This window comes from Chloroflexota bacterium (genome assembly GCA_035652535.1).
Classification (GTDB): Bacteria; Chloroflexota; UBA6077; order UBA6077; family SHYK01; genus DASRDP01.
On sequence record DASRDP010000093.1, the window covers coordinates 57672 to 106787 of the forward strand.

The following is a 49116-nucleotide window of genomic DNA, read 5'->3' on the forward strand; positions in this document are numbered from 1 at the left end:
TGCTCCGTCGCGCGGTGGGCCTCGTATCCCGCGGCGTCGACGTACACCTCGTAGAGGAAGAAGAGCCGCGGGTCCGCGAGCGCGCGATGCGGCTCGTACGTGAGGCAGCCCGGCTCGGCGCGCGAGAGCGGCGTCATCCTCTCGATCACGCGCGCCACCGCGTCTTCACTCCCCGGCTTCGCTCGCCACATGGCTGCGACGACATACGCCACGCGCCCTCCCGTATCGCTGTCTCTCGGGGTTCGCTTGTTTCAAGTATGGACACGCGAGACCCCGGCATCAACCGGCCGTTCGCCAGGCGTGCGAAATGCGACGCATGGTATGGTTCTGCAAGATTCCCTGTGGATTGAGATCCCGAGGTATGCTCACGTTGCGCCTGTCCTGCACACTCCCTATCGTCCTTGTCTGTCTCACGATCGTGGCCGCATGCGCACCGGGCGGCCCTGGGCAAACGGGCGCTGCGCCAAGCGCTCCAGCCTCTGGCGCGCCTTCGGCGCGAACCCTCGTGGCAGCCGTGCGGGTCGAGCCGGAGAGCCTCGCCACACGACCGCCCCAGGAGGCCGGCGTCGCCCTGTACCTGACGAAGGGCATGTTCAACGCCGAGCTGGCAGTGCTCGACACCCATGAAGTCGCGCAGCCGAACCTCGCGGAGTCGCTCCCGCAGCTCAACACGGACACGTGGCGCGTGTTCCCCGACGGGCGAATGCAGACCACATATCGCCTTAAACCCAACCTGACCTGGCACGACGGCGCGCCCCTCACCGCCGACGACTTCGTCTTCGCGTGGCAAACGTACACCCTGCCACAGCTTGGTCAGGCACGGCTGCAGCCGTGGAACGCCATCGAGGACGTGTCCGCCGCCGATGATCGAACCGTCGTGGTCCGCTGGAGCCGCCCATACCCGGATGCCGGCTCGCTGACGGGCCGCAATCGCGCCTTTCCGCCCCTCCCGCGTCACCTCCTACAGGAGATCGCTCAGCCCGATCAGGTGGATGCGCTCGTCAACTCGTCATACTGGACGCGCGACTTCGTCGGGCTGGGACCGTTCAAGCTGGATCGCTGGGAGCCCGGCGCGTTCATCGATGCGTCCGCATTCGACGGTTATGCGCGTGGGAGGGCCAAGATCGAACGCATCCATATGTTGTTCATGAGCGACGCCAGCACGGTTCTCGCAAACCTGTTGGGCGGCCAGGTCCATCTCTCCGCCGACACGTCGCTGCGCCTCGAAGAGGCGCAGACGCTCAAGGGGGAGTGGGGACCTCGAGGTCTCGGTACGGTGCTTGAGCACCCGAACCAGTGGCGCGCCACCAACTTCCAGTTTCGCCCCGAGATTGTGAGCCCGCGCGCGCTCCTGGACGTCCGCGTGCGGAAAGCCCTTGCCTATGCCGTCGATAAGGACGCGATCAATGACGCGCTCTACCACGGCTCCGGCGTCACATCAGACTTCATCATCTCCCCGGCGTCGGAATGGGGACCGGCGGTGGTGCGGGAAATGGTCAAGTACCCCTTCGATCTTCGCCAGTCGGACCGGCTCATGACCGAGGCGGGCTTCACGCGGGGACCGGATGGAACGTACGCGAACCCGTCCGGCGGCCGCTTCACCGCCGAGATCCAGACGAACGGCGCAGCCGACAACTCCGCCGAGCAGTCGATCCTGGCGAGCGGCTGGCGGCAGGCTGGCTTTGACGTCCAGGAATCGATCCTGCCGGCTGCCCTCGCTCAGGATGGGCAGGCCCGCGCGTCCTTCTCGTCGATGTTCACCAACAACACGAACTCCGGCGAGGCGAGCCTCCTGGCGTTCACGTCGCGAGGAATTCCGACCGCCGATAACCACTGGACCGGCGGCAACCGGGGCGGGTGGTCCAACGCCGACTACGACCGCTTGGCTCGCGAGTTCGACACCACGCTGGATCACGATGAGCGGATGGCGCAGATCGGGCAGATGGCAAAGCTGTTCACAGATGACGTGGCGTCGATTTCGCTCTTCTTCCGGACCCAGCCGTGGGCGTTCGTGTCAAGCCTCAGCGGGCTCGAGGTCGTAGGCCCCGAGGCCAGCATGGCGTGGAACATTAACGCGTGGGAGTTCCGCTAGGGTCGCCGTCCCGGCGGTATGCGAAATCTGCGGGTGGCCACGGCCGGCCGCTTGCGCATCGTCCGCGCTTCGAGCCACTCGAGATAGCTCCTCGCAGCGTTCTCCGCATACTCGAGAAATCGAAGGAGATTGATACGCGCGTCGTCCAGGGAGGAGACCGATCGCCGGGTCTCTGCCTCGGCCAGCCGCTCGCCTTCGCCCGTCGCGTGGGCCACGTACGCGAGAAATGTCACGGGCCCGACCAGCTCGGTGATCGCTTCGCGGACGAGTCCAGACTTGAACCGGGCCATCGGAAAATCGTCGACGTTGGTCAGCGTCGTCGCCAGAGCCTCGATCTGCTTCAGATAGGCCTGGATCGTGTTCACGTGGACGACGCAGGGGTCCTGCTCGATCTCGCGATAGATGAAGATGGTCTCGATCACGCTGGCGATGATCGAGAAAGCCTCGGAATTACTTTGGATCGGATCCTCCGCCCACGAAGCCTCGGAATCCAGCTGGTCCGACATCGCCAGCTGTTTGCCCTTCACAAAGCGCAGCCATCGCACCTGCTCGAGGCTCGAGACGACTCGCTCGTCGTCGATTCCCAGGGCATCCGGTCCGTCCGCGCGGGCGAGTGCGGACTCGATCCGCCAGACCAGCACGCGTTCGGCCAGACGGAGGAAGGGACCGGCAGTTAGCCGCTGCTTTCCGGCGTGGACCCGGAGCGCCTGTTCGTAGAGATCCCGCAGGTTCTCTTCCCCGAACGCCATAGCGAGCTCGCCGTCGCGGCTATCGGGATGGATGATCCGCAGCACCGTATCGGCAAGATCGCGGATGTCCGGGTTCCAGAAGAGGGCGGAGTAGCGCTGCATCCGCGCGACGAGCTGGTTGCCCTGAGCCAGCGTGGCCGCCACATCCCGTTCCCACTGCTTGGCCCGATTGATTCGGCTCGACTCGGCGAGATTGACGATCTGCATGATGATGTTGAGCGGCGTCGATCGCTGCAGATCGGTCGCCACCTGAATCGCAAGTCGAGTCTGGTACCAGGATGCTTCCTGGGGCTCGTCCGCCTCGAACATCCAGGAGCTGACTGGCGCAGCCAGGGGGTCGTCCACCACCCGGCTCGCCTCGATCACCACCATCGCGCAGCGTGCCCCGAGCGGCATGACCCCCGACGGGACCAGCGCCATGCGCGGCCTGCTTGGCGCTGGCGTCGGCGCTGCCGCGACCTGGCTGGCCCGAATGCGACCCTCGAGCGTCTTCCTGTTGAGCGCCATCCCCACTCTCAGCGAACCCGTCGAATCCATCCAGTTTACTCTTTCCGTCCCGCTTGCATCGTCCATAGGCGGCGCGAACCGGACGCGCATGTTGGGGAGCGCCATGGACGCGCTGCGCCATAATCAGGAGAGCCACGTACGATGACAGGGAGACGGCATGGAGCAGACAGTCCCGGGGGCGGTCGACTGGGAGGCTTGGGCGCGTCGATGGGAAGATCAACAGCAATGGCACATCCCCCGTCGCGAGCAACGGTTTCGCATCATGCTGGAGATGGTCGCTGAGATCGCCGGCCCGGAACCGCGGACGATCCTCGATCTGGCGTGTGGCCCGGGATCGATCAGTCGCAGAGTGCTGGAGCGGTTCCCACAGGCTCGCGTCGTCGCTCTCGACGCCGACCCATTCCTTCTCGAGATCGGGCGCCAAACGCTTGGAGACGCTGGTGGGCGCCTCCAGTGGGTGCGTGCCGACTTGCGCGATCCCGCCTGGCACGAATCCGTGGCAGGCCACGCGCCATTCGACGCCGTACTCACCGCAACTGCGCTGCACTGGCTCGCGCCGGGCGACCTCGTACGGGTCTATGGCGCGCTGGCGGACCTGATCCGGGAGGCCGGCGTGTTCTTCAACGCCGAGCACATTCTCGTGGCGCCCTCGAGCACACGGCTGGGGCGCCAGACGCAGGAGCTGCGCGGACGCTTGTGGCGCGCGGAGCGACCCGACGGCGAATCGTGGGATGAGTGGTGGAACGCGGCGCGGGATGAGCAGGCATTCGGCAGACTCCTGGCGGAGCGCGACACCGTCTTCAACGAGCTGCACCCGCGACACGACGAGTGTTTGACGAGCGCGTTCCACGTAGAGGCGCTGAGCGTGTCCGGATTCTCCGAAGCCGCTGTTGTATGGCGATTTCTGGACGACACGATCGTCGGCGCAATTCGCTGAAGCGCTCCTCAGCGCCGCCGTCGCCGGGCCCGTCTGGGCGCGGTGGAACGCGCGGCCATCACGCGTTGGGCGGCGGCAGGAACGGCGATGGGCGCAGCGGCTGGCGCGGGCCCGAATGCACGCGCGCCACTGCGCATTCGTCGGAGCAGCAGCGGGAGCACCCAGGTCACGCCGAGCATCAATCCGATGGTGAGACGCTGATCGCCGAGGACGCTGCTGAGCCACAGCGTGGACGCCATGATCAGCGCGAAGTAGCCCATGTCGCCGGTGATAGCGAGGGCCCATCCCGGAATGAATCCGTGCCCGGCCGCAGCCGCCGCCGCCCGCCCGGTCGACGGCGACACGGCAAAGCTGACGAGAATGAGCCCCAATGGGCCACGAGCGCCTTCATCGCGCAGTCCGACGCCCGCCGTAATCCGCGTCAGCCAGGCTCCCACGCGCCCGAGGGGAGGCACCAGTCTCCCAAGCCAGCGGAAGAATATGAGCACCGGCTCCGCGGTGAACGCAAGCACGACGTCCGACAGGAAGTAGAGAACCGCGGTTCCCCACGCGGGCACACCACCGTTCTGGGCCATGAGCACGCCGACCGGAATCCCGCCTCCGACGGGAAACAGGAACAGGAGGAACGCGCCCCACCCACCGGATGGCCATCCGGCGGGGACTGGTGCCGTCGGGTCTAAGAGCGCCTGCAGGAGATCTGGAGGGATGGGGGTCACTCAGCACGATGCTTCTGGGCCGTGTCGCGATCGCGGGGTGCGGACAACGCGCCGCCGGCACCCACAAGTGTACCAGGCAGGTCGGCCGAACGTGACCCTGGCTCGAGTCTGCCGTTATTCTCCGCCTTCGTCGCTTGGGGCCGACTCTTCTTCGTCGTACACGGGGACGAGATGGTAGTGGATGACGAATCCCTTATCGCCGACCACCCACCCGTGCTCTGAATCGGGGAAGCTGATACCGCGCACATTCGAGCTGGCTCCGAGCCTCCCGATCTCCTGCCACGTTGCGCCGCCGTCCGCCGTCATCACGACGATGCCGCTGTCAGAGTTGATGAGGACGTATCCGACCACTTCATTGAGAAACACCATGTCCTGGAGCGAGGAGGACGCGCGGACCCCGGTGAACTGACCGGTCCACGTCTGGCCGCCATCGGCCGTCGAGAGGATGGTGGCGGCATCCTGCCCAAAGGTCCACCCGGTGCTTGGATTGACAAACTGAATCTTCGACCGTCCGCAGCAGTAGAGATTCTGCTGCACTTCCTGCCACGTCGTGCCCCCGTCGACGGTGAGGGCGAGGCCGCCACGACCGCGGCGGGCGAGCCATCCGTGGCTGCTGTCGGTGAAGAAGGTGACCTCATAATCGTTGTGGGCGAGCTGGCCCGGGAGCGCGGTCCACGTTCGGCCGCCGTCATCGGATCGATAGACGTGGACCAGGCTCGTCTGGAACCGGGTCGATCCCACCGACGAGCCGGACCCGAATCCCGATACACCGCGCGCAAGCTCATTCGCTGGCTGCCAGCTATCGCCGCCGTTCGTGGTGTGGAGCAGCGTGCCGCGCGCCCCCACCCATCCGTCAGTCGCGCTGGTGAACTGGACATCCGTGAACTCCGGTCCGTTCGGTCGTCGGTCTACCAGCCGCTGCCAGCTCTGGCCGCCGTCTCGGGTGCGCAAAATCGTGTTGTTGGACCCCACGGCCCAACCGGTCAAGCTATCCACGAACTGGACCGCGCGTAAATCGTCGTCGACTCCGCTGTTTTGGAGGTCCCAACGCGGTACGTAGTGGACCTCTCCCTGCGCCGACGCTGTGCTCGTGTCCACGGGTTGACCGCGGAGCAGCGCCAAACACGTGGCCGCCGTGACTGCGAGGAGCGCAACAAAACGAAGACCCATGAATCCCTCCAATCGATGGCCTGAAGGCAGACGGAACTGGATGGCGGATGCGTAGCTGAGCCCGAAGTATGGCACTCGAGGGCCGCGTCCGGCCAGAGGGTGACCCGCCGCCCGCCTGGAGGGCCGGACGGAAACCGTCATTCTGAGCCTGCAGACGAGGAATCGGTCGAGAGTTGACCGCTATTAAAGAGATCTTTCGCTTCACTCAGGGGGACGAGTCGTTCTTCGGCCGCGCCGCTAGGGCAGCTCCTCCAGCAGCCGACCGTACCCGGAGATCGGCTGGCGGACGTGGAGCCGTCGCTGGACGGCCCAGACACGCGCGGGAACGGGATGGACCACGGCCACCTCGAGGTCTTGTTCCAGCATCTCGATGATGTCGAGAGTCCTCCAGCCGGATCCCAGCATGTAAATTCCCTCGACTCCGTGGTGTTTCAGAAATGCGCGCCTCGTGTGCGCGTAGACCTCCAGCGACGATATGCGTCCGACGTCCTCGAACGGGACATCGATTCCCTCCATGGCCAGCACGGTGAATCCCGCATCCTGAAAATACCGGGTGAACAGGTCGTTGATCTCGCCGGTGAAGTAGGTGACGCCCACGAAAGCGTGGATGCCCAGGGCGTGGAGGGCGGCGACCTGCGTTTGCGGCGTGGTGACGATGGGCACCCCGTACCGCTGCTGCCACCGATCGACGAGCGCTCGCTCCGCCTCGTGTCCCTGGACCATGAAGGGCGGCGCGCCCTCCGGATGGATGAGGTCGACGCCGAGACGCGCAAGCTCGGCTACTTTGGCCTCGACTGCCTCCAGGACGGTCGAGAATTCGGCGATCGTTCCCTCGCGGATATTCAGGAACGTCGGGATCACGCCGATACCCTCCGGAAGGAGGCGAATGAATTCTTCGAGAGAGCCCGGCCGCATGGTGGGCTTTACGACGCCGACAACGCCCCGCCAGCTCGTGAATGGCATAGCCACCTCCTCCGGGAAATTGCGCGCGCGGCGCGAGGGATCGTCGCCTAGACCGGCTCCGCCGACGCGGGGGACGGGACTAGCACCGCGCCGCTTTGGCGGGCGAGGCCGTACTCGATCGCGTCGGCCAACGCTTCCCAGCTTGCCTCCAGGATGTTGGTCGACACGCCCACGGTCGTCCACGTGCCATGCTCGTCGGCAGACTCGATCAGCACCCGAACCTGGGTGCTGGTCCCCTGCGAGCCGTCCAGGACGCGAACCCGATAGTCCGTCAGATGGATGTCCGCGATACCAGGGTAGAAGGGCTGCAGCGCCTTGCGCAGCGCCCGGTCCAGCGCGTGCACTGGGCCGTCCCCGTCAGCCGCGGTGTGCTCCTCGCGCTCGCCCACCATGAGGCGAATGGTGGCGTCGGTTCGAGGCTCCCCGCCACGATGGTCGATGGTCACGCGATAGTCCCGAAGATGAAAGCGGGGCTCCCAGAGTCCCAGCTGGCGGCGAAGGAGCAGCTCCAACGAGGCATCCGCTGCCTCGAACTGGTAGCCACGGCTCTCCAGCTCCTTGACCGTTTGCACGGCCCGCAATGCGGCCGGGGCGTCGTCGTCGAGATCGATGCCCATCTCCTTGGCCGCCGCGAAGAGATTGCTCCGGCCCGCGAGCTCCGAGATCAGGACGCGGCGCAGGTTGCCGACCGACGCGGGGTCCACGTGCTCGTACGTCCGTTCGTTTCGCATCATCGCGCTAACGTGGACGCCGCCCTTGTGCGCGAATGCGCTTCTGCCGACGTACGGTTGATTGTCGACGGGAACGAGATTGGCCACATCGTACAGATATGCCGAAAGCGCGGTGAGCTGGTCCAGCTTGGACGAGCAGGCCATCTCCGCGCCGAGCTTGAGCGCAGCGCCGGCGATGACCGGGCACAGGTCCACGTTTCCGCAGCGCTCTCCCACTCCGTTCACGGTCCCTTGCACCTGGGTGGCGCCGGCGCGAACTGCGGCAAGCGTGCTGGCGACGGCCGTGCCCGCGTCGTTGTGGACGTGGATCCCAACCCGCTGGTGGCCCGCGGCGAGCACCTCACTCACGATGCTCTCGACGTCCCACGGAAGCACGCCGCCGTTGGTGTCGCAGAGCACGATCCAGTCAGCGCCGGCGTGGGCCGCCGCGGCGAGCGTCTCCATGGCGTATTCCGGATCGGCGCGATAGCCGTCGAAGAAGTGCTCCGCGTCGTAGATGACCTCCCGTCCCTCCGCCTTCAGGAACGCCACCGAGGAACGGATCATCTCGAGATTTTCATCGAGGCTGGTCCGGAGCGCCTCGGTCACGTGGAGGGTCCAGCTCTTACCGAACAGGGTGACGACGGGCGTGTCGGCGGCGAGCAAAGTCCGCAAGCCCTCGTCGCCATCTGCGGCAACGCCCGCTCGCCGTGTGGCGCCGAAGGCAGTCAGTCGGGCATGCGCGAGGCGCAGCTGACGCGCGCGCTGGAAGAACTCCGAGTCTTTGGGATTGGATCCGGGCCAGCCGCCTTCAACGAAGTCGATGCCGAACTCATCCAGCTTTCGCGCGATGCGCAGCTTGTCCTCCACGGTCAGGGAAACGTGTTCTCCCTGCGTCCCATCCCGAAGAGTCGTGTCGTAAACGAAAAGCTGGCTCATGCGCTCTCCCAAACAAAAAATCCCGTCCCCAATGGGACGGGATCTATTCCCGCGGTACCACCCAGTTTCTTCGACGACGTCGAAGCGCTCGTATCAGGGTACGTGTTCATACCCTGGCCCATGGTAACGGGGGGCGCCCCGGCCACGTCTACTTGGTCGCCCATCGTCGAATGCAACCGTTCGGGCGGCGGCTCTGGGAGGATGTTCAGCGGAGGGGACGCGCCCGGTCGCACCAACCCCGGGCTCTCTGATCGTCCGCCGAGCGCCTACTCGTTCCCGTCGACGCCATATGCAATTGTTTCGGACCGCTGACCGTCGCAGGGATTCTACGAGAAGCCGTCCCGTTCGGCAACCGCGCGCGATCTTGTTTCAGTTCGATGCGCCGAACTGGGTCAGCAGGTCGGTCAGCGCCGAGATCTCAGCATGAAGTTGATCGGCATTGGGGACGTCCTCTCTCAACAATCGCTGAATAGTGGACATGTGGGATTCGACGTCTCGGTACCCATCGCGCCATACGGCGCGGAAACCGTCTTCGACATCGTCCCACGTCCCGTCAAAAGACTGCCACCCAGTTCGCGCAGCGTCCCAGTCCGAGGCGCTCACGGACTCATCGACGGACGTCGCGATAGCCAGCAGGCGTGACGCGTTGCCGGCCACGGCGTCGTCCTGCGCCAAGACGACCGGCGCAGCGGATAGAAGGGCGAACCCGAGGGCGACGGCGGTGAAAGTCGAAATCAGGATGCGATGCGACACAGATTGCCTCCCTGGACGAGTTGGCTCGCTGCTCAGCCAGCGGCCGATGGCTTGCGGACGAGGTCGACATTCGGGGCGCGTCGAACGCGCTCCGCAACGAGAGCGGCGACCGACACCATCACCAGCAGCAGCTGGGCGGCGGTTGTTTCCCACGTGGGATACACGCCGAGCGCGCCGATTTCGGGGAGATAGGGCGCGGTGGTCGCCTGCAGAACGCCAGCCACCTGCAGCGCATGGATGCCGGTTCCGACGAATTTGAACGCCAGGTAATAGATCAGCACCGTAGCGGCGGCGAAGAAGGGACGCAGCGGGAGACGCACCCCCAGCGCGAACATCGCAACACCCACGGCGACAAGCCCGACGACCCCCAAGGCGAGCCCGAGCGCGAGATCGCCCAGGGCGATCGAGGGGGCGATGCCCGCGTAGAAAAGCACCGTTTCGGCGCCCTCGCGGAACACCGCGAGAAAGGCCAGAAAGGCGAGGGAGAACAGGCTGTTACTGGAGAGGGCCGCCGTGCCCTTCTGCTGGATGTAGTGATGCCAGGCTCCGAGGCTCGCCTTGGAATGCAGCCAGTAGCTCATGTAGATCAGCATCGCCGCCGCCACGAGACCGGTCACACCTTCGAGCAACTCGCGATTCGACCCACCAGCCCGGGCAAAGATGACGTTGACGACGGCGGCAACGAGGACGCTGGCCGCGATAGCGGCAGCGCATCCCAACCAGATCCAGCGCGATTTGTCCCCGTGTCCCATCCTCTGGAGGAACGTGAGGAGCGCTCCGACCACGAGCAGCGCTTCGAGGCCCTCACGCAGCAGGATGATGGCGGCGTCGGGCACGCCGTAGTGCGATCCACTGGAGGCGACTTCCGAGAGGTCCGCGCGCATTTCGCCGAGGGTCTGACGCGCGGCGGCAACGTCGGGCGGCCTGCTCGCGAGCTGCGCGGCGGCTTTCGCCATGTTGTTCTCGATTCGGGTATACGCCGCCGCCGATCGGACCTTGACGAGTCCTTCGACATCGGTCCAGGCGTACCGGAACTCGTTCAGTTCCGCGATCGCGCCCGAGGTATCTCCCGCATCGAGGCGGGCAAGCGCTCCGTCAACCGTCGTCAGCAACCCCTGGACACTGGCGGGCTCAGCTACAGGGGACGGAGCGCTCGCGGGGCTGGGCGAGCCCGCGCTCACCTCGCTGATGAAGCTGTCGCACTCACTGCGGAGGCGCTGGAGCGCTTCCAGGGCACGCCCTTGATCGACGGGGTCGCTGGTGAGCGCGTATTTCGCGTCTCCCATCGCGTCTTCGATGGCGCGGTAGTGGGCGCGCGACACATCGCGGATGCCATCCTCGATGTCGTACCAGCCGTTGTCGAACGCTTGATAGGCCGCTCGTGCGCCGGCAAGGTCTCCCGACTGCAATCGGCTCGTGGCCGCATCGACCTGGACGACCAACGATGAGAGGTCATCGCTTGGGCTCGACGCGTGGACTCGTCCGAACGTCAGGAGAGCAAATGCGATCAGGAGCGCCAAACCGAGGCGCGCGGCCCAGCGAGTCAAGCAAGGCCTCCAGGAAAACCTAGGCGTCGGATGCTTGTTAGACTGTGCTAATCTAGCAGATTAGGCAGCGCTCTTCAAGGCGACGCCATGGAAACGCCCGAGCGCGTTCGACGCACAGGTCTCTGCGCGACGATCAAATGCCGACGTACATCGCGAGGTGCTCCCCGGTGAGGGTTGATCGGGCGGCGACCAGGTCCGCGGGCGTGCCCTCAAATACGATCCGGCCGCCGTCGTGACCTGCTCCCGGCCCGAGGTCGATGATCCAGTCGGCGTGCGCCATGACCGCCTGGTGGTGCGTGATCACGATGACCGACTTGCCGGAGTCGACCAGTCGGTCCAGGAGCCCGAGGAGCAGCTGAAGATCCGCCAGGTGCAGCCCCGTTGTCGGCTCATCGAGCACGTAGACGCCGCCGTCGGCGCCTATGTACGTCGCAAGCTTCAGTCGCTGCCGCTCCCCGCCGGATAGCGTCGTCAACGGCTGGCCGAGGCGCAGGTAGCCGAGCCCAACGTCGGCCATGCGTTGCAAGATGACGTGCGCCGCTGGCGTGCGCGCCTCGCCGCCGCTAAAAAAACGGATCGCGTCTTCGACTGAGAGGTCGAGCACTTCGGCAATGTTGAGTCCACCGAGCCGGTAGTCCAACACCGACGCCTGGAACCGCCGTCCTTCGCAATCCTCGCAGACGCTGGCGACACTGGCCATCATCGCCAGGTCCGTGTAGATCACCCCGGCGCCGTTGCAGGTCGGACAGGCCCCCGCCGAATTGGCGCTGAACAGCGCGGGCTTCACCCCGTTCGCCCTCGCGAACGCGTTGCGGATCGGGTCCAGCAAACTGGTGTAGGTCGCCGGGTTGCTCCGCCGCGAGCCTCGGATCGGAGTCTGGTCGACCGACACCACCCCGTCGCGGCCAGCGACCGAGCCGTGGATGAGGGAGCTCTTGCCCGCCCCAGCCACGCCCGTTACCACCACGAGCACGCCGAGCGGGATGTCAACGTCGATGTCTTTCAGGTTGTGGGCGCGGGCACCGCGCACCTGCATCACCCCCCGCGGCTTCCGGACCGACGGCTTCAGGGAGGCACGGACGCTCAGGTGCCGTCCAGTGGGCGAGCCGCTGGCCCGCAGCCCGTCGACGCTGCCCTCGAAGACCACCTGGCCGCCGTCGGCGCCTGCGCCGGGGCCGAGGTCGACGATATGGTCGGCGATCCCGATCACTTCCGGCTTGTGCTCGACAACGAGGACGGTGTTGCCCTTGTCGCGCAGGCGCACCAGCAGGTCGTTCATCCGCTGGATATCGTGCGGGTGCAGCCCGATGGTGGGTTCATCGAAGACGTAGGTCACGTCCGTGAGCGACGACCCGAGGTGACGGATCAACTTGGTGCGCTGCGTCTCACCACCGGAAAGCGTGGCGGTCGGTCGATCGAGGCTGAGGTACCCCAGCCCCATCTCCACGAACGAGTCGAGCGTCTGCCGCAGCGCCGCCAAGAGCGGCGACACGGACGGCTCGTCCAGCCCGCGCAGCCACTCGGCGAGGTCGCTGATCTGCATGGCGCAGGCATCGGCGATGTTGATGCCCTTGATTTTCGACGAACGGGCGGCCTCATTGAGGCGCGTTCCCCCGCACTCGGGACAGGTTGTGAAGGTGACTGCGCGCTCCACGAAAGCCCGGATGTGCGGCTGCATCGCATCGACGTCCTTGGACAGGAACGACTTCTGAATCTTTGGGATCAGCCCTTCGTAGGTGAGATTGATGTTCCCGACCTTGACCTTTACCGGTTCCTTGTAGAGGAGGTCGTTGCGCTCCCGCTCGGTGTAGTCCCGTATCGGCTTGTTCGGGTCGAGGAAGCCGGATTCGCTGAAGATGCGCACCTGCCAGCCATCGTCGGTATAGCCGGGGATCGTGAACGCGCCTTCTTTGAGCGACTTCGTTTCGTCGAAGAGCTGGGAGAGGTCGATATCCGTCACGCTCCCCATCCCTTCGCAGCGCGGGCACATGCCGCCGTGGTACACGACGTCGCGCACCACGATCCGCTCCCCCTTGCCCTTGGCGACAGTCATCGATCCGCTCGCCTTCCGCGTCGGGACGTTGAACGAGTAGGCCGTGGGAGGCCCGACGCGCGGCTGCCCGAGCCGGCTGAATAGGATCCGAAGCAGCGCGTTGGCGTCGGTTGCCGTGCCGACCGTCGAACGGGCGTTGGCGCCCATTCGCTCCTGGTCGATGATGATCGCGGTCGTGAGTCCTTCCAACACGTCCACGTCGGGCCGGGCCACCGTTGGCATGAACCCTTGCACGAACGCGCTGTAGGTCTCGTTGATCAACCGCTGCGACTCCGCCGCGATGGTGCTGAACACCAGCGACGACTTGCCCGATCCGGAGACGCCGGTGAACACGGTCAGCCGCCGCTTCGGGATCTCGACGTTGATGTCCTTGAGGTTGTTCTCGCGCGCGCCCCGCACGCGGATGAGGTCGTGGCGGTCGGCAGCGGGCAACGCGGGCGACGGCGTGTCAGCCATCGTGGCCATGATGGTCGTGTCTCCGTGCGTGTTGTCGCGGTAACAGTAGCAGTCTAGCGAATCGGCGGTGGCGGACGATTTGGCGCTCCTGTGCCCGGCCCGGCGAGGGCGCCCGCTGCAGCCGGGCGAGGGAGCGTCGGTTGGGGCGCTAACCCTGCCAGGACAGTTGTGTCAACTGCACCAAGTTGCCACAGGTATCGTTCAGCACGACCAGAGATCCCCAGGGCGCCTGGGTTGGCGGCGACGTGAATTCGCCACCGCGAGCCTTGATGCGTTCGTAGTCGGCCTGGACGTCGTCGGTGAAGAACATCGCGGCTGGCCGGCCCTGCTGGACCATCGCCTGCTGGTAGCTCTTCGCGGCGGGATCGTCGTTCGGGGCCAGCTGCAGCTCGGCGCCATTGGGCTCCTCGGGTGAGGCCACCGTCAGCCAGCGATATGGGCCCTGGGTGAAGTCGGCCTTCTTGACGAAGCCCAGGACGTCTGTGTAGAAGGCGAGGGCCCGGTCCTGGTCATCCACGTAAATGCTGGTCAGCTTGATCTTCACGGTCGATCTCCTTTCCGGTCACATGAGCAATCAGCGGCTCGTCAACTGTATGACGAAACCAAATGGGAGAATGTGACCGATGGAAGGCCAGTGGCTAGCGGAGCGCTTCGAGGCCGATCGGGCACGATTGCAGGCGGTGGCCTATCGGCTGCTCGGCTCGGCCAGCGAAGCCGACGACGCGGTGCAGGAGGCGTGGCTGCGGCTGAGCCGTTCCGACTCCACCAAAGTGGAGAACCTGAGCGGTTGGCTGACCACGGTCGTGGCGCGAGTGTGTTTGGACATGCTCCGCTCGCGTCGGTCTCGGCGCGAGGAGCCGCTGGCGCTCGACGGCGAATTCGTCCCGCACGCTGCCGATCCGGAGCGCGAGGCGATGCTGGCAGAGTCGGTCGGGCTGGCGATGCACGCCGTGATCGAGCGGCTGGCCCCCGCCGAGCGCGTGGCATTCGTCCTGCATGACGTCTTCGGCGTGTCCTTTGAGGAGATTGGCGGGATCGTCGGCCGCTCGCCTGTCGCCGCTCGCCAGCTTGCGAGCCGTGGCCGCAGGCGGGTGCAGGGCGCGTCGGAGGATGACGGCGCCGCGAACGTGGAGCGACAGCGCGACATCGTGGAGGCATTCTTCAGGGCCTCACGCGCCGGCGATCTTCAGGCGCTTCTGGCGGTGCTCGATCCAGCTGTTGCGCTTCGGACCGACGAGACGGCGCTGCGGATGGGTATGAGGTCCGGATTCCTCACGTCGGAGCTTCGTGGAGCGAAAGCGGTGGCCGAGAAGTTCGCCGGGGCGGCGCAGGCCGCACAGCTGGCGCTCATCGATGGCGTGCCAGGCGCCGTGTGGGCCCCCGGCGGCATTCCCCGAGTGGTGTTTGGGTTCACCATCCAGGAGGGCAAGGTGGTCGAGATCGGGCTCGTCGCTGACTCCGATCGGCTGAGCCGTCTGAAGATCGAGATCCTCCGGTAGCCGGCCTCCCGCAGGTTCATTCAGCCGATGGACCCAATTGCGGCGGTCCGCTCGGGCCCCTAGACGCGCCGGGTGCCCGTCCGACGGACGGCGTGTCCGCCGAACTGCTTCCGGAGCATCGCGACGATCTTGTCCCCAAAATCGTCTGCTTCGCGCGAGCGAAATCGCGCGAAGAGGGACTGCGTGATGACCGGCGCGGGCACCGCGTGCTCCACGGCCGCCTCGACGGTCCATCGCCCTTCGCCAGTGTCTTCGACGTACCCTGCCACATCCGCCAGCGTCGGATCTTGCTCCAGCATCTCAGCGGTGAGCTCCAGCAGCCAGGAGCGGATGACCCCGCCGTGATTCCACAACTCGGCCACGCGGTGCAGATCGTAGTCGAAGGGGCCATGCTCAAGGAGCGAGAACCCCTCGGCGTACGCCTGCATCAGGGCGTATTCCACGCCGTTGTGGACCATCTTGCAGAAGTGTCCTGCGCCACTCGGCCCGACGTGCGCATATCCGTGCTCGGGGGCAAGGGTCCGGGCCAACGGCTCGGCTCGTGCGAAGCCCTCGGCGCTGCCGCCGATCATGAGCGAATAGCCCAACTCTCGTCCCCAGATACCGCCGCTCGTCCCGACGTCAAGAAGCTCGATGCCGTGGACCGCGACGTGGCGGGCGCGACGCATGGAGTCTTTGTAGTGGGAGTTTCCGCCATCGATGAGAAGGTCCCCCGCTTCGCAGAGGTCTGTGAGGCGGAGCACGGTCTGTTCGACAGCGTCACCCGCCGGGACCATGATCCAGATGACGCGGGGCGGCTTCAGTGTCGCAACCAGCTCGTCCAGCGAGGCCACCGCCGACGCGCCCTCCGACTCGAGCGTCTTCGCAACAGCCGGGACGGCGTCGTAGCCAACCACCACGTGCCGATCGCGTTGCATGAGGCGAAGGGCCATGTTGGCGCCCATCCGCCCGAGCCCAACGAAGCCGACCTGCAATCATTTCCCCCCGGTGCGTTCGAGGAGACGGAGTCCTTCCGCCACTACTCGATCCTTGGTGATCCCAAACTGCTGGTACAGAACGCGCTCGGGGGCTGAAGCTCCGAAATGATCGATCCCCACCACGGACCCGGTCTCGCCGACATACCGACACCAGGCCAGCGTGACGCCGGCCTCGACCGCAACCCGGGCCCGCACACCCGGCGGCAAGACCTGTTCGCGATAAGGGGCTGGTTGCGCGTCGAACAACTCCCACGACGGCATGCTGACGACGCGCGTCGGCACGCCGTGCGCCTCCAGGTCTGCCCGGGCTTCGAGCGCGATCCCCACCTCGGATCCGGTGGCGATGAGAATCAGCGCCGGCGGCGTACGGGATGCCTCCGCCAGAATATACGCGCCTCGACGCGTCTCGCCGGCGTCACCGAGGCCGGCGCGAGCGAGGATCGGGAGGGCCTGCCGGCTCAGCACCAGCGCGGTTGGGCCCGGGCGGGTGAGAGCGATTCGCCAGGCCTCGGTCGTTTCGTTCGCATCCGCTGGACGGATGACGGCCAGGTTCGGAATCGCGCGCAGCGCCAGGAGATGCTCGATCGGTTGGTGGGTCGGACCGTCTTCGCCGAGGCCGATGCTGTCGTGGGTGAAGATGTAAATGACGCGGAGGCCGCTCATCGCCGCCAGGCGAATGGCGGGTCGCATGTAATCAGAGAACGTCAGGAACGTAGCAGCAAACGGAATGAGACCCCCGTGCAGGGCTATCCCGTTGGCGACCGAGCCCATCGCATGCTCGCGGACGCCAAAGTAGACGTTGCGGCCCTGAAAGTCCCCGGGTCCGACGTCGCCCTGGTCCTTGAGATACGTGAGGTTCGAGGCGGCGAGGTCCGCCGAGCCGCCGATCAGCGCCTCGATCCTCTGGGCAACGGCGTTGAGCACGCGGCCGGACGCCGCGCGCGTCGCCATCGGGCCGTCGCTCGGCGCGAAGGTCGGAAGCGCGTCCTCCCATGAGTCCGGGAGTTCGCCGGCCTGCTGCCGCTTCCAGAGGGCTGCTTCTTCCGGATACGTGGACGCGTACTCGTGGAGAGCGGCTTCCCAGGCTCGGTGGAGGCTTGCGCCACGCGCGGCGGCATCGCGGAACGGCAACCGCGCCTCATCCGGAACCTCGAACCGCGTGTCCGGCGACCAGCCCAGTGCTTCTTTGGTCGCGCGAAGCTCCTCTTCGCCGAGCGGCTCGCCGTGCGCCTTGGCCGTACCGGCGCGGCCAGGGCTGCCGTAGCCGATGACCGTCCGAACGATGATGAGGGATGGCTGCGCCGTCGCGGCCTGCGCTGCGCGAATCGCGGCCGCAATCGCCTCGACGTCGTTTCCATCGTCGACGTGCTGTACGTGCCAACCGTATGCGGCAAAGCGGGCTCCGACATCCTCGGTGAACGTCAGGTCGGTGGGACCGTCGATGCTGATCCCGTTATCGTCGTACAGATAGATCAGCTTCCCAAGGCCGAGCGTGCCGGCCAGGCTGGCCGCTTCGGACGCGACCCCCTCCTCCAGGTCCCCATCCGACACGATGGCGTACGTGTAGTGGTCCACGATCTCGTGCCCCGGGCGATTGAACCGCGCCGCGAGGTGCCGCTCGGCGAGCGCCATCCCGACGCCATTGCCGAAGCCCTGACCCAGCGGGCCGGTCGTGGCCTCGACGCCCGGCGTGAGATGAACCTCAGGATGCCCGGGCGTACGCGATCCCCACTGGCGAAATCTGCGAATCTCCTCGAGCGGGAGATCATAGCCAGAGAGGTGGAGGAGCGCATAGAGCAGCATCGAGGCGTGGCCCGCGGACAGGACGAATCGGTCCCGGTTCGGCCAGCGCGGATCCGCCGGATCGAAACGCAGGAAGCGCGACCACAAGGTGAACGCCATCGGCGCGGCCCCCATGGGGGCGCCTGGATGGCCCGACTTCGCCTCCTGAACGGCATCGGCGGCGAGAATTCGGATGGTGTTGATCGCGAGCTGCTGGCGTGCCTCAACGCGATCGGTCGCGTTGCGCGTCGGTGCCGACACGGGACCCTAGAATTCGAACGGGTTGAAGTTGCGATCGATCCAGACGCCGGGTCCGCCCGTGTCCACCTCCCAGCCCAGGGGACCCAGACTCCGAAACGCGGGGTGCGTGAGACTCGGCTCCCAGGTCAACCCGCATCCACAGCTGTCCACCGCCAGCGCCGCGCTGGCGGAGTCACCGGCCAGCGCGCTTGCGACGACGTAGACCGTGTGTGGGCCACCGGAGACCTCGCGCGGAATCCAGTCGAGGTTGTACCCGCTCTTCGCCCACTCGGGGTGTCCCAACGCCGACGCGACGTCAGGCCGAGAGATACCGAGCGTGGCCGTTCCAAGGTGCCGTCCGGTCGGGCCGTCGAGATACACATCGACCGAAGCAATGCCGCTATCGGGACCGCCCGGCGCGACCGCCCAGCCCCCGATGGTTATGGCCCGTCCGTTCACGAGGGTGATCCCGGCGGCCGGCGTATCGATGTCCACCTGCACGCGACTTTGAGCCGACGCCGCTGGACCGTTCGCCGCCCCGGTCCCAATAAACAGCGCGATCGAGAGGACACCGACCATTGCCGTGTACAAGAGGACGCCAACCACGCGCATTGCACGTCTCCACCTTCGATTTCGGCGCGGATCCCCCGGGGAACGCTTCCGACATCGCCGGAGGAGGTGGTCAAGCGCCGCTTCTGGCGAATTGTACGCTGGTGACCGCCGTTGCGTCGGCGGCTGTCAGGGCGGCCTCCCAAGCAGCAAACGGTCGGCGCGCCGCGGGCTACGCTCCGCGCGGAACGGCGACTGCGAGGGCGAAAAGCTGCTGATCGTCGGTGTGCCATTCGTCGAGATCGAGCCCGGCGCTCTCCAGCATCTCGGTCGTCGATTCCCGCGTGAACTTGCACGAGATCTCCGTTCGAATGGTCTCCGCGGGATCTATGTCGACGACGATTCCACACGCCGGTAGGGTGACACGCTGCGGCGAGTCGGGAATGAGGTGCATCTCGATCCGCTCCTCCTCCATGTTGAAGAAGGCCCGGTGGCGGTAGGCGTCCGGTATGAAGTCGGCGGCCAGGGCGTTGTTGATAGCACACAGGATGTTGCGATTGAATTCGGCCGTAACTCCCGCCGCATCGTTGTAGGCCGCCTCGAGGCGGGCGATATCCTTGACCAGGTCGACTCCGAGCAGGAGCGCGTCGCCGACTCGCAGCATCCCGCGCACGCGGGAAAGGAAGACCCGGCGCTCCTCCCGGTCGAGATTCCCGATGGTGCTGCCCAGGAAAATAGCCAGCCGCCGGCTGGAAGCTGGCGGCACGCGATCGAGATGCTGCTGAAAATCGCCGACCACACCGTGGACAGTGAGCGTCGGATACGCGCGGAGCAGCGCCTCGGCGCTCGCTCGAAGTATGCTTTCACTCACGTCAAATGGGACGTACTCGCGGAGCACGCCCTGACGCTCCATCGCGTCGAGGAGGAGTCGCGTCTTCGTCGCGGACCCGGACCCGATCTCGACGAGGGACCCGAATCCGAACCGAGCGATGAGCGCCCCCGCGATGGCCCGGAGGATCGCCGCCTCGGTTCGCGTCTGGTAGTACTCAGGAAGCTGCGTGATCTCCTCGAACAACGCGGATCCGCGCTCGTCGTAGAAGTACTTCGACGGAAGCCATTTCGGCTGCGCGGTCAGTCCTCGCGCCACCTCTTCCGCCATGCCATGGAGGACTCCGGAGTCGCTGACATAGCGGTCGAGGACGAGTCGTTCGCCGCTCGCCGCCATCCCCGTCAGCTCACGACGTCGCAAAAAGCGTCTTCGGTTTGACTGCAGAGCGAGTCGTATGCGCCCTGGACGCTTTGGAGCGCAGCCGCGGAGTCGGTGGCCGCGCTTGCGCCAATCTGGTTCGCCGTGGCGACATCGGTGGCCCGCTGAGCCAGCAGCGCCCACCCAACGATCCGCGCGAGCCGCCCGTTCAGCGCGGAGACGGATGCGCGCCCCCCGGCAACGGCAGCGTCGATTTCGTCCCAGCCTTGCGAGGGGCTCTGCCGCCACGCGTCTGGGTCGCCTAGGATCCCGTCGGACAGCGCGCGCTTTACACCGTCATCCGTCGTCGTATCGTACGCGCTGAGGGCAAGCCCCGGGTCAACGAGGTTCGGTCGGTCCGCCGGAAGGGCGCCTGGAGAGAACGTCGTCGACGAGGCGTATCGACCGCCGCGCCCGACCAGGTCGTCGAGAGCAGCCTGCGCGACGCAGTGCGCCACCTCCACGCTCGACGTCTCGCGAAGGGCCCGCATGGCCAAGTCCGCGGCGTGCATCCGGTCGCGAAGAGCGGCCACGAGGAAGATCGACATGTCTATCCCGCTCGCCGGTCGCCGCCGGTCCTCGGGAAACGTCGCGGAGAGGGCGGAACACGTTTGCTCGGGCGATTGAGCGACATCGGGTGGCGGCAGGCCGCCCAGGTCCGCGGACGCGATCTGCGGTGCGCCACCGGCCGCATCGTCGGAGGGGGCGCCGGATTCGCCTGAAGAGGACCTCGCGTCAGTGGTGGCGTTCGCGCGCCGCGCGCCATCGGGGGTCGGCTGGGCGACCGCGGACGGCTCGGCCCTGGGCGTTGCGCTCAGATTGCCGGCCGAGCTTCCGCACGCTGCGAGGAACGTCGAGAGAGTGAGGACCGCGGCGCCAACCAGGGCGACTCCCCGGCGGGCTCGCCGCCGGTCCGCGGAAGGCTCGATCGCTGATGGCGATCGAGGCCGTTGTTTCACAAGACTGGCCATAGGCCGCGCTCGCCTCCGAGCAACAGCGTTCCATGACGGCGAATGGGCATCCTCGGGGCGGCCCCGTCCACCACATTCGCGCCGTGGCGTAAGTTGTACCATGCTGGCGCGCACATCCCATTAGGCTCAACTTTGGGCTTACGCTCAAGACTTTGGGCGATGCGCGCGACTCGCGAGCAGACGTTCGCGCCGAATCGGAGGATCCCAAAAGCCGCACATGGCGAGCCAAACGAGCCACGTCGCATCGTTCGCGAGGCGGAAGCCGCAGGGGAGCAGTCCCCAGCCCGGGGCCGACCGGGAGATGAACAACGCCCCCCGCCCTGCGCCCATCGCCGTGCGCGCCCGCCGTGCGTGGAGCAGGCTGCAAGGCCAGCACGTGCCGCGCCTGGCGGCGCTCTCGATCACGCTATTCGCGCTCGGCTCCGTCGCCATCTACTTTGCCGAAATGACGAGCGACGAGCGCAATATTCGCTCTTTCGGCGACGCGATGTGGTACAGCATCGTCACGATGTCCACGGTGGGATACGGAGACCTCACGCCGAAGACAACACTGGGAAAGTTCATTGGCGTGGCGCTGATGCTGAGCGGCATGAGCCTCCTCTTTTTGTTCACGGCGACGATCGCCTCGTATCTCGTGACCCAACGGATCAGGGAGGAGCGCGGGTTGGACACGATTCGATGGACCGACCACATTCTCGTCTGCGGATGGAATCAATACGGCGAGAGCGTGCTCGAGGGGCTGCTCCAGGCCTCCGGGCGAAGCGCGCTGATCGTGCTGGTCAATGACGGGCCGGAGGAAACGGCCCACGAGCTGATGTACCGAAACCACGACGCCACGATCCACTACATCCACGGGGACCCAGCGGCCGAGGCGACCCTCGAACGCGCGAACGTTCGCCACGCGCGCGCCGCCATCGTCCTGACCGATACCTCGCGCGCCTCGGCAGCCGCGGACGAACATACGACGCTCGTCACCCTAGCCGTGAAGAGCCTCAAGCCCGACATCAAAGTGACCGCGGAGGCTCTGGAGATGAGCAGCGAGGCACACCTCCGCCGCGCGGGCGCCGACGACATCGTGATCAGCGGCGAGTTCAACGGATTCATGCTCTCCTCGGCGGCGCTTTCACCCGGAATGTCCCGCGTTGTCCGACGGCTGCTCTCCTTTGGCGAGGGGGAGCTGTCACATTTACCCATCCCGCGCGAATACGTTGGTCGCACCTTCGCCGACGTCTTTCGTTTGCTCCGCGAGGATTCGGGGTTCCTCACCCTCGCCATCGTCGCCGAGAGCAAGGCCGTTACCCTCGACGACCTGCTCACCGACGATTACTCCCTCGTCGACGAGTTCATCCGGCAGCAGTTCAGTGAGGCTGGGACCGAATATCTCCGCTTTGAAGAAGGCGAGATGCGCGTGCTCGTCAACCCGCCGGATTCCTACGTTATCCAGCCGGACGACGCAGCGATTGGGATCCCGAGACTCGCATGACGAGCGTCAGCGTTCTGCAGGAGATGCCGCTGTTTGCCGGGCTCGACGAGGGCCAGCTCGCTCGCCTCCTCGGGGTGATGCGCCAGTCGCGGGTACCGGTTGGAACAGACATCCTGCGCGAGGGCGAGCAGAGCGACTCGATGTACGTTCTTGCGCGGGGCGCCGTCGAGATTACGAAGCGCCTGGGCATCGCCTTAGCGCCTGAGAGCGATCGCTGGCGCCGCAAGACGATCGTGCGCCTGTCCGCGCCGCAATTCTTTGGCGAGATGGCGCTCCTGGGCGACCGCGAGCGAACGGCTACGGTCTCAACGTGCACGGACTGCGATCTGCTGGAAGTCACCAAGGACAGCTTCGACCGCCTCGTCGAAACCGACCTCTCGATGGGCTACCGGCTGCTCTACAATGTCGCCACCGTCCTCTGCGAGCGTCTCAGGCGCACGGACCGCGACGTCCTCAAGCTCACCGCCGCGCTCAGCGTTGCCCTGGGCAACCGTTGAGCCGCCCGCCCCAGATCCAGGAGGCACCTGACGTGAAAGCGACTACGCATGATGTGATCGAGCGCCTCGACGGGCGCGCCAAGGTGACGGGCGAAGCCGCGTACGCGGCCGATATCACGCGGCCAGGCATGCTCTTCGCGAAGGTTCTGCGGAGCGTGGTGCCCCATGCCCGCATCGTTCGGATCGACGCGGCCAGGGCGCGGGAGCTACCAGGAGTCCACACGATCCTGACCGGCGCCGACCTGCCGCCAGTGCGCGTGGGCCGTTCGATGCGCGACATGCCCGTCCTCGCGCAGGGAAAGGTCCGATTTGTCGGCGAAAAGGTCGTTGCCGTGGCCGCGGAATCGCTCGACATTGCGCAGCAGGCGCTCGATCTGATCGACGTCGAGTACGAGGAGCTGCCGGCCGTGTACGACCCAATCGACGCGATGCGGCCGGGCGCCCCCTTGATCCACGATCCGGACGAGGTACGCGCGCAAGCCACACCCAAGCAGCGCGTTGCCGACTATCCGAACAGCGTCTCAGCGCCGGTCTGGGGCGCCAGCGAAACCGAAGTCCAGGCGGCGCTCGATGCCGCGCCGTTCGTGTTCGAGCACACGTTCCGCACGCCGGTTCAACACCAGGGCTACATCGAGCCACATTCATGCCTGGTGGAGCTTGATGATCGCGGGGTTGCCCATATCTGGGCCTCGAACAAAGCGCCATTTCTGTTGCTCGACTACTTGCGCCTCGGTCTCGGGCTCTCGCGAGAGCAGGTCGAGATCCACATGCTTCCCCTCGGCGGTGACTTCGGGGGCAAGGGCTCGTTCATGGACATCCCGCTTGCGTACTTCCTGGCGAAAGCCAGCGGTCGGCCGGTGAAGCTCACCATGACATTCGCGGAGGAGCTCATGGCGGGCAATCCCCGACACTCCGCCGTGGTAACGGTGAAGAGCGGGTTCGACCGCAACGGCAAGCTGCTGGCCAGGTGGACGCGAGCCATCTACAACAGCGGTGGGTATGCGGCGTTCAAACCCGCGCCCGACGCAACGCTGCCCGGCATTCGCGGCGGCGGCCTGGGCCCATACCCCGTGCCCGTCTTCCGCGTCGAAGGCCACATGGTGTACACGAACACCGTTCCGTGCGGGCACATGCGCGCGCCCGGCGAGGCCCAGCCGATCCACTCCGTCGAGTGCCACATGGACCTCTGCGCTCGGGCGATGGGCATGGATCCCCTGGAGCTCAGGCTCATCAATGCGCCGGACGATCCCCGTGAAACGCCGACCGGAGAGCCAGGGTCGCGGCCTCGGGCCCGAGAGGCGCTCCAAGCCGCTGCCCGGGCCATCGGCTGGACCAAGCCCCGGCCGAACGGCGTCGGTCGGGGCATCGCGCTCGTCGAGGTGGGCAATAGCCTCGGGGAATACATGGCCGCGATGACCGTTGCCCGCGATGGTCAGATCGTGCTCCACACCCCCATCATCGAAAACGGCGCAGGGATGCTGACCGCGTTTCGCACGATGGCGGCGGAAGAGTTCGGGCTTTCCCTCGACCGAATACGGATCGAGCAGACGACCGACGGGATCGAGTACGACCGGGGGGTTGGCGGAAGCCGCATCACTCGGCTCATCGGGCGGATGATCGCGATCCTCTCGGAGCGCCTACAGGATCGCCTCGCTGAGCTGGTCGCGGCAGAGTTCGGCTACGACGCGAGCCAGGTCAGGCGCGAGCCGGGCGGCTTCCGCACCCCGGATGGGCGACTCCTCAGCACGGCCGATGCCGCGTCCCTCTCGCCAAGCGACCTCGACGAGGTGCTCCGGTATACGCCGAGCCAGTTCGACGTCGTCGAGGTGTATGCAGCCGTCGGTGTTGAGGCGCGCGTAGATCTGGAGACGGGCGAGGTCAAACCGCTGCGCATTGTGAGCGCGCACGAGGTCGGGCGCATCGTGAACCCGGTCGGCCACCAGGGGCAGATCGAGGGCGGATTGGCGCAGGGATTTGGCTACGCTCTGTGCGAAGGGCTGCGCGTCGAAGATGGACGCGTCACGACGCTCAACCTCCAGGACTACAAGCTGCCGGTCGTGATCGACCTGCCGGAGATGGAGACGATTCTCCTCCCGCCGGATCCGAGCCTGGGCATCACGCCCATCGGCGAAGGCCCGAACTGCGCGATGTCCGCCGCGATCGTCAACGCGGTCGTGGACGTCGTCGGCCGCCAGGTCGACATCCCCATCTCACCGGAGGCCCTGGCCGGCAGATAACAAGCTGGCAGCTCATGGGATATCGAACGGATCTCTACTTCGGCTGATAGCCGAGAGCCAGAAGAACCGCGGTCAGCTCGCGCCCGCTCGGCTCGGTCATCGTTCGCCCGCCGGGAAGCACGATCGTCGGCACACTGCGATAGCCGCGATTGATTGTCATGACGAACTCGATCGCCTCGTCATTACCGGTGATGTCGATCCACTCGTAATCGACATCGAAGCCGTCCAGCACCCGGCGCGCCACGATGCAGTCCGGGCACCAGCTCGTGCCATATACGCGAATCGTGGTTCCCGCCGCCTGCCGCGTCGTCTCCATTACCCATACCCCTTTCGAGCCAACGCGTCGGCGCGTTGAGACATTCCCTCCAACTCGCGAAACACCACGCACGCCAGCGCGCGAATGAAGAGCGGCATCGTGTTCAAGCTCTCGGGTCGAACGAACTGGATGCCGGCATCGCGGGCCTGCTCGCGCGCCGCGACGTCCAGATCGTACAGGACCTCGAGATGGTCGGCGAGAAACTGAATCGGCGCAACCACGGCGGTCCGATGTCCAGCCGCTCGCAGCAGCGGGAAGACGTCTTTCAGGTCGGGTGTCAGCCAGGGCTCCGGGGTGTGACCGGCGCTCTGGTACGCGAACCGCCAGCGATCGGTGGACAACCCGGCGTGCGCCGCCACGAGGGCCGCTGTATCGCGAAGCTGATCGAGGTACGCGGGCTCGCTCTCCGCGATCGAGCGCGGAAGACTGTGCGCCGTAAACAGCACCGGCACGGACTCGCGCTCGGGCCGAGCAACCTGGCCCAGGGCATCGCGCAGCCGTCCGGCCAGGGCATCGACAAACTCGGGAACGTCGTACCAGGCGCCCGCAATGGCGACCTGCACGTCCGCGTGCTCGGAGCGTGCCGCGTCGAGGGCGCGGTGGTATCCACCCATAATGCCGGGTGAATATTGTGGCGAAAGGATCACGGCGATGATGCGACGCGCCCCTGCCCGCGCGAGACCTGCCAGGCCATCTGCGATGAATGGCGGCGCGTGGCGCATTCCCACCGCGACGCGGAACCCTGAACGCGGCCGGACACGTTCGATGGCCTCTGGATCGCGCACCCCCGAATCACCCGGCCCACCGGGAGCGCAAGGGGCTTCTTCACCGTTGAGCACTCCCTCCAGCGCCGCGGCCTGCGCGCGGGTGATCCGCGTCAGCGGAGACCCACCAACGAGCGCGAACCGGCGCCGCATCTCCGCCACCAGATCGTCGGGCACAGGCCGACCACCCCGCACCCGCGAGAGGTATGTCGGCACGTCGTCGAGCGTCTCGGGCGTGCCGAAACTCATGAGGAGCACGCCGACGAGGTCATCAGTCATGTGGTCCCTCGGCCACTGTGGGCATCGCAACGGCCGTTCGATCGAGACCGCGTTCGGGCCACGTGGTCATGCGCGGGCGCTGGCCGAGTGAACGTACTCCACGAGGCGTGTGAGATCGTCCGGGTTGGTGTCCGGCAGCACGCCGTGTCCGAGGTTGAAGATGTGACCTGGCCGGCCCGCGGCTCGGCGCAGGACATCGTCGGCAGCCTCCTTGACGACGGAGAACGGAGCAAGCAGCGTCGCCGGATCCAGATTTCCCTGCACCCCGCGCGCGTATCCGATGCGGGCCCAGGCTTCGTCGAGCGAAACGCGCCAATCGAGGCTGATGAGATCGCCGCCCGCCCGACACATCAGCTCGAGCAGCCCGCCGGTTGCTGTACCGAAGTGGATCGTCCGAACGCCGAGATCGCGCATCGCCGCGAAGATCCGCGCCGAATATGGCAGGACCGACCGCTCGTAATCTCGGGGGCTCAGCACACCCACCCAACTATCGAAGAGCTGGACGAGCTGCAGACCGGCGCCGACCTGAGCCCTGAGGTAGCGGACCACCACCTCGGTCACCTTGTCCATGAGCTGGCCCCAGAGGTCCGGCTCGGCCAACATCATTCGCTTCGCCTGGGCGTAGCCGAGGGAGGGCCGGCCCTCGACGAGATAGCAGGCCAGCGTGAAGGGGCCGCCGGAGAACCCGACCAGCGCTGCGCGACCGGCCAGCTCCTTGCGCAGAAGGCGAATCGCCTCGAACACGTACGGGGTCGCTTCCTCGGCCTCGATGACGCGGATGCGCGCGACGTCGTGCGCGGTGCGAATCGGATGGTCGATGATGGGGCCGATCTCTGGCTCGATGATGAACGGGACGCCCATCCCCTCGAGCGGCAACATGATGTCGGCGTACATGACCGCGGCGTCGACGCCGAACGTGTCGACTGGCATTTGCGTGACTTGGGCGCAGAGCTCCGGCGTCTTCGCGATCGTCAGAATGTCGTGTCGCTCGCGGAGCTTGCGATAGTCGGCCAAGCACCGGCCGGCCTGCCGCATGAACCAGACGGGCGTAGCGTCGACGGGCTGCAAGTGCGCGGCGGAGAGGATTCGCTCCTCACCGGTCATTTGGCGCGTGTTCGTGGGTGTCGTGATCGGACCTCCTGGATGCGGCAACCGCGTTCGTGTGTGGGCGCCTCATTGTCGCACGTTTCGTGCCGCGGTCGCAGCCACGCTCTCGGGTAGAATGGAGCGAAGAAACGACGGAGGACAACCACGTGCAGCAACCCCAGGAGCCGTTCAAGCGGATTGGGATCGAAGAAGCGAAGGCGCTCATGGCGTCCGGGAAGGTGCGCGTCATCGACGTGCGCAATCCGGACGAATGGGTGACGGGCCATATTCCACAGGCCACCCATATTCCGCTTCCCAGCATCATCAACAACCCGGACGCGAATCTATCGGGCGATCGTGATCAGCCACAGCTCTTTGTCTGCGCGGTCGGCGAGCGCAGCGCCATCGCGTGCGAAGTCGCGGCAATGTTGGGTTACAAAGAGGTCTACAACCTCTCTGGCGGCACAACTGAGTGGATTCGCGCCGGCAACCCCGTCGACCACTAGGCCATCCTTCGCCAGGCACGCCCCCATCGGATTGCGCCCAGCAATCCCGGTCCGTTACAATGACTGCCAGCAACATGGGTCCCAAAGAATGGGGTTGTTGCACCGGTTTCTCCCCCGTATAATGCGGCCGTGATTTCGGTCCTCGTGGCCGCGTACGTTCCGCCGCATGCCACACCACCTCGCTCGGCCCGCTTTTCAGGTTCGCGTACTCTAAAATTCTCCGCTTCGGCCAGGGAATGCGAGCTGCTTTCGAGACACGGTCTCCCCGCCTCTCGACAAGCACCGCTTCGAGGAGCTAAGTAGAAGAAACGGGCAGGTCCGCTAACGGGTACCTGGGATACTTCCCCATTTCGCCGTTCGCGGCGCCATTTGAGACACCTGGTGCGACAAATCGACCATTGTGAACAGGTATGTTCACTGCATGGAGCAAACTGCGTTGTACCTTAGCGAGCTTGAAGCCAAAACCCGCGAAGAACTCCAGGACCTCGCCCGCGATCTCGGGGTGCATGGCACCAGTACGATGCGGAAGCAGGACCTCATCTACCGCCTCCTTCAGGCGCAGACCGAGCAGCAGGGAAATATATTTGGCGGGGGGATTCTCGACATTGTCGACGAGGGATACGGGTTTCTCCGTGGCCCAAGCTGTTTGCCGGGTCCCAACGACGTCTACGTCTCGCAGACCCAGATTCGGCGGCTTGGCCTACGGATCGGCGACATGGTCACCGGCCAGATCCGCCCACCGAAAGACAACGAGAAGTACTACGGACTGATCCGGGTAGAAGCCGTCAACGGCGTCGATCCCGAGGTTGCGAAGCGCCGACCGTATTTCGATTCGCTGACGCCGATCTTCCCCACGAAGCTCATCAACCTGGAGACCACACCCGAGGCGCTGACCCAGCGTCTGATCAACCTCGTGTCACCGATCGGACGGGGCCAGCGCGGCCTCATCGTCTCACCGCCGAAGGCCGGCAAGACGACGGTGCTCAAGCAAATCGCCAACGGCATCACGACCAACTATCCCGACATTCACCTCATGGTGGCCCTCATCGGCGAGCGGCCCGAGGAGGTGACGGACGTGAAGCGCTCGGTGCGCGCGGAGGTCATCGCCTCCACGTTCGACGAACCGGTCGAGGACCACACGGCTGTCGCAGAGATGGCGCTGAACCGCGCGAAGCGCCTTGTCGAGGGCGGCCGCGACGTGGTGATCCTGCTGGACAGCATCACTCGATTGACTCGGGCGTACAACCTCGACGTGCCGCCCAGCGGGCGCACGCTCTCGGGCGGCATCGATCCGGTGGCCCTCTATCCCCCGAAGCGCTTCTTCGGCGCCGCGCGGAACATCGAGGAAGGCGGAAGCCTAACGATCATGGCAACGTGCCTCGTCGATACCGGCAGCCGGATGGACGACGTGATCTACGAGGAGTTCAAAGGCACCGGCAACATGGAGCTCCACCTCGATCGCAAGCTCGCGGATCGACGTATCTTTCCCGCGATTGACGTCCTCCGAAGCGGGACGCGGCGCGAGGAGCTGTTGCTGGACGAGACGACGCTGAAACAGGTCTGGCTTATGCGCCGAATGCTGGCACAGATCGGGTCGTCTGACAGCATCGAGCTGGTGCTCAACCGGCTCGTCAAGACAAAGAACAATCAGGAATTTCTGTCTACGCTGAGCAAAGCTGAGGCTTAGCGGCTGCTGGCCGCTTCGGGCAGCACCGTGACGTTCCGCTGCTGGACCCCGAACTGCAACGCCGACGCACTGTCGGTGAAGAAGATCTCCACGTGGTTTCCGACCACAGCGCCGCCGGTGTCCTCTGCCGTAAACACGTCGCTGTAGCCATCGATCAACAAACGTGAGCCAAGGGGGATGACTCGAGGGTCTACCGCGACGGTTCCCCAGTGCGCCAGCGTGCCCGAGCGCGTGAGGGACCCGTGAGCCCCGTTTCCGGGCGTCTGGTACGTGTACGCGGTCACCGTTGCGACGAATGATTGGCCTCCCGCGGCCGCCACGCCGGTGCCCGCGGCCTGAAGCGTGGTCTGGGCGTTGGCCGGCGCCGGTGGGCCGGCGACGAGGTAGTCACCGGCGCTCCATCCCAGAGTGCCGGCTTGGGTAAATCCCGTCACCTGATACCAGTCCCGACCGTCCTGATCAAATCGCGGACCGCTCACCACGTGCACGTACGCGCCTTCGGGTAAGACACCCAACGTGGGGTAGTCGAGGCCCGGTCCCTGGCGCACCTGGAGGCCCTGCATGCCCGTGTTCTGGACGCGAGCGTCCCACGCCCGCCCGGCGCCATCGTCCGGCGCGGCGGCAGCCGCTCCCGTCTGCAGTCCGAGTCCCCAGATGAGCAGCGCGCCGGCAAACGCCGCGTGCGCGCCCAGCCGGAAGAATTTTGAACGAATCAAATCTCCTCCTTGGAAATTCAGCGAGGTTTTCACGCGTGGACCGGCAACGTCGCCGACCAATCGTGCAGTGGAGAGTGGCGCGAACCGAATGAGTGTGGGGGAGCGGGTGAAGGATTGGGGCGCCATGGAGAGGACGCCGTGCCGGAGACGGCCTCCGGCGACTGCCGACGAGCACGGGCCGACAAGATCATTAGGAGCTAGGGGATCGTCCAAACCGCGCGATCGCGCAGTAGCGACCGACGGCCAAGGAACTGGGTGCTCCCCCGATCTCCGCCTCCACAACGGAGAAACGGCGTTTGGAGTTGTCGGTACTCCCCCTGCACAGGATTGCGAGGGCCCATATATCAGGACTTATAAGCTGCCCCTCGCGCAGCGGCTACAGACTAAAGGGCTACGAGCGCTGATGTCAAGGGAAGTTGACCGCTTATCAAAAACTGTGACAACGTGACACGGAGTAACGGGGCGCTCTGTAATGTTTTTCTCCTTCGAATCGCAGGCGATTGAAGGCTTTGCGCACTGCGCGGTGTGAATGCCAGCTTATAAGGGAACCACCGAATCGCTCGCTCTCGGCGGCCGGCGCGTTCTCCCCGGGACATGCGAGGCGAGCTTGAACAGTCATCGCCGGATCGATACAATCCGAGCCAGCCGAGCACGTTGTCCGCTGGCCGCGGGCCCAAGGGCCTCATCTCGCGCCCATTCCACTTTCAGACCGTATCGTCGTTTGCCGCGTGTCCTGTGTGCCGAGGCGCAACACCAGGCACGGAGGACGCATCCGTGAACCGCAAAGTGTGGCTCGGCGTCGCCGTCAGTGCGCTCCTGCTTTGGCTCTCCCTGCGCGACGTCGACCTTCGCCAGGCGTGGATCTACACGCAGTCAGTCAACGGCGCATACGTCGTCCCATCGGTGGCGCTCGTCATCGTGGAGGCCCTGCTGCGCGCGCTGAAATGGCAGATCCTGCTCCTCCCCTTGAAACGATCGTCGTTTCTCAAGCTGAACTCCGCGACGATGATCGGGCTCATGGCCAACAACGTCCTCCCGGCCCGCGCGGGTGAATTCGTGCGCGCGTACGCGGGGGCGCGCCTCGCCGAGATTCCCTACAGCACCTCGCTCGCCACGGTCGTGATCGATCGGGTGCTCGACGGGCTCACCGTGTCCGCGCTCTTCATCGTAGTAATCCTTCGCCAGCCGCTTCCGGACATTGTGAGCGGGGCCGGCTATGTCGCCGCCGGCATCTACATCGTGACGCTCGTCCTCCTCGTGGGCCTTCTGGTGCGAGAATCGACGACCGTCGCCCTGGCGACACGCGTTCTCGGGCCGCTCCCGTCTCGCGTCAAGGCGCCCGCGCTGCGCGTCCTCCAGACTTTCGTCGCCGGGCTCGGCGTGTTCCGGAGCGCACCGTTGCTCCTCGCCGCGGCCATGATCTCCTTCGGCCTCTGGATCACTTACGCCCTGGGGATCTATTTCATGTTTCTGATGTTTGGCATGTCGCTCTCCATGTTTCAGTCGTTTGTCGTCCTTCTGGTGCTCACCATCGCGCTCACCCTGCCGTCGAGTCCAGGCTTCGTCGGCGCGATGGAATGGGGATTTAGCGTCAGCCTCACACAGATTTTCGGCGTGGACAACTCGCAGGCATTCGCGCTCGCCCTCCTGTATCACGTCCTCCAGTACATTCCGGTCACGGCGGGCGGAGTCATTGCCGTGTGGGTCGAGCGGCTCAGCATGTCCGAAATCGCCCACGCCGCGCCCGGCAAGTCATGAGACGGACGGGCCCCATCATCGCGTACACGTCTGGCCACGGGTTCGGTCACGGAGCACGGACCGGACAGATGCTGCGCGCGGTCCAACGCCTGGCTCCCGCGTGTCCGATCATGGTTCGGACCGCGACACCGTCGTGGCTCTACCCCTCCACCGCCGAGTGCGTCCGGGTACAAACGGACGTCGGGATCGTCCAGGTCGACAGCCTCACGCCGTGCATCGACGAGACCGTAGACCGGGCGCTTGCCTTTGAGCGAGCTCGACCGGGGCTGGCCACGGCGGAGTGCGAGGCACTGGCCGGCCTGCAGCCCCGCCTCGTCGTCTCCGACATTCCGCCGCTCGCCTTCGACGTCGCATCCACGCTCGGCGTCCCGAGCGTGGCCATCGGAAATTTCAACTGGAGCTGGATCTACCGAAACATGGGCAGCGATCGGCCCGAAATCGCGGAGATCGTGGCATCGATCGAACGGAGCGAGCAGCGGGCCGATCTCCTCTTGCGGCTACCGATGCACGACGAGATGCGCGCGTTTCGCCGCATCGAAGACGCGCCCCTCATCGCGCACATCTCCGACGCGGATCGTGATGTCACGCGGCAGAAGATCACTCGGGCCGACGCGCGGCCGCTGGCGCTCGTCAGCTTCGGCGGCATGGGGTTACGCAGCCTCGACCTTTCGGCCCTCGCGAACACGCCGGAAGCGATCTTCGTCCTCACGTCAGAGCCCGCCTCGCGCCCGCCCGACAACGTGGTCGTGTGCACCGACGATCGGATCCCGTATCACGATGTGCTTGCGGCGTGCGACGTCGTGATCATGAAGCCGGGATATGGAACCGTGGCCGATTGTCTGGCCAACCGCGTGCCGATGGTCTACAGCACGCGTCCGGGGTTCGCGGAAGAGCAGATCCTCGTTCCCGCCATGCACGCAATGGGGCGCGCGGTCTTCGTATCCAACGACGACCTCTTCGCGGGGCGCCTTGGCCCCGCGATCCAGGAAGCGATCCACCTGACCACGCCGTGGGAGCCGGTTCCCCGCGACGGCGCCGATCAGATCGCCCGCCGTCTCCTCGAGGTCGCTGGAACGTCGCCAGATTAGGACTTCCATCGCAAAATGACCGCGCCGCTGCTGTGATACACCTCACACTGGACGACACATGCGCGTCACAGCCGGCGGATGTAAATTCGCGCAGTATACTCACGCGTCGGCGTTCGCTCGATTGCAGGTCGAGGGGGGCAGAGGGAAGGCAAGAGCCATGAGTCGCAGCGCAGCGGAGACACCCAGGGTTCGGGGAACGGTCGTTGCAGTCGGCGATGTGCTGCCCGAGAAGTTCGCAAAGCTGCTCGCCGAGCGGGGCCTGGCCGTGCATCGCGCTCCCATCGCTGCCCTTGCCAATCCTGAGGCCGCGGTAGGGGCCGCGTTTCGCGACGCCGAGTCCTCGGGTCCATCGTTCGTCGCCCTCATCGCGCCGTCGGAGGCCCTTCCGGAAGGTCGGGACGACGCGGTTGCGCTGTTCCGACGAGTCGAGAAGGCCGGCGCCGCTCTCGTTATTGTTGGCGCGCCGCGCGAGGAGCTCGTCGATCTGACCGAGGACGATGCTTTCGCCCCCCAGGCCTGGATCTCGCCACCGATTAGCATCCCCGCGCTCGTCACCGCGGTCCGGTCCGCGCTCACCGCTCTGTCCATGCGAGCCGAGCTGGAGGCCGCGCGGAGGCTCGCGGCGCTCAAAGACGCGGAGGCGCGGAGCCTCTTTGAGGTCGGGACCGCTCTCTCCGCCGAGCGCGACATCGCCCGGCTCCAGAACCTGATCCTTCAGCGGTGCCGGGAAATGACGGTCGCGGACGCTGGTAGCCTGTATCTCGTCGACGAGGACCAAGACAAGCAACCGATTCTTCGGTTCGAGATCGCCCAGAATGATTCCATCACTGCCAGTTATCAGCGCTCCACGATGCCCTTGACCGACCGAAGCATCGCGGGGTACGCCGCGCTCACCGGCGAGACCCTCAACATCGCCGACGTCTACCACCTGCCGGACGACGCGCCGTACGGGTTCAATCGCGCCTTCGACGAGCGCATGGGATATCGAACCAAATCGATGCTTGCCGTGCCGATGCGTAACCACGAAGGCGACATTATCGGCGTGATTCAGCTCATCAACCACAAGCCGTCGCTCGACGTCAAGCTCTCCTCGGCAGAGGTGGCCGAGCGCGAGGTGACGCCGTTTCCCCACCAAGCGGAGGAGGTGCTGGACGCGTTCGCGGGGCAGGCGGCCGTTGCGCTCAACAATCAGCTTCTCATTCAAAACATCGAGCGACTGTTCGAGGGGTTCGTCCGCGCGTCGGTGACGGCGATTGAGGCTCGAGACCCCACAACCTCCGGCCATTCGGAGCGCGTGGCCGAGCTAACCGTCGGCATTGCCCAGGCCGTGAGCGACATAGGGGTTGGGCGATGGCGCGAGGCGCACTTCACCGACGAACAGATCCGCGAGATCCGGTACGCGGGGTTGCTGCACGACTTCGGAAAGATCGGGGTCCGCGAGCACGTTCTGGTCAAGGCGAAGAAGCTCTTCGATCCGCAGCTCGAGGTGATCCGCCTGCGCTTCGGCTATGTGCGCAAAGCGCTCGAGGCGGAGCACAACCGCCGCCAGCTTGCGATTGCCCTGGAGCGCGACCGCGCGGCGTTTCTCGCGGCGATTGGGCCCCTGGATGCCGACTATCGCCGACGCATTCAGCAGCTCGACGAAGATCTCGCCACCATCGTCGCCGCCAACGAGCCGACCGTTCTTGCACAGGAGGCGGTGGGCCAATTGGAGGAGATCGCCACGCGCACATATATGGACGTTGAGGGCAACGAGCGCCCGATGCTGGAAGAGCCGGAGCTCCTGGCCCTCTCGGTTCGTCGCGGCTCGCTCACGGAAGAAGAGCGGGTCGAGATCGAGTCCCACGTCTCCCACACGTATCGCTTCCTCTCCCTTATGCCGTGGACGCGCCAGCTCAAGCAGCTCCCGCTGATCGCCGGGGCGCATCACGAGAAGCTCGATGGGTCCGGCTACCCGAACGGCCTCAAGGAGAACGAGATTCCGCTGCAGTCGCGCATGATGACCATCGCGGATATTTACGATGCGCTCACGGCAGCCGATCGACCGTACAAGCGCGCGGTTCCCGTGGACAAGGCGCTCGACATCCTGTCCCAGGAAGCACAGGCGAATCACATCGACTCGGAGCTACTCGACATCTTCATCCAGAAGCGCATTTTCGACATCGCCGTGACCGTGACCATGCGTCAGGCCCAGCAGGCTCTCGGCCTCGCGGCCTCTCGCGCCTGACGTGTGCTGCCCCTCGCGCAGGCGACCCAGCACGCTGTCCGTGGCGGATGCGAGTCGTGACCGCTCCGTCCGGCGTTGACGAGCTCCCCGTCGTCTGTTTCGAGCTGGCGGGTGAGTCGTACGCGGCGGACATCGGCCACGTGCGCGAGATCATCCGCCGGCAGGACATCGCGCCAATTCCCCGCGCGCCGGATTTTGTTGAGGGGATGACCAACCTTCGCGGCCGCGTGCTCCCGGTCGTGGACCTGCGCCGGTTGCTCGGATTTCCTCCCGGGGAAATCACCCGGCGCAGCCGCATCTTGATCGTCGAATTCGGCGGACAGCTGCTCGGCGCCATCGTCGACGCAGTGACCCAGGTCGTCCGGCTCCCATCTTCGTCGCTCGAACCTCCATCGCGAGTCGTGTCGCGAGTGGAGACGGCCTACATGCGCGGCGTGGCAGCCCTGGGAGAGTCCCTGGTCGTCGTTCTGGACGTCGATCGCGTGCTGACGGCCGCCCAGAGCAAAGCCCTGGCCACCCTCGACCCGCAGCTCCCGCCACCATGAGCGCGCCCGCCGGGATCACCGAGGAGGAGTGGGAGCTCTTTCTCGAGGAGACGCGCGAGCAGATCGAGGCGCTGGACGCCGCGATCCTTCAGCTCGAGCAAACCGAGGGGGATAGGGACCTGCTTCGCGAGACCTTCCGGCTCGCCCACACCATCAAGGGCTCCTCCGCTGCCGTCGGGCTCGACGCGATGACTCGACTCACCCACGCGATGGAATCACTGTTGGACCGCCTCCGCGGCGGGCAGCTTTCCATCACCCTTCCGCTCGCTGATGCTCTGTTCACGAGCTGCGACCTCCTCCGGCAGATGCTCGCCCGGGCCAACGATCCCGCATTCGACGCGCCGGGTGTCGACGCCGCCATCCGCCAACTGACGGAGATCTGCAGCGGGCCTCCGCAGGAGGCGGCGGCTTCGCCGGAAGCGCCAGCGGCCGAGGTCGCCGAGCGACGGGCTGCGCCCGACGCGTCCGCCGGTCCGCGGCCCACATTGGACGCCGGCGCGCCTGAGACGTTCCAGCCGCCGCAGCCGACTATCGAAACTGCGCACGCCGACGAGCACGACGGAGCCAATCGGGCGGGCGGCTCCATTCGCATCGGCGTCGACCAGCTTGACGTCCTCATGAACCTCGTCGGCGAGCTGGTGATCGACCGGGCGCGCATCGAAGAGATCGTGGAGCGCTGGCGGGCTTCGGCCGCGGCGGGACCGCTCGGGGGCCAGATCGAGGACGTCTGCCTGCACCTCCATCGCACCCTTGACGACCTCCGCGACGAAGTGTTGAAGAGCCGAATGGTGCCGGTCTCGAGCGTGTTGCGCAGGCTTCCCCGGGTCGTGCGCGACGTCGCCCAGGCGGAGGGTAAGGAGGTGGAGCTGCGAATCTCGGGAGAAGAAACCGAGCTGGACCGCGCCGTCGTCGAGGAGTTGGCCGACCCCCTCGTGCACCTCGTCCGCAATTCCGTGGACCATGGGATTGAGACGCCGGACGAGCGGCGGCGACAGGGCAAGTCGCCGGCTGGAATCATCTCCATCGCAGCCCGTCACGACGGGAATCAGATTCTGATCGACGTGTCTGACGATGGCGCTGGCGTGGATACGGCGCGCGTGCGTGAGATCGCCATCGCCCGCGGCCTGATCGCACCCGATTCAGCAGATGCACTGCCGGCGCGCGAGCTTCTTGACCTGATCTTCGTTCCCGGATTTTCGACGGCCTCATCGATTACGGAAGTCTCGGGGCGAGGAGTGGGTATGGACATCGTTCGATCCCGAATCGAACGGGTCAACGGCTCCATCGCGCTGGAGAGCGAACCGGGACGCGGCGCACACTTCACGATCCGGCTTCCTCTCACGCTGGCCATCATTCGCGGGCTGCTCGTGACCGCGTGCGATCGCGCGTACGCGATACCATTGACCGCCGTGGCCGAGGTGGTTCGGGTCGCCCGGCACGAGATTCAATCAGTCGGACGACGCCCGGCCACCGAGCTGCACGGTGAGATGTTGCCGCTCGTGTGGCTCGATGAGCTGATCGACGGCCCGCGGCAAGATCGAAACGCCGATGCCGTCACGGCTGTCGCGGTCCACACCGCCGGAAGACGGATTGGGATCGTCGTAGAGCGGCTGTTGGGGGAGCAAGACGTGGTGATCAAACAGGTCGGAACGTTTCTGGGCCAGACCCGCGGGATGGCAGGCGCCACGATCCTCGTCGACGGCCGCGTGTGTCCGATTCTCAATATCGCCGGTCTGCTGGCGGGTAGCGCCCTCACCTACGACGCGCCAGGTTCCGCCGACGTCCCGGCCGCCCCGGGGACCCGCACCGCGTGAAGCCGGAGAGGGTGCACAGAGCGTGACCATCTTGCTGACCGCGACGGACCAGGAGATCCTCGAGCGCGCCGTGCAGCTCGGGCTTGCTCATGCCGCCTCGGGCATTTCGGGAATGATCGGCAGGCCCGTTCAAGTCCGCGCTTTGCGCGTATCCATTCTTCCCTCCGAGCAGATCGCGGATCGAATTTCAGCGGGCGAGGAATCCGTGGTCGGGATCTCCCTGACGCTGGGAGGTGATTGGAGTGCACGGGTCATTCTGCTCTTCGATCCAGACCACGCGCGCGAGCTCGTTGATCTGCTGCTCGGACAGCCCCGCGGCACGACTCGAGGTCTCGACGACATGAGCCGATCGGCACTTGCCGAAGTCGGGAACGTCATGGGCGCCTTTTTTGCCGGCTCGATCGCCGATCTGGCGGGCGCATTGTTCGTTCCCTCCACGCCGATCGTCGAGGAAGCACCAGCGCGCGCGCTGCTCGATAGGCGGTTGGCAGACCTGGGCTCTGAATCGGACTCCGTCCTGCTGATCGAAACGGTCATCGCCGAGGACCCCGAAGGAATCGGCGGCTATTTTCTCGTGGTGCCAGACCCGAGCCAGCTTCAGCACCTCGTGGACACGCTGAGGAACAACCAGTGATCACCAACGCGAAATTCGGTCGCGCCGCGAGGGCATCGGCCGCGACCACCGAATGTGGACCCGCCGCTCGCGCGCCGCAACCCCGCATCACCATTCCCGCTGGAGGGCAGACTTGATGGCCAAGATTCTCGTAGTCGATGACGCGCAGTTCATGCGCATGAAGTGCCGCAACCTGCTCCAGCAGGCCGGCCACGAAGTCGTCGAAGCCGGCGATGGACAGGAGGCCGTGGAAGTCTACAAGGCGAATCGGCCCGATGCCGTGCTGCTCGACGTGACCATGCCCAAGATGGACGGCCTCGAGGCGCTCGCCGAGATCCGAAAGTTCGATCCGGGCGCGCGCGTCGCGATGCTGACGGCAACGGGACAGCAAGCGGTCGTGACACAGGCCATCAAAGGCGGCGCGCGCGATTTCGTCGTCAAGCCATTTGACGACGCGCGCGTGCTCCAGGCAGTTGAAAGCCTGCTGACGTGAGTCAAGCGCCGCGCGTGTCCGTGCTGATCGTCGACAGCTCCGTGGTGATGTGCCACATCGTTGCTCAGCACCTGGAGGCGACGGACGATCTGCGCGTGGTCGGTGTGGCGAGAAACCGCGATGCAGCCCTCGAGATGGTTCGCGCGCTGCACCCGGACGTCGTCACTGTCGATGCGCTCATGCCGAACGGCGAGGGCATCGCGACCATCGCGTCCATCATGGCGGAGCACGCCATGCCCGTTGTGGTGGTCAGCGAGGCCGGCGAAGACCGGATGAACACCGCGATCCGCGGCCTGGCCCTGGGGGCGGTCGAGTTCGTCGCCAAGCCGGAGTCAGGCGTGCGCGGGGAGCAGGCCCGGTTGGGGGGCGAGCTGGTCGCAGCCGTCCGCAGAGCCGCTGGCAGCCCGATGCAGGCCGGCCGTGGCGCGGACGAGGGCGGGCCGGCGGGGCGGACCGACGGGAGGCAAAAGAATTCGCGAACCCCGGGTGTAGTCGCCCACGGGGCCAGCGATGCGGCCTGGCCTCCCGCGGCGGCGCGCCAGTTGATCGTCATCGGCGCCTCGACCGGCGGACCGAGCGCTCTTCGCGCCGTCATCCCTCACTTCTCCCGGAGCCTCCCCGCGGCGGTGATCATCATTCAGCACATGCCGCATACGTTCACGCGCTCCCTCGCCCAGCGCCTCGATGGGGAGGGCCAGATCGCGGTACGCGAAGCGCAGGAGGGAGATCTCCTCGTGCCTGGCGTCGCCTTCATGGCGCCGGGGGATTATCACTTGACCGTTTCCCCGGAGGCTCGCGTTCACCTTCACAAAGGCCAGCCAGTCCATGGCGTGCGTCCCTCACTGGACGTCACGCTCGAAAGCGCGGCGCCGCGCTACGCGAGGCGAATCCTGGCCGTGGTGCTCACGGGCATGGGATCGGACGGAGCGCGCGGCGCCGCGGCCGTCAAAGCTTGCGGCGGCACGGTAATCGCCGAACACCCGTCGACGTGCGTCGTATTCGGGATGCCCCGCGCCGTCATCGAACAGCAATGCACCGACCAGATCGTTCCCCTCGACCAGATTGCGGAGGCAGCGACGGCATGGAGCAACGGGCAGGGGCGCAAATCGCTCCGCCGGCCAGCGATCGGGAAGACGCCGATTACGAGCTGATCCTCAACAAGGCTCTTCGCCTGTTCGGGATCGATCTGGCGTCCTATCGTCCCGATCAGCTTCGACGACGGCTCCGAAGCATGGCGCATCGGAGCAGCGCAGGCGATCTGCGGCAGTATGCCCAGCTGCTCGACGACGACCCCGCCGAGCGGGAAGCGTTCGTGCATCGGTTTGCCATCAACGTGTCGGAGTTTTTTCGCGACCCCGAACAGTTCGATTACCTCGAGCGGACGATCTTGCCGGCGCTCCTCTCCCACGGGCGACGCGCACACGTTTGGAGCGCAGGATGCTCGGCCGGACACGAGGCCTACTCCCTGGCGGTCCTCCTTGCGGAGCGGGGGGACGGATTGGCGCACCGCATCCTCGCCACAGATATCGACAATGTGGCTCTTTCGCGCGCCCGCTCCGGCGGGCCGTATTCAGAGAAGGACGTGCGCAACGTGAGCTCGGCGAGGCGCCAGCGGCATCTTCATCGCGACGAACAGGGGCGTTGGTGGGTGAACGATCACGCGCGGCGAATGATCACCTACAATCGCCACGACCTATTCAAGGATCCAGCCCCCATCGGGATCGACCTCATCGCGTGCCGGAACGTTTTGATCTACTTCACCGTAGACGCCCGATACGAGATCTGCCGCGCGCTCGCCGAGGCGCTGCGGCCGGGCGGCGTTTTATTCCTCGGCGCCACCGAGTCCCTCGCTGACCGGGAGATCCCCGGTTTGACGCCTCTTCACTACGGCTTCTATCGTCGGAATGAGTCCGGAGCGCATAGATGATCCGGTTCTTCGATCCAGCCATTGCCCTCATGAACCGATTGACGTTTCGTCAGCGGTTCATCTTGATCAGCGCCCTGTTCGTCCTCCCATTGATCCTGTTCATCTACTTGCTAGCCTCGCAGATGGGCATCGATATCGCCGTGGCGCGCAAGGAGATGCAAGGAACGCGCTACCTGCGGCCGCTGAGCCAGGCGCTCGACACGGCGGCCACCGAGAAGATCGTCGCCCACGCGTATTACGTCCACGACGAGCCCGTGCAGGAGGAGATGCTCCGCTTGCAGGCGGCGATCGACCAGGACCTCCAAGGCGTCGAATCGGTCGATCGAGATGTGAATCTGAGCCCCGCGATCACGGCCAAGCTGGCGGCGTTGAAGGATACCTGGCGCGACCTCAAGAACCCCGGGCGTGACACGGATCTGTCGGCGCTCACCGATTCTCGGCGCACCGCCTTCATCATGGACATTGACTCGCTCATCGTGGCCGTCGGCGACTCGTCCGGCCTGATCCTCGACCCGGACCTCGACAGCTATTACTTAATGTACAACGCCGTCGTCGTGCTCCCCACGACGCAAGCGCTCCTCTCCCAGCTCGCCTTTATCGGCGACAACGCGATCCGTCACCAGCACATCAGCCCGGAGGAGCGCGCGAACGTTCCGATCCTATCGGGCCAGGTCCGATCCAACGTCGATACCTTGAAGCGCGGGGTGGGAATCGCGCTTGGCAACAATCCGGCGCACACCATCAATTCCGACATCCAGACCCAGCTCGAGAGCTACGGATCGGCCACGGACGCCTTCCTCCGGCGCGTCGATCAGGTGGCCGAGCGAGCCGTCGGGTTGCAGGCAGCGCCCACCGACGCGCCCGCTGCGCCGAACGCCGCTGGGTACTCAGCCGGCGTCGCCGCATCGGGCACAGGCGATACCGGAAGCAATGCGATCTCGGCGGTTAGTCAGGCCGCTCTCGACGCTGGCGGACGCCAGTGGGACATGGACGTGGCAAACCTCGACGCAGTGCTCCAGGCTCGGATCGATCGCCTGGACGCGCGGCGCTCCCAGTCCATCGCCATCGCCATCGTGCTCCTGCTGATCGTCGCCTACCTCGTGGTCGGCTTCTACATCGTCGTGTTGAAGGCGATCTCCTCGCTCCAGCGCGCCTCGAGCCACATCGTTCGCACCGATCTCGAATCACTGGCCGCCGCCACGGCCGCGGTGGCCAGCGGAGACCTCACCGCAACGGTGGGCATGAGTGCGCAGCCGCTAGCGGTCGAGTCCCGCGATGAGCTCGGAGCCCTGGCCATCGGTTTCAACGAGATGATCCAGCGGCTGCGAGAAACGGGAACGTCCTTCGAGCAAATGCTGCTGGGCCTGCGCACGCTGGTGGGTCAGGTCGGGAGCCACGCCGCGACGGTCAACTCGGCCTCCATGCATCTGGCGGCCGCCGCGGATCAGGCCGAGCACGCAACGAGCCAGATCGCGTCCGCTACGCAACAGGTCGCCCATGGAGCCGAACAGCAGTCCGCGGGCGTTTCGCGCACCGCGCTCTCCATCGACGAGATGTCTCGTGCGATCGACGAGCTCGCGCGCGGCGCACGAGACCAGGCGACCGCCGTTGCGACCTCACGCGCGATCAGCGAGCGAATCACCGCGTCCATTGGGCAGGTCGCGGAGCATGCGCAGGCCAGCACGCAGTCGGCTATCGACTCCACCCAGGCGGCGCGCACTGGCGCCGAGACGGTCGATCAATCGATCGAGGGAATGGCGCGGATCGCAGACAAAGTCGAGGCGTCGGCTCAGCGGGTAAAAGAGATGGGAGCGGCCTCACAGGAGATCGGCGTGATCGTCGAGACCATCGACGACATCGCCGACCGGACGACGCTGCTGGCGCTGAACGCGGCAATCGAGGCGGCTCGGGCCGGTGAACACGGACGGGGCTTCGCCGTCGTCGCCGAGGAGGTGCGGAATCTCGCGGAGCGCGCGAGCGCGGCCACGCGCGAAATCGGCCAGCTCGTGCGCGGGATCGAAGACACTGTGGTCCAGGCCGTTGGCGCGACGGATGAAGCGCAGCGAGAGGTCCAAGCAGGAGTCGGCCGGGCAACGGAGCTTCGGTCGGCCCTCGCATCGAGCCGCGAGGCCACGGAGGTCGCGAGCCGACGCGCGCAAGAGATTTCGACAACGGCGCAGCAGATCGCCGATTCCTCCGGTGAGCTGCTCGAAGCCATGCGGGTCGTGTCACAGATTGTCGAACAGAACGCGGCGGCCGCGGAGCGCATGGCGGCTGCGTCGGCTGAGGTCGGGCGATCAGTCGAGAACATCGCAACCATCAGCGAGGACAACAGCGCCGCGGCCGAACAGGTATCCGCCGCCGCCGAGGAAGTCAACGCGCAGGCGCAGGGCGTGGCTGCTCTCGCCCAAACGCTCAGCCAGATGGCCCGAAGCCTGCACGACTCCGTTGCGCAGTTCCACCTGGAGGCCGCCGCCCCCGACGGTCGAGACTCATCCGAGCAGACGGGCGGTCAGGCGTCGGGCGGCAATGGGGCGCTGCCCACACCCGCCCCCGCTGTGGACCTTCCCGTGCACGCCGGCGAGTCGATCACACGTTGAAGAGAATGTTGATCACATCGCCGTCTTGGACGACGTAGGCGCGCCCCTCTGAGCGGAGCCGTCCCCGACGGCGCGCCTCCGCAAAGCTCCCGGCCTCGACGAGGTCATCGTAGGTGACGACCTCCGCGCGGATGAAGCCGCGGGCGAGGTCCGTGTGGATGGCAGCCGCGGCGTCGAGGGCGGTGGCTCCACGCCGTATTGTCCAGGCGCGCACCTCGTCGGGCCCTGCCGTGAGAAACGAAATCCGGTCGAGTATTCGATAGGCGGCCTGGATCACCGGCCCGGACGCCAGCTCATCGACCCCCATGGCGCGCATAAACTCGGCAGCCTCCTCGGGATCGAGCTCCGCCAGCTCCATCTCGAGCCGACCGGGCACCGCCAGCCAGTCCACGTCGGGTCGCCGCTGCCGCGCAGCCTCCAGCAGCGCTTCCCGGCCGGTCTGATCGTCGCCAACGTTCAGCACCGCCATCAGCGGCTTCTCGCTGAGGAGCCCAAACCCTCGGAGCGCCATCCGATCGTCCTCGCTCAACGTCACGCTCCGAACGGGGCGCTCCTCATTCAGGGCCGCGCGCAGACGGACCAACAGCTCGAGCTCACGCGCCTTGGTCTGCCGCTCCAGGTCAGCGCCGCGCGCCATCCGCACCTCGCGCTCCAACCGTTCGACGCGGCGATCGACGACGTCCAGATCAGCCAGGATGAACGTGCCCTCCAAAGATGCGAGATCGCCGATCGCCGATTCGGCATCCGCCGAGGCATCGAACGCGGCAATGACCACCAGGAACGCATCGACGGTGCGGAGGTGGCCCAGAACCGCGGCCTCGCTCTCCAGGCCGGCGCCCTTGGCGAGCCCTGCCACGTCGACGAACTGGACTTCCGCCGGGCGAATGCTTTTCGGATGAAACATCTCCGCCAGCACGTCCACTCGACGATCGGGGACCTTCACCACCGCGCGATTCGGTGCGCTCTGGGCGCCGCTAAACGTGCCCACCTGGACCCGAGCCCGAGCGAGCGCGTTGAAGACCGTTGTCTTGCCCGATCCGGGCAACCCGACTATGCCGATTTCCACCGACTGGATACCTCGATCTGCCGGTCGCGGGCGGCGCAGTGCGGCTGCCGCGGCAGAGGGTTGTGGTTTGGAGAAATGGCTAGGCTGGCTTCTTCTCGGAGATTATAGGAGCGGCTCCCGCGCTGGAGAGATCGTCAAGGTCGACAGCCCGATCAATCGCGGGCGCAAGAACGATGCGGTCATCGATTGGCGCAGGACGGGGTCAGCGCTTGCTCGCGGGGCAGCTTGTATTCCCACGGTTCTCGGTGTATACGGTCAGCGCCCTGGCGGGCCACTCCGTTCGTTGGTCAGAATGCGCTATGTTCCGTCATGCAGCCGTTCGCGTGCATCCAGTGGTCCTTGCGCTACTCCTTTCCGCATGTAGCTCCGCCTCGCCGTCCCACGTGTCGCCGGACCGCTCGGGCGATCCAACCCGTTCGGAGACACGGAAGAGTCTAACCATCGCCGCCCTCGCGAGCTACAAGGGATTCGGCCCGCAATTCGTGACCACGACCGGCGGCGGCTCGCGTCAACTGAACGAAATTCACTCGGTCGGTCTGCTCACGACTGACCTCGAGGGCTCCGTCATTCCTCGGCTCGCCAGCGACCTTCCAACCGTGTCTGGGGGCGATGTCGTACTGATGCCCGATGGGCGCATGCAGACCACCTTCCACCTGCGCCGCGACGTCACTTGGCAGGATGGCGCCCCCTTCACTGCCGATGACATCGTCTTCGGGTGGCAGGTCGCGACGGACCCGCAGCTCGATGTTCGTATCACCCCCACGCTGCGGCAGATAGATACGGTCGAGGCGCTAAGCAGCGACGCGGTTCGCATCACCTGGAAGTCGCCATATTTTCACGCCATCAGCTTTAGCATCAATGAGTTCTGGCCGCTCCCCCGCCACCTGCTCGGCGAGGCGTTTACCGGAGACCCAGAGGCCTTCATGCGCCTGCCGTATTGGAACACCGACTACGTGCACCTGGGGCCCTTTCGCCTGGTGGACTTTGGCCTCGGAGAGAATTTGCTCTTCCAACGCTCCGACGGCTACTTCCTGGGCCGGCCCAAACTCGACGAGATCCGCATCCGAATCGTCCCAGACAGCAACGTCGTCTATGCCGCCCTCGTGGCCGGCGCCGTAGACCTCGTTGGTGAGGGCGTGCTGGCAACGGACGTCGCCCTTCAACTGCGCGATGAATGGGCGAAGTCTCGGGAAGGAACCGTCATCTCCAAACAGGGGAATCTCTTTTTCGTCCACGTTCAATTCAATCCGGATTACCAGCGCATACCCGAGCTCAGAGAGAACGTCGCCGTGCGGCGCGCGCTCCTCCAGGCAGTGGACCGGGACGCCCTTCGGGAGTCGATTCTCCCCGGCGTAGCAGGAACGGAGCCGACGACGCTGATGACGGCCGGCGACCCCCGAGCCCGTGCCGCTGGCACGCCGTTTGCCCGGTACATCTATAGCCCGCGCGCAGCGCTCGAACAGCTCGCCACGGTTGGGTGGCGGCGAGATCCGGACGGCAAGCTCGTCAATCAGCGGGGCGAGCCTATCACGCTGCCGCTGCGCAGCGGAAGCTCCGGCAACGAGCCCCGGATCATCGCGCAGGACTGGCGTGAATTTGGGTTCCAGGTGGAGGAAGAAGTGGTCCCCGGCTCCCTGCTCTTCGATCGCGCCTATCGCGTCAGCTTCCCCGGGCTGGAGTATTCGGCCCAGGGCAACAACGAGGGCATCCTGTCCCGATTCGATAGTCGGAACTGTGCTCGCCCGCCGCGCTACCAAGGAGCGCCGGACGGCTGCTACGAGAACCCTCAGTACGATGCGCTCGTCGACAAGCTCTCCGGCACGTTGGAGCCGGAAGCGCAGGGCCAGGTGCTTCGAGAAATTGGGGAATTCCTCGCGGAGGAGCTTCCGCTCATGCCAATGATCTACCAGGTAACGTTTGCGGCGGTGCGCGCGAACGTCCACGCCCTCACCGACGATTTCCTGGGAGCCAACGACACGGGCCCGGGCCAAGAGTCTCGCAACGCTCACCTGTGGGACCGCATGGATTAGCGGACGGTTGCGGCCAGCCCTCGGTGGGCCAACAGGCCTAGCGATCCATCGCCTCGCGCGCAGCCCACTCGAGGACCTGCCCGGCGTCAAGAGCCAGTAGACCGAGCGAGCTCGCCGCCGCCGCGAGCGCCGCGGCGGCGGGTATGAGTCCGACCAGCTCCGTCTCAGCCAGCGCGATGCCCCGGCGCGCCGCCTCGCCGCGGATGGCGTCGACCACAACGTGCGGGGGCGATACCGCGAAGTTCGTGAGGTTCATCGAGATTTGGACGATTCCCGGCCGGGAAGTAGGGAGGCCGAGCGCCTGCACCCCGGGCAGGCCACCGCTTGATGCGCGAATCGTGCGTGCGATCGCCCGCGCCATGGCGAGGTCCTCGGTGCAGAGGTGGACGTTCATGGCGATGAGCGGAGGGCGTGATCCAACGGCGACGGCTCCAGCCGGACCAATCGATCTGGGCCCAGCATCCGGCCAACGCGAGGGATCGCTGGAAATAGCGGCGGCGAGGCCCTCGTATTCCCCGCGCCGGATGTTGACCAGCAGCCGGCGCTCCTCCCGCAACGCAGCCTCTCCATAGAAATAGACCGGTACGTTCATCGTCGCCGCGATCTGGCGGCCGGCATCGTGGGCGAGGGCGACGCAGGTCGCCATCGGTGTGGCGCCCAGGGGAACGAAGGGGAGGACATCCAGCGCCCCGATTCGAGGATGCGTCCCCCGATGCTGGCGAAGGTCGATCTGCGTGATCGCCTCCGTCGCGAGGCGAAGCGCGCTCGCCTCGATCGCATCCACGCTCCCAACGACCGTGATGACGGAGCGGTTGTGATCCGGGTCCGAATGGACGTCCAGCACCGATACGCCGGGCCCGCACGCCGCGTCCGCGATCCGCCGGACAACGTCGAGCCGCTGACCCTCGCTGACGTTCGCCACGTATTCCACAAGGTAGGCGTCGGCCACGTCGATCATCCGATCCAGGATGCCAGCGCTAGTGCGGTAGGCGTCGCCGGATTCGGGCAAGCAGCCACAGCGACCCCAGCACAAAGAATCCGAGCGCGGCAAAATAGACCGACGCGAGCATGCCGGCACGAGAAGCCTTTGGCATACTCGCCGCCGAAGTCACCAGAAACGCCAGCACCGTGATCAACCAGCCGAGAAGGGGGAGCCGGAGGCTCCGAGCATCGTTGAGGAGCCCGCCCGTCAACGCCAGCGCGGCGGCCACGGCGATCCAGCCCGCCACGACCCGGCTCGTCAGGGGAGAGAGGGTCCAGGGCCACAATGAGCTGGCCACCGCCGGCGCGACGTACAGCGGAACGGCCCAGGCCGCCGTTAAAATCCCGACGGTGACGAGCGCTGCGCGCTCCCACCGTGTCATCGCGATAATCGGGTCATCAGTCGCTGCATGCCGATGCGCGAGCTCGACACCAGCGGCGCCCGCGAGAATCACGAAATACAAACCGAGCCAGAGCCACGTTACGATCCGATCCCAAAAGAAGCGATCCCTGTGCAACAGCGTAGCGCCGATCATGGTGAATGCGAAGATGGCGACTGGCGGAACGATGAGACGCGCGTCTGACCAGCTCCGGCCGAAGGCAAGAATCCCGAGCAGCGTGAGCCCGGTTCCCAGATAGCCGGCGCCCATGAAGAGGGCGGTTTGAGCCGGGGCAATGGGCCAGGCAAAATAGCTCTCGGTGGAAGCAGGCAGCGCGATCAAGACGGCTCCCGTGATGAGGCCGATGATCCCCACGATGCCGAAGTACACCTGAGCAACAGCCCGCAACTTCCCGTCCATTCACCGACTCCGCGGTCCGAAGGTTTGTCCGCCCCGCATCCTGCCGGTCAATGCGTTCGCCGGTTGTAGCACCGGCGCGCGAACCGTAACACACATAGGCGTTCCTCTCCGTGCGGGATTGGGGTATTATGTTAACTGTGAGGTGACGCCATGGCTGAGGAACTGGAAACCGGTCTCGCAGGCACCGCGCTTGCTTCCAAGCGGGCGACGCGGGCTCAAATTCTCATCGTTGAAGATGATCCTTCGACCTCCGGTATGCTGAAAGATCTGCTCCAGTCGAGCGGATATCAGGTCCTGAATGCCGAGAGCGGCGCTCAAGCGAAGGCGATGGTCGATGAAGCCCGCCCCGACCTGATTATTTTGGACTTGATGCTTCCCGACATGGACGGCCTGGTCCTCTGCTCCGAGCTCCGATCTCAGGCGCAGAGCGACATCCCGATTATCGTCTGCAGCGGCACCAACCGCCGGCGCGACGCGATTCTTGCGCTTCGGCTGGGCGCGGACGACTTCGTATCCAAGCCCTTTGACATCTACGATCTGGAGGCACGAATCGAGGCGGTGCTTCGTCGATCGACCCAGAAATCCCAGCAGCGCGCCATAGAGCCCGACCACTATCGCGTGGGTGACCTGGTGATCGATCGTTCCCGACGCCACGTCACGCTGGGAGGCGAGGAGCTGCAGCTGACCCCGACAGAATACCGGCTGCTCTACACCCTGGCCAGCCGACCAGATGAAGTGTTCTCGCGC

42 protein-coding genes and 1 other annotated feature (1 of these 43 cut by a window edge) are annotated in these 49116 nt (G+C 65.9%); of the genes, 20 read left to right on the plus strand and 22 right to left on the minus strand.

Features of this window, described 5'->3' with window-relative positions; all coding sequences use genetic code 11:
* Nucleotides 1-212, minus strand: the 5' portion of a protein-coding gene (locus VFC51_11235) for a putative quinol monooxygenase (GenBank protein ID HZT07595.1). It extends 82 nt beyond the left edge of the window; the window shows 212 of its 294 coding nt (coding positions 1-212); its start codon is at nucleotides 210-212; the stop codon falls past the left edge of the window.
* A gap of 293 nt (nucleotides 213-505) precedes the next feature.
* Here VFC51_11235 and VFC51_11240 point away from each other — a divergent pair, with 293 nt between their 5' ends.
* Nucleotides 506-2092: a peptide ABC transporter substrate-binding protein gene (locus VFC51_11240; GenBank protein HZT07596.1), complete on the plus strand. Its 1587-nt coding sequence runs from the start codon at nucleotides 506-508 to the stop codon at nucleotides 2090-2092.
* Here the strand turns inward: VFC51_11240 and VFC51_11245 are convergent.
* Complete coding sequence (locus VFC51_11245; GenBank protein HZT07597.1) at nucleotides 2089-3348, minus strand: hypothetical protein; 1260 nt, start codon at nucleotides 3346-3348, stop codon at nucleotides 2089-2091. The genes VFC51_11240 and VFC51_11245 overlap by 4 nt on opposite strands.
* A 157-nt stretch (nucleotides 3349-3505) precedes the next feature.
* On the opposite strand from VFC51_11245, the gene VFC51_11250 reads away from it, so the two are divergent.
* Complete coding sequence (locus VFC51_11250) at nucleotides 3506-4285, plus strand: class I SAM-dependent methyltransferase (protein ID HZT07598.1); 780 nt, start codon at nucleotides 3506-3508, stop codon at nucleotides 4283-4285.
* 8 nt (nucleotides 4286-4293) lie between these two features.
* On the opposite strand, the gene VFC51_11255 is transcribed toward VFC51_11250, so the two are convergent.
* The 8 genes from VFC51_11255 to VFC51_11290 all read right to left on the minus strand — a co-directional run bounded on the left by VFC51_11255 (nucleotide 4294) and on the right by VFC51_11290 (nucleotide 14136).
* Nucleotides 4294-5001 (minus strand): hypothetical protein, encoded by a 708-nt coding sequence (locus VFC51_11255; GenBank protein HZT07599.1) that lies wholly within the window; start codon nucleotides 4999-5001, stop codon nucleotides 4294-4296.
* Between the two features lie 114 nt (nucleotides 5002-5115).
* Complete coding sequence (locus VFC51_11260; protein ID HZT07600.1) at nucleotides 5116-6171, minus strand: YCF48-related protein; 1056 nt, start codon at nucleotides 6169-6171, stop codon at nucleotides 5116-5118.
* Between the two features lie 237 nt (nucleotides 6172-6408).
* Nucleotides 6409-7134: a hypothetical protein gene (locus VFC51_11265; protein ID HZT07601.1), complete on the minus strand. Its 726-nt coding sequence runs from the start codon at nucleotides 7132-7134 to the stop codon at nucleotides 6409-6411.
* Between the two features lie 47 nt (nucleotides 7135-7181).
* The gene (gene cimA / locus VFC51_11270; GenBank protein HZT07602.1) at nucleotides 7182-8783 is read right to left on the minus strand and encodes a citramalate synthase; all 1602 of its coding nucleotides are present in this window, start codon (nucleotides 8781-8783) and stop codon (nucleotides 7182-7184) included.
* Nucleotides 8784-8812: 29 nt separating this feature from the next.
* Nucleotides 8813-9075 (minus strand) — a binding site (T-box leader).
* A gap of 77 nt (nucleotides 9076-9152) precedes the next feature.
* The gene (locus VFC51_11275; GenBank protein ID HZT07603.1) at nucleotides 9153-9536 is read right to left on the minus strand and encodes a hypothetical protein; all 384 of its coding nucleotides are present in this window, start codon (nucleotides 9534-9536) and stop codon (nucleotides 9153-9155) included.
* Nucleotides 9537-9568: 32 nt separating this feature from the next.
* Nucleotides 9569-11083 carry an FTR1 family protein gene (locus VFC51_11280; protein HZT07604.1) on the minus strand — a complete coding sequence of 505 codons (1515 nt, stop codon included), beginning with the start codon at nucleotides 11081-11083 and terminating at the stop codon, nucleotides 9569-9571.
* Between the two features lie 133 nt (nucleotides 11084-11216).
* On the minus strand, nucleotides 11217-13601 hold the full coding sequence (locus VFC51_11285) for an excinuclease ABC subunit UvrA (GenBank protein ID HZT07605.1): 2385 nt from the start codon (nucleotides 13599-13601) through the stop codon (nucleotides 11217-11219).
* Between the two features lie 139 nt (nucleotides 13602-13740).
* Entirely contained in the window at nucleotides 13741-14136 is a 396-nt protein-coding gene (locus tag VFC51_11290; GenBank protein HZT07606.1) for a VOC family protein, read from the minus strand.
* Between the two features lie 79 nt (nucleotides 14137-14215).
* Between VFC51_11290 and VFC51_11295 the strand changes: the two genes are divergently transcribed.
* Nucleotides 14216-15091 (plus strand): sigma-70 family RNA polymerase sigma factor, encoded by an 876-nt coding sequence (locus VFC51_11295; GenBank protein HZT07607.1) that lies wholly within the window; start codon nucleotides 14216-14218, stop codon nucleotides 15089-15091.
* A gap of 59 nt (nucleotides 15092-15150) precedes the next feature.
* On the opposite strand, the gene gnd is transcribed toward VFC51_11295, so the two are convergent.
* From gnd to VFC51_11320, 5 genes are all read right to left on the minus strand, one after another.
* Complete coding sequence (gnd, locus tag VFC51_11300; protein ID HZT07608.1) at nucleotides 15151-16065, minus strand: decarboxylating 6-phosphogluconate dehydrogenase; 915 nt, start codon at nucleotides 16063-16065, stop codon at nucleotides 15151-15153.
* Entirely contained in the window at nucleotides 16066-18111 is a 2046-nt protein-coding gene (gene tkt, locus VFC51_11305; GenBank protein HZT07609.1) for a transketolase, read from the minus strand.
* Between the two features lie 6 nt (nucleotides 18112-18117).
* Complete coding sequence (locus VFC51_11310; GenBank protein HZT07610.1) at nucleotides 18118-18702, minus strand: Ig-like domain-containing protein; 585 nt, start codon at nucleotides 18700-18702, stop codon at nucleotides 18118-18120.
* 169 nt (nucleotides 18703-18871) lie between these two features.
* Entirely contained in the window at nucleotides 18872-19864 is a 993-nt protein-coding gene (egtD, locus tag VFC51_11315; GenBank protein HZT07611.1) for an L-histidine N(alpha)-methyltransferase, read from the minus strand.
* Nucleotides 19865-19869: 5 nt separating this feature from the next.
* On the minus strand, nucleotides 19870-20433 hold the full coding sequence (locus tag VFC51_11320; GenBank protein HZT07612.1) for a hypothetical protein: 564 nt from the start codon (nucleotides 20431-20433) through the stop codon (nucleotides 19870-19872).
* 640 nt (nucleotides 20434-21073) lie between these two features.
* On the opposite strand from VFC51_11320, the gene VFC51_11325 reads away from it, so the two are divergent.
* From VFC51_11325 to VFC51_11335, 3 genes are read left to right on the plus strand one after another with little or no spacing between them, the layout of a single operon-like run.
* Nucleotides 21074-22339 carry a potassium channel family protein gene (locus VFC51_11325; GenBank protein ID HZT07613.1) on the plus strand — a complete coding sequence of 422 codons (1266 nt, stop codon included), beginning with the start codon at nucleotides 21074-21076 and terminating at the stop codon, nucleotides 22337-22339.
* Nucleotides 22336-22836 (plus strand): cyclic nucleotide-binding domain-containing protein, encoded by a 501-nt coding sequence (locus tag VFC51_11330; GenBank protein ID HZT07614.1) that lies wholly within the window; start codon nucleotides 22336-22338, stop codon nucleotides 22834-22836. Before VFC51_11325 ends, VFC51_11330 begins: the two co-directional genes overlap by 4 nt.
* 32 nt (nucleotides 22837-22868) lie before the next feature.
* Nucleotides 22869-25073 carry a xanthine dehydrogenase family protein molybdopterin-binding subunit gene (locus VFC51_11335; protein HZT07615.1) on the plus strand — a complete coding sequence of 735 codons (2205 nt, stop codon included), beginning with the start codon at nucleotides 22869-22871 and terminating at the stop codon, nucleotides 25071-25073.
* Between the two features lie 34 nt (nucleotides 25074-25107).
* Here the strand turns inward: VFC51_11335 and VFC51_11340 are convergent, their stop codons facing one another.
* From VFC51_11340 to hemE, 3 genes are all read right to left on the minus strand, one after another.
* A complete protein-coding gene (locus VFC51_11340) occupies nucleotides 25108-25389 on the minus strand; it encodes a glutaredoxin domain-containing protein (protein HZT07616.1) in 282 nt (93 codons plus the stop codon).
* On the minus strand, nucleotides 25389-26432 hold the full coding sequence (hemH, locus tag VFC51_11345) for a ferrochelatase (protein ID HZT07617.1): 1044 nt from the start codon (nucleotides 26430-26432) through the stop codon (nucleotides 25389-25391). Before hemH ends, VFC51_11340 begins: the two co-directional genes overlap by 1 nt.
* A gap of 66 nt (nucleotides 26433-26498) precedes the next feature.
* The gene (hemE, locus tag VFC51_11350) at nucleotides 26499-27536 is read right to left on the minus strand and encodes a uroporphyrinogen decarboxylase (GenBank protein HZT07618.1); all 1038 of its coding nucleotides are present in this window, start codon (nucleotides 27534-27536) and stop codon (nucleotides 26499-26501) included.
* A 149-nt stretch (nucleotides 27537-27685) separates the two neighbouring features.
* Here hemE and VFC51_11355 point away from each other — a divergent pair, with 149 nt between their 5' ends.
* Together VFC51_11355 and rho are read left to right on the plus strand one after the other, a co-directional pair.
* Entirely contained in the window at nucleotides 27686-28024 is a 339-nt protein-coding gene (locus tag VFC51_11355) for a rhodanese-like domain-containing protein (GenBank protein ID HZT07619.1), read from the plus strand.
* A gap of 436 nt (nucleotides 28025-28460) precedes the next feature.
* Complete coding sequence (gene rho / locus VFC51_11360) at nucleotides 28461-29711, plus strand: transcription termination factor Rho (protein ID HZT07620.1); 1251 nt, start codon at nucleotides 28461-28463, stop codon at nucleotides 29709-29711.
* Here the strand turns inward: rho and VFC51_11365 are convergent.
* Nucleotides 29708-30427, minus strand: coding sequence for a 3D domain-containing protein (locus tag VFC51_11365; GenBank protein ID HZT07621.1), 720 nt, complete (start codon nucleotides 30425-30427; stop codon nucleotides 29708-29710). The genes rho and VFC51_11365 overlap by 4 nt on opposite strands.
* Nucleotides 30428-31201: 774 nt before the next feature.
* Here VFC51_11365 and VFC51_11370 point away from each other — a divergent pair.
* From VFC51_11370 to VFC51_11415, 10 genes are all read left to right on the plus strand, one after another.
* A complete protein-coding gene (locus VFC51_11370; protein ID HZT07622.1) occupies nucleotides 31202-32185 on the plus strand; it encodes a lysylphosphatidylglycerol synthase transmembrane domain-containing protein in 984 nt (327 codons plus the stop codon).
* Nucleotides 32182-33273 (plus strand): hypothetical protein, encoded by a 1092-nt coding sequence (locus tag VFC51_11375; protein ID HZT07623.1) that lies wholly within the window; start codon nucleotides 32182-32184, stop codon nucleotides 33271-33273. The genes VFC51_11370 and VFC51_11375 overlap by 4 nt, the downstream gene beginning before the upstream one ends.
* A 157-nt stretch (nucleotides 33274-33430) precedes the next feature.
* The gene (locus tag VFC51_11380; protein ID HZT07624.1) at nucleotides 33431-35500 is read left to right on the plus strand and encodes an HD domain-containing phosphohydrolase; all 2070 of its coding nucleotides are present in this window, start codon (nucleotides 33431-33433) and stop codon (nucleotides 35498-35500) included.
* A 56-nt stretch (nucleotides 35501-35556) separates the two neighbouring features.
* Nucleotides 35557-36045: a chemotaxis protein CheW gene (locus VFC51_11385; GenBank protein ID HZT07625.1), complete on the plus strand. Its 489-nt coding sequence runs from the start codon at nucleotides 35557-35559 to the stop codon at nucleotides 36043-36045.
* The gene (locus VFC51_11390) at nucleotides 36042-37859 is read left to right on the plus strand and encodes a chemotaxis protein CheA (GenBank protein HZT07626.1); all 1818 of its coding nucleotides are present in this window, start codon (nucleotides 36042-36044) and stop codon (nucleotides 37857-37859) included. The genes VFC51_11385 and VFC51_11390 overlap by 4 nt, the downstream gene beginning before the upstream one ends.
* Nucleotides 37860-37881: 22 nt before the next feature.
* Nucleotides 37882-38493 carry a chemotaxis protein CheC gene (locus VFC51_11395; GenBank protein HZT07627.1) on the plus strand — a complete coding sequence of 204 codons (612 nt, stop codon included), beginning with the start codon at nucleotides 37882-37884 and terminating at the stop codon, nucleotides 38491-38493.
* 115 nt (nucleotides 38494-38608) lie between these two features.
* Nucleotides 38609-38965 (plus strand): response regulator, encoded by a 357-nt coding sequence (locus VFC51_11400; GenBank protein ID HZT07628.1) that lies wholly within the window; start codon nucleotides 38609-38611, stop codon nucleotides 38963-38965.
* On the plus strand, nucleotides 38962-40116 hold the full coding sequence (cheB, locus tag VFC51_11405) for a chemotaxis-specific protein-glutamate methyltransferase CheB (GenBank protein ID HZT07629.1): 1155 nt from the start codon (nucleotides 38962-38964) through the stop codon (nucleotides 40114-40116). Before VFC51_11400 ends, cheB begins: the two co-directional genes overlap by 4 nt.
* Nucleotides 40047-40892 carry a protein-glutamate O-methyltransferase CheR gene (locus tag VFC51_11410; GenBank protein ID HZT07630.1) on the plus strand — a complete coding sequence of 282 codons (846 nt, stop codon included), beginning with the start codon at nucleotides 40047-40049 and terminating at the stop codon, nucleotides 40890-40892. Before cheB ends, VFC51_11410 begins: the two co-directional genes overlap by 70 nt.
* A complete protein-coding gene (locus VFC51_11415; GenBank protein HZT07631.1) occupies nucleotides 40889-43492 on the plus strand; it encodes a methyl-accepting chemotaxis protein in 2604 nt (867 codons plus the stop codon). Before VFC51_11410 ends, VFC51_11415 begins: the two co-directional genes overlap by 4 nt.
* Here VFC51_11415 and VFC51_11420 read toward each other — a convergent pair.
* Nucleotides 43482-44558: a DUF933 domain-containing protein gene (locus VFC51_11420; protein HZT07632.1), complete on the minus strand. Its 1077-nt coding sequence runs from the start codon at nucleotides 44556-44558 to the stop codon at nucleotides 43482-43484. The genes VFC51_11415 and VFC51_11420 overlap by 11 nt on opposite strands.
* Nucleotides 44559-44941: 383 nt before the next feature.
* Here VFC51_11420 and VFC51_11425 point away from each other — a divergent pair, with 383 nt between their 5' ends.
* On the plus strand, nucleotides 44942-46588 hold the full coding sequence (locus VFC51_11425; protein HZT07633.1) for an ABC transporter substrate-binding protein: 1647 nt from the start codon (nucleotides 44942-44944) through the stop codon (nucleotides 46586-46588).
* 37 nt (nucleotides 46589-46625) lie between these two features.
* Here VFC51_11425 and ftcD read toward each other — a convergent pair whose 3' ends face one another.
* The gene (ftcD, locus tag VFC51_11430) at nucleotides 46626-47537 is read right to left on the minus strand and encodes a glutamate formimidoyltransferase (GenBank protein ID HZT07634.1); all 912 of its coding nucleotides are present in this window, start codon (nucleotides 47535-47537) and stop codon (nucleotides 46626-46628) included.
* A gap of 28 nt (nucleotides 47538-47565) precedes the next feature.
* Nucleotides 47566-48369, minus strand: coding sequence for a hypothetical protein (locus VFC51_11435; protein ID HZT07635.1), 804 nt, complete (start codon nucleotides 48367-48369; stop codon nucleotides 47566-47568).
* 150 nt (nucleotides 48370-48519) lie between these two features.
* Between VFC51_11435 and VFC51_11440 the strand changes: the two genes are divergently transcribed.
* Nucleotides 48520-49116 (plus strand): response regulator transcription factor (locus VFC51_11440; protein ID HZT07636.1); only part of this gene is annotated, 597 nt, incomplete at its 3' end.

Coding starts and splice junctions, on each gene's coding strand:
- VFC51_11320 (HZT07612.1), bottom strand. CDS start 20,433: ATGTCGATCTTCCTCGTGGCCGCTCTTCGCGACCGGATGCACGCCGCG.
- VFC51_11400 (HZT07628.1), top strand. CDS start 38,609: ATGGCCAAGATTCTCGTAGTCGATGACGCGCAGTTCATGCGCATGAAG.
- VFC51_11390 (HZT07626.1), top strand. CDS start 36,042: ATGAGCGCGCCCGCCGGGATCACCGAGGAGGAGTGGGAGCTCTTTCTC.
- egtD (HZT07611.1), bottom strand. CDS start 19,864: ATGGCGGCGAGCGGCGAACGACTCGTCCTCGACCGCTATGTCAGCGAC.
- VFC51_11435 (HZT07635.1), bottom strand. CDS start 48,369: ATGGACGGGAAGTTGCGGGCTGTTGCTCAGGTGTACTTCGGCATCGTG.
- VFC51_11380 (HZT07624.1), top strand. CDS start 33,431: ATGAGTCGCAGCGCAGCGGAGACACCCAGGGTTCGGGGAACGGTCGTT.
- hemH (HZT07617.1), bottom strand. CDS start 26,432: ATGACTGATGACCTCGTCGGCGTGCTCCTCATGAGTTTCGGCACGCCC.
- VFC51_11295 (HZT07607.1), top strand. CDS start 14,216: ATGGAAGGCCAGTGGCTAGCGGAGCGCTTCGAGGCCGATCGGGCACGA.
- hemE (HZT07618.1), bottom strand. CDS start 27,536: ATGACCGGTGAGGAGCGAATCCTCTCCGCCGCGCACTTGCAGCCCGTC.
- VFC51_11340 (HZT07616.1), bottom strand. CDS start 25,389: ATGGAGACGACGCGGCAGGCGGCGGGAACCACGATTCGCGTATATGGC.
- VFC51_11410 (HZT07630.1), top strand. CDS start 40,047: ATGGAGCAACGGGCAGGGGCGCAAATCGCTCCGCCGGCCAGCGATCGG.
- VFC51_11415 (HZT07631.1), top strand. CDS start 40,889: ATGATCCGGTTCTTCGATCCAGCCATTGCCCTCATGAACCGATTGACG.
- VFC51_11285 (HZT07605.1), bottom strand. CDS start 13,601: ATGGCCACGATGGCTGACACGCCGTCGCCCGCGTTGCCCGCTGCCGAC.
- cimA (HZT07602.1), bottom strand. CDS start 8,783: ATGAGCCAGCTTTTCGTTTACGACACGACTCTTCGGGATGGGACGCAG.
- VFC51_11325 (HZT07613.1), top strand. CDS start 21,074: ATGGCGAGCCAAACGAGCCACGTCGCATCGTTCGCGAGGCGGAAGCCG.
- VFC51_11245 (HZT07597.1), bottom strand. CDS start 3,348: ATGGCGCTCAACAGGAAGACGCTCGAGGGTCGCATTCGGGCCAGCCAG.
- VFC51_11330 (HZT07614.1), top strand. CDS start 22,336: ATGACGAGCGTCAGCGTTCTGCAGGAGATGCCGCTGTTTGCCGGGCTC.
- VFC51_11260 (HZT07600.1), bottom strand. CDS start 6,171: ATGGGTCTTCGTTTTGTTGCGCTCCTCGCAGTCACGGCGGCCACGTGT.
- VFC51_11265 (HZT07601.1), bottom strand. CDS start 7,134: ATGCCATTCACGAGCTGGCGGGGCGTTGTCGGCGTCGTAAAGCCCACC.
- VFC51_11375 (HZT07623.1), top strand. CDS start 32,182: ATGAGACGGACGGGCCCCATCATCGCGTACACGTCTGGCCACGGGTTC.
- VFC51_11310 (HZT07610.1), bottom strand. CDS start 18,702: ATGCGCGTGGTTGGCGTCCTCTTGTACACGGCAATGGTCGGTGTCCTC.
- VFC51_11250 (HZT07598.1), top strand. CDS start 3,506: ATGGAGCAGACAGTCCCGGGGGCGGTCGACTGGGAGGCTTGGGCGCGT.